This is a genomic window from Legionella sp. (assembly GCF_047605385.1).
In the GTDB taxonomy this organism is placed as follows: Bacteria; Pseudomonadota; Gammaproteobacteria; order Legionellales; family Legionellaceae; genus Legionella.
The window spans coordinates 1-57671 of the sequence record NZ_JASGFU010000007.1 but is presented as its reverse complement, the minus strand read 5'-3'; the positions used below and the strand labels follow the sequence as shown (position 1 = coordinate 57671).

Here is a 57671-nt window from a genome sequence, read left to right as displayed (position 1 = left end):
TACAATTTCTGCTCATTCATTTTCAGGGCATTTCTTTTCAATGTTTGGCACCAATAAAATCATCGGTAAAGCTTTTTTTAAAGAAGCAAAACCCGAGGAACTTTTTGTCACTAGCCGTTTTTTTACTTTACAAGGCGAGGGGCCTTATCGTGGGCATCCAGCTTATTTTATTCGTTTGGCCAAATGTAACTTAGCGTGCTCTTTTTGCGATACCTATTTTGATGCCGGTGAATGGCGGAGTTTTTCTTCTTTATTGGCTGAAGCAAACGAAGTAATCGCTGACTTTTTTACTCGTCGAGCGATGCAGGTTCCAGCATGGGCGCAAGGTAAAGCAAAAAAAATAATATTAGTGATCACAGGGGGAGAGCCTTCTCTGCAGGCATCTTTATCCGCCTTTTTAAGGCAGGCTCAGGATTATTTTCAACAAACGCAAATTGAATCTAATGGCACTTTGGTTTTAGCTGATATGCCTAAAGAAACTACGTTGGTCGTGAGTCCCAAATGTTTGGAAAAAGAAGGAGTGGCACAACGTTATTTAAAACCAAATAGTGCGATGCTTGCACGTGCTGATTTTTTAAAATTTGTAATGTCTGCTCCTGAAAATGCACAATATTCTCCGTATAGTGAAATTCCTCTTTGGGCACATGAGTGGGCAGCACAGACTGGCAAAACAATTTTTATTAGCCCGATGACTATTTACCAAAAAGAACCACAACGGGTTAAAAAAATACGTGATACTGGATGTGATTTAACTCTAGAGGAACGATCAGATATTAATGAAGTGGTAAGTTTTTGGGAGCCTGAGCTTTTAGATTTAAGACGTAATCAACGTAACCATGAATATGCTGCTGAGTATTGCATGAAACATGGATTTCTCTTGAATTTACAATTGCATTTGTTTGCCAGTTTGCCTTAATAGACAAAGGCAATGAATCGTATAGGGGCTTCAGTCAGGGCAATATTCATCGGTACTACTAAGCTAAACGTCCCATGGACGGCGGTAGTTTGGTGTTAGTTATCTTTAAAACAAAATTATAGTGTAGCAAAACTGTCGCTATTTATGTTATTTTCAGTCAAAATGGTAAGTATTTTATAAATTATTTTCCTCTATTTGTACAAAATAGGGTATAATGTAGGGCTGTATTTGCAAAGAGATGATTTTTTGCTGTTAAATGAAGTAGTTAGTCCTTGTGACCTCTGGAATATTTAAATTAGGAGTCAGGAACGAATGAACAGAATAGCTTTATTCATAGGTTTGATTTTAGCCAGTGTTATCACTGCGGAAAGTGCACAATATGTTAAGGGAACAACTCATAAAATTGTCCTTTCTGGTTTGCAACCAGGAGAGGGGCGTTTTATCAAAGCAGCAGAGTATGTAAATAATCAATTCCACACGGGTTCTTATATGTGTGCAGGGACTAATGAGCCTTTTTATTTAGAGCAGCTTTTAGCCCGCAAAAGCCAAATTCCTTTTCATGAAGAGCATTTAATTAAGTTTTCGATTTGCCAAGATGAAACTATGGCGGATTGCTTGGAGTTTGCTACCGATAAATATTTGACATTTAGAAATATTGACGGCTATTTAGAGAATGATATTTCGCAATTTAAACTAGACTTGACTACCGTCAAAGACGCTTTTAAACCATGTACACCTCCTGAAATGGATGAGAAGGTGAAACGCTCTATTCATCTTAGCGATCGTCAATTTGCTCATGTAGGCTAAGCAATTTATCTTCAGTGCATCAATATTTTTGGATGCACTGCAACATATTTGCTAAGCGATTTTGAGTGGTTTGATATTCCAAGCCAGACAATGCCATGGTTTTTCTGCTGCTTCATTCTCAAAAAGGCAGAAGGCACCGGTAGCGATTTTAATGCTATGCTGTGTACTAAATGCAGTAAAATCACCAGTAAGATGAGGTGCGAAGCGAGCAATACCATTGCTGGTAACGACCAAGCAAGTTTTTCCTGCAAATTCACTGCATAAACGTTTGGCAAAGTGGTGCCAATGGTTAATAATTTCTTGAGGATTAACCTTCCATCCAGTAGGAACAATTGCTTGTGCTTCCCAAGCATTTAATGTCTCTTTACCTAGACGTGCGACTACTTGCTCTTCGGGTTGATTTTCATCAGGGCCATAATCAATTTCATTAAAAATAGACAAGGTTTCTATAGGTAGTTGTGTGCCCATGTATTCTTGTGCTTTTTCTGCTGTTTGAATGGCGCGTTTGAGTTTAGAGGTAAAAATAACATCTGGAATAAGTTGATGTTGTTTAAGATAAGCGCCTAGAGCACCTCCTTGCGCTAAACCGCTGTCGACCAGAGGTAAATCTGTTGTGCCAACACGGCGAACGACATCACCTGCTGTAAAAGTATTACCGTGTCGTGCGATCAATAATCTTGTAGTCATGATAACTTAAATCTCTTTGGTTAACGGCAATAATTCACCGTGTTGAACAATTAAGGTTTCAGCGCGGACGACATCTTCTGGACTATCTATCCCAGACATACTGGCGCGGCCTTTATAATCAACAGGGACGCAGCGAATAGTATATCCATGCTCTAGAATGCGTAATTGCTCTAGACCTTCCATTTGTTCGTAGGTACTTTCGGGAAGAAGTGTCAAGAATTGTTCGAGCATGGCGAATGAATAACCATAAAGCCCAATATGACGAAAAATGGGACTTTCTTCTGATTGTTGGCGTAATTCTTTTTCTTTACGCAGTGCAGGAATAATATTTTTGCTAAACCAATAGGCTTGCCCAGTCTGTTGATTAAAAACCGCTGTGGTGCCACTAAATGGGGTGCTTAATTTATTTTGTCGTAGGGTATCTAATTGTGCCCAGTTTAATTGTGTTACCGGGGTGACTACATCACAAGGTGCTGTAGCAAAAGCATCAATCATCGCACGTAAGAAATCAGGTGGAGTTAATGGGGCATCACCTTGCATATTTAAAATGAAGTCTGGAGGTGACGGTAATTGACGAACTGCTTCTGCCACCCGATCAGTGCCTGTTAAGGCTTCAGTGGAAGTCATTACCCAATCCACACCGATTTCTTGGCAATGTTTGCTAATGCGATCATCGTCTGTTGCTACAATGACGGATACATTATCTAAGCCCACAATAGCTGCACGTGACAGTTGAACGACTCGCTGTAACATCGTTTGTCCATGAATCATAATGAGTGGTTTACCTGGTAAACGAGTTGATGCATAGCGCGCGGGAATGATGATGGCAGTGTGCATGTTGATAGCGTTTCTATATTCAAAAGGAGGAAAATAATAGCGCAAATTTGCAATAATTCCAATGTAAGAATTCCTGCTATATTCTATTTTAAACTGGAATTAAATTATAACGTTTGTTATAATTTTCTTAGGCGCTTATCGCGAGAACAATTATGTTAAAAGTAAAAATCACTACAGTTGGAAACTCAGTAGGAATCACTTTTCCTAAAGAAGTATTAAGTCATTTAAATGTTGAAAAAGGAGATTATCTCTATTTGGTTGAAACGAATAATGGATATGAATTATCGCCTTATGATCAAGATTTTATAGAACAAATGATGTTGGCTGAACAAATTATGAAAGAAGATAGAATCGTCCTTCGTGTATTAGGTCAGGGTTTAAAATCGGACAAAAATGATGCAAATTCAGATGATAATAATGAAGTGATGAGCAAACATTTATGAAAGAACCACAATGGATACTAGAATCAGTTGTGTTAAAAATTTACGAGCAACAAATGAAAGAGCATGGTGGAGAATATGGTATTAGAGATATAGGCTTGTTGCAATCAGCGCTTAATCATCCAAAAAATTTATGGCAATATCAAAAAAGTGATTTATATGGTTTAGCTGCAGCATATGCTGCAAGAATATGTGCCAATCATCCATTTATTGATGGAAATAAACGAGTGGCTTTTGTAATAATGCGGTTATTTTTAAAACTTAATGGTAAAGATGTACATGCTTCACCACAAGATAAGATTAATATATTTATGCTCTTAGCGAATGGTCGAATTTTGGAAGATGAATTAAGAGAATGGATTTATAAAAATACGGTCTAAAATCTTACGATATTAACGTAACGTCAAATTCTTACATCGGCATGGCCGCGCTCATGCTCACGTACCATGCTATTTTTTTATTCCGAAGTAAATGTCCATAATGAGCTATGAACCTAAAGCCTTCTCTTGACGCGCGAAATAATTTAAATCCAATTCCCGAGCCGCCTTCACATCATCCAAACGTTTCACCGGTAGTGTATGAGGTGCATCTTTCAATATTTGTGGATTATCTGCAGCTTCTTGCCTGATGGTTTTCATGACCTGCACAAAATTATCCAGTTCTTCTTTGCTTTCTGTTTCTGTCGGCTCAATCAATAAGCATTCGGGAATCAATAAAGGGAAATAGGTTGTTGGTGCATGGATGCGATAATCTAACAAGCGTTTTGCCAAATCCATTGCGGTTACTCCATAAGTTTTCTTTTCTGGGCTTAAGGTGATAATAAATTCATGCGATGCACGACGTTTAGGATAGGCAACGGTAAAACCTGCTTGAGTTAATTCATTTAATAGGTAGTTGGCATTGAGTGTGGCGTATTCGGACACGCGCAGCAAACCGGCTTTACCTAACATGCGAATGTAAAAATAGGCACGTAATAAGATACCTGCATTACCCATGAAACAGGATAATCGGCCAATACTTTGAGGGTAATCCTGATGGGTGGCCCATTGGAATCCTGTGGCGGTTTTTTTCACTACGGGTAGCGGGATAAACGGCAGTAAGCGTTTACCTACCGCAACTGGGCCAGCACCTGGGCCACCGCCACCGTGAGGTGTCGCAAAGGTTTTATGCAGGTTTAAATGCATCACGTCAAAGCCCATATCCCCAGGCCGTACTTTACCCAAAATGGCATTGAGGTTTGCACCATCATAATAAAGCAAGCCACCGGCCTGATGTACTAAAGCGGCAATTTCTTTGATTTGTCGCATAAATAATCCCAAAGTAGAAGGATTAGTGAGCATAATGCCCGCTGTTTTAGGGCCTAATTTGCTTTTTAATTCATTCAGATCGATATCACCATCAGAAGCGGTAGCGATTTCAACAATTTTAAAGCCACACATAACGGCGGACGCAGGATTAGTACCATGTGCCGCATCAGGAATGAGCATTTCATTGCGTGCTGTATCACCTCGTGATTGATGGTATGCTTTAATCATTGCTACGCCAGCAAATTCACCTTGAGAGCCTGCCATTGGCGTTAAAGATACAGCAGCCATACCCGTGATTTCTGCAATATACTCTTGCAAACGATACAATGGTTCTAAAAATCCTTGGCTATCTTGTTCGGGTGTTAGGGGATGGCGATTGAGAAAAGCAGATATGGATGCCGCTTTATGTACTCCACGAGGGTTGTACTTCATGGTACATGAACCTAAAGGATAAAAATTACTGTCAATTGCAAAGTTTTTATGAGATAAGCGCGTAAAATGACGCACTACTTGTAATTCAGAACAGGCTGGCATACGAGGAGGTGTTTTTCGCTGGAGCTCTGCAGGAATTGCATATTTGCTATGAGTAATTTGGGGGGCTTGTGCAGATGCCCGGCGATGCTCTTGGGATAATTCAAAAATCAACATAATTTGCCTTCCATCTTCTGAATGAGGTTTTTGATCTCATCGCGGTGTTTTACTGGAGTAAATTCAATAAATTCGTACTCAGCAATTTCTGCCAAGTAATAGGGATCTCTCTTAAAAATGTTTTCCAAATAGTCACGATCATTAGTCGTGGCAATAATAATACCACCAGTACGTGGCTTCATGGGGCCTGACGCGATAAATAAATCTTGCTTGTAATAATAATCAAGAAACTCTCTATGAGCATTTAAGTATTTATCAATTTCGTCAGTGGGGGCTAAATAATTTAGTTTGATGATAAACATTAAATACCTCATTAACTCATAATTAATTTCAAGGTTTTGGTATAAAGCGCAATATCTTCAGCAGTACGCATTTCAGTAGCACAGACTAATAAGGTATTTTGCAGTTGTGGATAATAAGTTGCTGCAGCCAAACCACCTGTAATGCCTGCATCTGCGAGTTGTTTTAATACTTCATCAACTGGACGTGGTAGTTTGAGCAAGGCTTCATGAAAATAAGGCGCACTAAAGACTAATTCTACTCCTTTAATTTGCGTTAATTGGGCTACTAATTCATGAGTATTTTGATGGCATTGGCTAGCGACTTGATAGAGCCCCTCAGCGCCAAGCAGACTCATGTAAATGGTTGCTGCAGTGACTAATAGACCTTGGTTTGTACAAATATTAGATGTTGCTTTAGCACGACGAATATGTTGCTCACGAGCTTGTAAGGTAAGCGTAAATCCTCTCTTGCCCTCTTTATCTAAGGTACAACCTATAATTCGCCCTGGCATTTGCCGCACATGGGTCATTCGCGTACTTAAAAAACCAAAATAAGGTCCTCCAGACGCCATAGGCGCACCTAAAGGTTGCCCTTCACCACAAACGATGTCCACTCCATGCTCACCCCAAATACCAGGTGGTTTGAGCAAAGCCAAAGATGTTGGGTTGACGCAGGCGACGCTAATGACTTGATTTTCATGGGCCCAGTTACTCAGTTGATCTACAGGTTCTAAACAACCAAAGAAATTAGGTTGGGTAATGATAAGTGCAGTAATGTCTTCACCGTTGTAATGCGCTAAAGTAGAAAGATCAGTAATTCCTTGCTGCTCATTAAAGGGAAGGGTAATGACTTCAATATGCTGATTGCTCAGGATGGTTTTAATGGTTTCCAGATATAATGGATGAGTTGCTCCGGTAATCAAGATACGATTTGTTTTGCTGTGTTTGTTGACTCGCACTGCCATTAATGCCGCTTCAGCAAGTGCGGTTGCACCGTCATACATGGATGCATTAGCAACGTCCATGCCAGTTAATTCACAGATCATGGTTTGATATTCATACAGCAACTGTAAAGTACCTTGGCTGGCCTCTGCTTGATACGGAGTATATGCCGTTAAAAACTCTCCACGCGAGGTAATATCCCACACTGCTGCAGGGATATGATGTTCATAGCTGCCTGCACCCAGAAAGCAAATTCCATTGCGGTTTTGATTACCTAGTTTTTGTGCTTCTTTAAGCAGTTCCATTTCATTAATGCCTGCAGGTATTTCTTGAAACCCGGCATAGTGTAAGGAGGCAGGAATCTCATCAAACAGGCTTTGTATCTCAGCAACGCCAATCGCATCGAGCATGTTTTTAGTGTCTTTAGGGGTGTGGGGAATATAGGGCATAATTACTCCTCAGCAATCACTTTTTGGTACTCGTCAAAATCTAATAAGCGCTTAATTTCGCTGCGATCGCTAGGTCTTAATTTCACTAGCCATCCTGCAGCGTACGGCTCTGTATTAACTATAGCTGGATTTTCAACGACTGCTTCATTGATTGCGATGACGGTGCCAGTAATGGGAGCATAAAAATCAGAAGCTGCTTTTACGGATTCAACAACCCCTAATTCATCGCTAGCCTTGACTACATCACCTACTTCAGGTAGTTCGATAAACACTAGGTCACCTAAAAGTTGCTGTGCGTGATCGGTAATGCCTACTGTAATTTCATCATGCTCTTCTCTGAGCCATTCATGGGTTGAAGTGAACTTTAAATCATTCATTATTTTTATCCTTAACTTACTTAAATTAGAAATTAAAAAGGGATTAGATTGGTTTCCCATTTTTTACAAAACGTGGTTTGCCTACCGTAGCGGGGACCAGCTTACCGCGAATCTCCACCATCACTTGCTTGTCGGTTTCTACAGGAACACGTGCTAAAGCAATGGATTGCTCCAGGGTTGGTGAATAGCTGCCACTGGTGATGAGGCCATCGGCATAGCCTTCAACTACTACACGTTGTCCATGACGCATAATGCCTTTGTCCAACAAAGTTAAACCCACTATTTTGTGTTTTATGCCCATGTTTTTTTGTGAAAATAAAGCGCCCATGCCAATAAAATCACGATCTTCAGGTGTCCATTTAATAGTCCAACCGAGTCCAGATTCTAATGGGCTAGTCGTCGTATCCATATCCTGACCATACAACATCATGCCTGCTTCCAATCTTAATGTATCGCGAGCAGCTAAACCACAGGGTTGAATTCCTGCATTTTTTAGGTCATTCCATAGTGGTACTATTTGCTCTTGTGGCACAATAATTTCAAGACCGTCTTCACCAGTGTACCCCGTACGTGCAAAAAAATACTGTTCAATATCTACGCATTCAAAATGAGTTAAGGTTGATACGGCATCGATTTGTGCTGGGTTAAGAATGCTTAGCGTTTTGGTGATGGCATTAGGACCTTGTACAGCAATCATAGCAAGTTCACGACGCTCTTGTAGTCCGACTGCAAAACCTTCACTCATTTTGCGAATCCAGTTGAGATCGGCATGGCGTGTTGCTGAATTAAGAACTACGCGATAATTATCAGATGCACGTTGATAAACAATTAAATCATCAATAATGCCACCGTGTTCATTACACATGCAGCTATAAAGTGCTTTGCCATTATGTTCTAGCAGATCTACGTCATTGGTTAAGAGTTTACGCAAGAATTGACGGCCGCCGGCGCCAAGAATATCAAGTATGGTCATATGAGATACATCAAACATACCCGCATCGCGACGAACTTGGTGGTGTTCCTGTAATTGAGAACCGTAGTGCAGCGGCATCTCCCATCCATGAAAGTCAACCATTTTTGCGCCACATTCCAAATGAGTCGCATGAAGTGGGGTTTTAGCAATCATTGCGTGCCTCCTTTTTTTATCACTTTGATGAAGATGATTATACCTATTGTGATTAATATTGCGAGATTTAGCTTTGAGTTTTTTGTAATTATCTTAAGAGTAAATTGCGTGCTCAATACGGGTTAAAGGCGATTGAGAGCTTGCCTAAATCACAGGTGAAGGTTCTTCTAAAGGCAAAAGTCCTTTTTATTATTTACTACGTCAATACTTCGTTGTTTCATGTTATTCAGACAAAACCACTATATACTGTAACAACATAGAGATAATTATAGGATCAAGTATGACTTGGCTAAGTATATGGCGGTGGATACTGGATTTAAGTTGGTTATTTGTTCTTTTAATTTTGCTAAGATATTTTTGGCAAAGTAGAAAATCTTTAGCCGCAGCCCAAGCTTGGCTCAAAACTAAAGGGCATATTACCTCTTGCGAATGGAGCACCATTGGCCATAGCGTTTGGCCAAAAATTGAGTATTCATACCAGGTTTATGATCGCGATTTAGTGGGGCATTATCTCTTTTTAGATACCATACACAATAATCCTAACAGCAAATATGCGCGGCAAATTGCGTATAAAGTCGCGGTTGCTTTTAAAGAAAATAATGAAATCGATGTTTATTACAATCCCAATCATCCAGAGCAATCGGCTTTGGATGTGGCAATGCCGAAAAAATTAAATTTTATTTTAATGTTGATCGGCATATTAATACTCTGTCAGGTAGGGGTAATTATTTGGCACCTGCTGGTGTAGCGGCTGAGGATGATGGTGTTTCGGTTTCATCCTCGATAGGACATTGGCAGGGTGGGCTCGTCACTATCGACTGTAAATTGGTAATGCTGTAACCACGTACGCCTTGACCAGATGGGGCCACTGTAAAATGAATAGTTACTTTTAAATTTTGCCGTTGTTTGTATTGGGCATTTTGGTATAGCACTAAAAGTTTCATGTTGGCTTTCCAATGGGTGGCATCAATCGGGGTAATGACGGGAGGTTCAGTAGCTACTGCACTGACATAATAAAGGTTTGCTTGTACTGCGTCAGGGAGTTTGGAATCGTTTAAGGCTTTAGTATAGGCAATCCAGGCATTGGCAGTAAAATATTTGGCAATTTGCTTTTGTTCTTGTAAATAATTTTTGTAACTAAAACTGTAAGTTGCTACGATGGCTTCATTCACCCAGACTGCTATTGGCGCTTGCTCGGGATCTGCTGAAACCCATTGTGAACAGACTGACAATAATAGAAAAGCGAATGATTGCAATTTTTTGTTCATAGTTAAGATGGCTCCTTCGCGAATAAGATTCCGTATCATTACCCTAGTGTACTTAGTTTTTACCAATAAAAAAATCCCCGGAATTTCACCGGGGCAAATAAATTGTTTGAGTCAAAGACTCAAACACCACTTCACTTAAGAGGGGATGAGTCCATTTTCATTATCCAAGGTTTAAATACAATCATTTAGTGTTAAAACTACCGATTATTCAGGTTTTATGCTACCTTATGGGGTTTATATCGACAAAGTTAAGTTAGGAGGGCATAGTGCGTAACAGTCGGTTCTACTTTGCTAATCCTGATCGAATAGGTCGATTTATCAACCGTTGGGATATGCTGCTTCTTATTTTAATTTTTGCAGTATTATTCTTTTTTGGTTGGGCCGGGTCACAAATGGCAACTCCTTATCAGTTAGGAGACCAGCTCCCTATTTCTTTGGCGCCAGAAAATCTTCCTTTTTATGCATTGCGTACGGTACTTCGTATGTTTATTGCGTTATTTTTTTCAATCTTATTTACATTTACGGTGGGTTTGCTCGCGGCAAAGAATCGGCGTGCAGAGCAGGTGATTATTCCCGCAATTGATATTTTACAATCCATTCCTGTCTTAAGCTTTCTATCTATAACGGTGACCGGATTCATTCATTTATTCCCTAATAGCTTATTAGGGCCTGAATGTGCCTCTATTTTTGCTATTTTTTGTGCCCAAGTGTGGAATATGACATTTGGTTTTTATCAGTCTTTAAAAACATTACCCCATGATTTACAAGAAGTTTCCTCTATGTTTGGTCTGTCTGCTTGGCAGCGGTTTTGGAAGCTGGAAGTGCCATTTTCCATGTCGAGTCTTTTATGGAATATGATGATTTCTATGTCCGCCAGTTGGTTTTTCGTGGTTTTGTCTGAGGCGATTTCCGTAGCGCACCAAAATATTCGTTTACCAGGAGTGGGTTCCTATATTGCTTTGGCTATCCAACAGCGCGATTTACACGCTGTTGGTTATGCCATTTTAACCATGGTGATTGTAATTTTTTTATACGATCAAATATTATTTCGCCCCTTAATTGCGTGGTCTGAAAAATTCAAATCAGAAACTTCACCTGATGAGTCTGAGTATCAATCTTGGTTAGTGGATTGGATGCGTGGTAGTCGCTTAATGAAACATTTTGCTGAGGTAATCGACCTATTTACTGATAGTTTTGTTAATGCACGTTGGTTTCGTCTTGGAGAGTCCAAGGCCAATAAAGAAATCGATTTCAATCGGCAAAAACGTATAGACCGCTTTTGGAGTATGGTTGTTTTAATTTGTGTTTTTAGCGGGGGCTGGTTTTTATTACGCTTTATTTTAGCGGAGCTTAAAGTCAGCGATATTTTACATGTATTTTTGCTTGGAGCTGCAACGGGAGCACGAGTTATTATTCTCATTGCCCTAAGCTCATTAATCTGGATTCCTGTTGGTGTCTGGATTGGTTTACGACCACGTATTGCCCAAAAAATACAGCCAGTCATTCAGTTTGTCGCAGCGTTTCCTGCGAATTTGTTTTATCCTTTATTTGTGATTGCTATCGTAGAATTTCACTTAAATGTAGAAATTTGGGTAACCCCACTTATGATTCTTGGCACTCAATGGTATATCTTATTTAATGTGATTGCTGGTGCTTCTACTATCCCCCGCGAATTATATTTAGCTGCGGATAATTTTGGCTTAAAAGGATGGTTGTGGTGGAAACGTTTGGCCTTGCCCGGTATTTTTCCTTTTTATATCACCGGTGCTATTACTGCAGCTGGTGGTGCGTGGAACGCAAGTATTGTCGCTGAATGGGTGAGCTGGGGTGATGTTACGCTTAAAGCAACAGGATTGGGTGAGTATATCCAGGCAAGTACTACTACCGGAGATTTCCCCAAAATTGCTTTAGGTACCGCAATGATGTGTTTGTACGTGCTGACTTTTAATCACTTTATTTGGCGCCCACTATATCGTTTAGCAGAAGAACGGTTTAATTTTAATTAATCACAAGAACATCGAGCCGCTTATGTCTGAAACTATTATTGCTATGGAAAATTTATGCAAATCCTTTAAAAAGGCTTCGGCACAGGAACTGTTGGTACTTGAAGACGTTAATTTCAAGTTATATGAAGGTGAAATTGTCGCTTTATTAGGAAAGTCGGGATCAGGCAAATCGACTTTGCTACGTATTATTGCGGGTTTGATTCCTCCTTCTAGTGGGGCGATTACGTATCGAGGTACGCCAGTAACTCGTCCAGTTGCAGGAATTGCAATGGTATTTCAATCGTTCGCTTTGATGCCCTGGTTAACTGTTTTAGAAAATGTGGAGCTTGGCTTGGAGGCGCAGGGTGTCAATCGTGAAGAGCGCAGGCACCGCGCGATTGAGGCGATTGATATTATTGGTCTTGACGGTTTTGAATCTGCTTTTCCCAAAGAATTGTCAGGAGGTATGCGCCAGCGTGTTGGTTTTGCGCGTGCATTAGTGATTAATCCAGATGTTTTATTAATGGATGAGCCTTTTTCTGCTTTGGATGTATTGACTGCAGAAAACTTAAAATCAGACTTGTTGGAGTTATGGAAAGAACGAAAAACCAATACTAATGGCATTTTATTGGTGACACACAATATTGAAGAAGCAGCTACTTTAGCGGATCGTATTGTTATTTTTGGCAATGATCCAGGTTATATTCGTGCAGAATTACCAGTGACCTTGCCGCAACCACGCGACCCAGAATCGCCAGAGTTTCGTGCTTTAGTAGATAAAATTTATACGTTGATGACGACAGGCCCTAAAGAGAAAGAAAAACGAGCTCAACGTGAGCGTCAAATTGGTCTTGGCTATCGTTTGCCGGATGTAGAACCTTCTGAATTAACTGGCTTGGTTGAAACGATGACCTCTTTTGAAGAGCGCATCGACTTACCGGAGCTTGCTGATGAATTGATGATGAACATCGATGACCTTTTCCCCATCCTTGAAACCTTGGAAATTTTAGGTTTTGCTAAAGTATCCGCAGGGGATATTCAATTAAGCGAGTTAGGCAAGCAGTTTGCAGAAGCTGATTTACAAGAACGAAAGCGTTTGTTTGCCCAGCGTTTATTAGAAAAGGTGCCTCTGGCGCGCTATATTAGTCGTGTTTTAGATGAGAAAGTCGGGCATCGTGTCTCTGAAGAGCGCTTCTTAAGTAAGCTTGAAGATTACCTCAGTGAAAAAGAAGCAGAACGTGTTTTGCGTACGATGATTGATTGGGGGCGATATGCAGAGTTATTTGCTTATGATTTTAATACAGGAATTTTAAGCTTAGAAAACCCTGGTAATAGTGAATAATTAAACACATACTCCGATAATGTAGGTTGGGCTACGCTTAGCACCAACCTACCTATGCCAATAGGCCTATGATATTTAGTTGACTTTTAAGTAGAAAGAACCCTAAATGCTATGGAGTCTGTCCTATGTGGATTGTTTTAAAAAATTAAACAGTTCACGTTAGCGTTCACGTGAATGAGCGCTTGCGCAAGTTATTTAAATTTTTAAATAATCTACAAAGGACGGACCTGGCCAAAATCCAACCTACGATTTACGTACCAAATAATCCAAAATTTGCAATAAACGCTCAGGATTTCCAGCCAACTGCAAATCTGTTTTGTATTTATTATTCACTACAAAAGCAGGCACTGCATTAATCTGATAAGTGCTCATCAGTGCCATACCTGTTTGTACTTTCATATCAATCGATGGTGAGTTTTCAAAGGCACTTTTGGCTACTTCGCGATCCACACCCTGAGTCACAAAAAAATTAATCATACTTTGTTTCGATTCTAAAAGGTTACGATCAACTTGAATGGTCTTAAACAGCAGTGGTGTTAATTTCTCATTCATGGCCAAGGTCTTACCAGTATAATAAGCTTTGGCATAAAGTTCCCAACTGGGTTTAAAAACCACGGGAATACGTTCAAATTGTACACTTTTCCCCATTTTATCAACCCATTGAGTCAATGAGGCTTCAATTTTGTAACACCAAGGGCAGCCATAACTAAAAAATTCTTGGATTAAAGGAGCTTTGCCTTTAATATCCACACTTTGTGGGTTTGATACGATTTGATAATCTTTGCCTTCAACAAATGTTGCGGCTAATGCCATGGTGGGTAATAATAAGAAGAAACAAATTAGCTTTTTTAACATATTTAAATTCCCTAGTGTAAACCTTCAATATAATGTGCCACTGCTTCCATATCTTCTTGACTCATGCGGCTGCTAATGTCTTGCATGATATGGTTTAAATCATTTTTGCGTTTACCATCTTTAAATGCCAGTAATTGCACTACGGTATATTCTGCATGCTGGCCAGAAAGCACAGGGAAACCTGCCTGAGCATTGCCTGTTCCTTTAGGACCATGACATGCGATACATGCCGTTATCCTTTTGGCAAAGTCTCCACCGCGGTAGAGTTGTTCTCCGCGTTGCAAAAATTTCTTGGGAGTGCTTCCCTGAGCAAGCGGCATTTTAGCATAATACATCGCCAAGTCATCTATATCTTGTGTGCTTAAGGTAGCAACTAAGGCACTCATTGTCGGGGCATCACGCAGAGTTTTATCTTTCATATCCTGTAATTGTTTTACAAAATATTTAGGATGTTGGCCTGCCAAGTCTGGCCATTGTGAATTGAAACTAATACCTTCTTGCCCATGGCACGCAGCGCAAACCAGTGCTTTACTAGCAATAGCTGAAGGATTTTTTTGAGCAAAAATGAGTAGAGGAGCGCACAAAAGAACTGCAAGTGCAAATTTTTTCATCGGTGTTTATCAAATGTTACATAAATTAGTGAACTAATGGTACACTGCCTTGGTCTAAATCCCAAAGTATTATATCACATGTTAGAAAATCCTTATTCCAAAGCAGTATTTTTAAAAAGTGCCGCGCGCGTAGTGCACTTACCTGATGATCTGGGCTATGAAGTTGCTTTTGCGGGGCGTTCTAATGCTGGTAAGTCGAGTGCTTTAAATTGTTTAACGGGAATTAAAGGACTAGCACGTACCAGTAAAACTCCGGGACGAACGCAATTAATTAATCTATTTTCGCTTGATGAGCAGCGTCGCTTGGTTGATCTGCCAGGTTATGGTTATGCTAAAGTGGCTATGCAGGTGAAAATAGAGTGGCAAAAGCACTTAGCTCATTATCTAGAAATAAGGCAGTGTTTACGTGGCTTAGTATTGCTAATGGATATACGCCATCCCTTAAAAGATTTAGACCAAATGATGGTGGATTGGGCGCTAAATCGGGAGTTGCCGGTGCATATTCTTTTGACCAAAGCAGATAAATTAAGCCGTGGTGAAGCAAAAAATACCCTACTGAACGTGCGTAAGTATTACGAATTAGCCAGTCATTTAATCAGTGTGCAAACCTTTTCTTCTTTGAAGAAAGAGGGTGTGGGCGAATTAATTGCCTTACTTAATCAGTGGTTTGAATTAGGAAACGTCTCTGAAGTTTTTTTAGACAAGATTTAACCTTGAATTGAGCACAGATTTTTCAATTTTGCCATTTGCCATAATCGGGAGGTAAATCTCTCCATGGCACCTCTCAGATTCAGAAAATAGATATAATATAAAATTCATCGCATAAGAATGATTATGCGATGAGTTGTGCTATATGCACTTTGAATGCTAGAAAGTTAACGATGTACCTATCTCATTACTCTCAAGATCTATGGAAGATTTGCATCCTAGATTGAAATCCTCGCAAAAGCTCGTCGGTTTAATCCCTAATACAAAACCACCGATTAATGTATGTGCCAGACTATTTTTAAAAACTTCTAAATAGTAATTTAAACAAGTGACTACCCAAGATGGATTAATCCATGAAGTATTTTGGTAATTTTGGCCTGCTTTATAGTTTTTTAAGAAAAATGAGCTGCGATTTTGTACAAATTGAAGCATTTCCTTTGGAGTTTCTTCGTGTGCAGCCCCTTTATGCTAAAATGGCAGTTCAATCCAGGTTCTTTTTCATGAAAATGAGAATGACATAAAGCTATTTCTGTTTGCGTTCCATCAGAGTTTTCAATTAGGTATTGGTTTTCTTTAGAACTTAATTTAGATTTCATTAATGAGCTATTAATATATGATTCTACTTCCTTGCGGTTTTTACAGGATAAGGCGTGTTTTATACATTCAGGAACATCATTACAATTTATTTTGTATTTAATTTGTTCCTTAGCTAACTTAAAATCTTTATAAAAAGAAAACTCCAGGAAAAAATCTTCGCCGTTTTTAGTAAGCCCCATAAAATCGGTTACTAATGATGATGATTTTGCTCTTTGTTTTATTTCTAGGATTTGATTTTCTAATAGACCATGTTCAAATACCTTACAACTGAAACCATCTCCATTCTCGTTCAAATAAAGTACATGTTTATTCATTTAACTGCCTCTCCAACTAAATTAGTGCTAATTAAACATTGATTTAATGTTTGATACCTGTTCAGATCCAACACATTGTTCAATGGCGCACTCAATTTGAGTGATTAGTATACGCGATGGACTTAATATTCGTCGGATATCCTCATAATCTGATTTTATCTCGCCTTTAATCCATGCAAGAGCATGGCGTTTATTAGACAACTTTTCTTCCATGCGTATAGTACATAAAGACTTTGATAAATAATTAATTTCTATCAAACGAAACTCTTCTAATAGATGGCGTGGACATTGTGTAATAAATCTATTAATTTCTTTCCATTTTAATTCATTAGCTTGGGGTGAAACGCTATCAAATTGGTCAGAAAATTCTTTTAATTTCTCAAGGAAAAGGGAGGCATCAAACCATTTCTCAGTAAATTTTTTTCCGTTTAACGTGTAAGTTATTCCCTTTTCAGTTACTTGATTATATTGAGCACGCATCAATTCTAATAATGTTTTGTGTGGTTTATTTTCGGAAATGGATTTAAGCATCATCTCACCCAGGCGGTAGTTTAGAGCCCAAACCGCATAACCAAAGCCACTAACCGCTTCAAAATGCCGGCCATTGCCATCGATAACGCTATTTCGTTTAAAGATAAAGCTTAAGTCATTAAAATGATTAGTCAACATGGATTGTACTGAATCATGTGCACTGCGAGCCACCTCATTTAAAAAGTGATGTGCTTTACGGACGTCGTATAAAGGCTTAAATAGAGAAAAATTTTTTTTAAAGGTAATAGCAAGATTGGCTAATTCACGATTCGATAATTTAAGAGAGAGTTCACTTTGAACTAACGAGGGTAAGTCCTCAAAAGATTTCAGGGTCATGTTTATTATAATGGGCGATTAACAAGGGATCCATTATAATGAATTATTATGGTTTTTTAAACATCATAATGATTAATATTTAATTCTATTGACTGAAACGGCAATCCTTCACTCTCTCTATCATCAAATGCTTATCTTGTTTCATTAGAAATCTCCAAAAGTTTTTTCCATATCTCTTTATCTTGCAACTAAGCTCAAATTATTTGCAACTGAAATTCGCCACACCATCAGAAAAACACCCGTTTATTTTATTGATCTTCTTGAAAAGTACTCTAATTTGGAGTACTATTAAAATAGATAAATAATTTGGTGAAATGATTGATAAAACCATGTCAGGTTGACTTAACAACAAAGGCACAGAAGAGCCTAACTAAAGTGCCTGAATATATTAAAGAAAAGCTACTCTTATGGGTGGATTCAGTAGAACGTATTGGGATTAACAAAACCAGAATTATTCCTGGTTATCATGATGAACCATTAAAAGGAGACCGTTCTGGGCAACGCTCAATAAGATTAAATAAAGCGTATAGGGCAATTTATATTGAAAAAGAAAACAAAGAGATAGTAATTATTTCTGTTATTGAGGTAAATAAACATGAATACTAATGCACGAGAATATCTGGAAAAATCTGTAGGTAAATTAACTTTAGGTAAAGCTATTCGCTCTATTCGTCATAGTGAAGGAGCCAGCCAGATAGATTTTGCAAAACAACTCGGTGTCTCAAAACAGTTTTTATGTGATCTGGAGCATGATAGAAAAATTGTAAGCGCAAAAAAGGCCAAGCAGTTTGCCGAAAAGTTAGGGTACTCCTCAGAACAATTCATCGCGCTTGCTATCCAAGACTCTCTAAAGCACGATGGGCTCCATATGATTGTTGGCGTAAAAGCAGCTTAAAAATTTCACAGAAAAGATCATAATTACAAGGCCGCTTAACGATAAAGGAAAACAACATAGGAACTATATAAGAGAGAGCAGTGCGAAGTGAAATTGAAAAATCTGTGCTCAATTCAAGGTTAAATCTTGTCTAAAAAAACTTCGGAGAGGACGTTGCCTAGGTTAAAAGGTTATTTCTGCCTTAAAAACTCTTGCATCAATTTTTCTACGACGTGTGGATTCGCCAAGGTGGATAAATCTCCGAATTCCTCAAGTTTTTTCACTTCATTTCCCGCAATTTTACGCAAAATTCGGCGCATGATTTTGCCTGATCGTGTTTTGGGTAATTCAGTGGTAAAATGAATAAAATCAGGTTTGGCGATCGGGCTGATTTCTTTTTTCACTTGCGCAACAAGCTCTGCATATAAATCAGTATAAACTGAGAAATTTTCTTTTAAAATAACATAGGCATAAATACCTTGGCCTTTGAGATCATGCGGAATACCCACCACAGCGGCTTCGGCAATAGCAGTGTGGCTAACAAGAGCACTTTCAATTTCAGCAGTACCTAAACGATGTCCCGATACATTAATCACGTCATCTACTCGGCCAGTGATCCAATAATCTCCATCTTCATCACGACGAGCGCCATCGCCTGTAATATAATAACCGTGATGCAGATAAGTCATGCAATAACGTTGGTGATCACCAGCAATGGTGCGTGCCATTGAAGGCCAAGGGTATTTGATGGCTAAAAAGCCTTCACCTGCACCGTGAACTTCTTGATATTTTTCATCCAACAGTACTGGTACGATGCCAGGAATAGGTTGTCTTGCTGCTCCAGGTTTAATGGCGGGTTCATCTAGTCTTGGGCTAATCATGATAGCGCCAGTTTCTGTTTGCCACCAGGTATCGACAATAGGACATTTACTCTTGCCTACTTTTTGGTAATACCATTGCCATGCTTCTGGATTAATGGGTTCGCCTACAGAGCCAAGTAAGCGTAAGGAATCGCGAGAGCTGGATTCTAAGCACTTATCACCACTATACATGAGCGCCCGAATAGCGGTGGGCGCTGTGTAAAACACATTGACCTTATGTTTATCAATAATTTGCCAATTTCTTGTTGCATCAGGCCACGTAGGCAGACCTTCAAAAATTAAGGTGGTAATGCCGTTACATAAAGACCCATAGATTACATAGCTATGTCCAGTAATCCAACCTACGTCGGCGGTACACCAAAATACTTCATTTTCTTTGCAGGCAAAAACTAATTGATGCGTATAGGCAGTTTGTACTAAATAGCCGCCTGTAGTATGCACTACTCCTTTAGGTTGGCCTGTACTACCAGAGGTATATAATATAAATAAAGGATCCTCTGCATCCATAGGTTCTGGTTTGCATTTGGCACTGACTTTTTGCTTTAACTCGTGCCACCAATGATCTTTATGCGAATCAAAAGTGATTGCTGATCCAGTATTTCTAATAATTAATCTTGATATGTTAAGTCCCTGGCAACTTTCATCAGCTTGCTCTTTTAAAGGCATCAATTTACCGCCACGATAAAAGCTATCAGCAGTAATTAAGCAAACACAATCAGAAGCTATTAATCGTTGCTTTAACGCATGGGCGGAAAAACCTGCGAAAATCACTGTATGAACGGCACCAATTCGAGTGCAGGCAAGCATTGCAATTGCAGCCTCAGGAATCATGGGTAAGTAAATCGCCACTTTATTCCCTTTTTGAACGCCTAACTGTTTGAGGACATTGGCCATCCGACATACTTCTTCATGCAATTGTGCAAAGGTGAGGATTTTATATTCATTGGGATGGTCACTTTCCCAAATAATAGCAGGCTGCTTCGCTTTTTTGGGCAGGTGCCTATCAATACAGTTCGCGCTGACATTTAGTGTTCCACCTTTGAACCAGGTAACATTACCTTGTTGTAAATTGCCTTGTAAAACGCTATTCCACGGTTTTATCCAATCTATGGTTTGTTTGGCAATTTCAGACCAAAACTCAACTAAAGAATCTTCTGTATGGGTTAATTTAGGATGACTCATCTTATATCTCTGTTTTTTGAGCAATCAGTTTAATAATGGCTGAGAAATCAAGCTCACCCAGTCCTTGCTCAATAAAGTGTTGGTACAAGGTTGTCGCTTTAGCACCTAAAGGGGTGGAAACCTCGACTGAATGAGCACAGTCTTGGCTAAGTCGTAAATCTTTAAGCATCATTGCCGCAGCAAAGCCTGGTTTGTATTCATTATTTGCGGGAACTTGTTCTAAAACGCCTGGTACGGGAACATATTTCGTCATTGGCCAGCATTGTCCAGAAGAACTATTGACGATTTCAAATAGTTTTTGTGGTGATAAGTGTAAGTGTTCTGCCAATACAAAGGCTTCTGATACGGCAATCATTGAGATTCCAAGAATCATATTATTGCAGATTTTAGCTGCTTGGCCACTGCCTGCCATTCCGGCGTGAATAATTTTTTGTCCCATCGCTGATAATATGGGTTGAGCTGCTTGAAAGGCTAACTCTTCTCCTCCCACCATAAACGTTAAAGTCCCTGCCGTTGCACCCGTAGTTCCGCCAGAGACAGGGGCATCTACTACCAGAAGGTTTTTTGCTTTTGCCAATTGATGTATTTCTCGTGAACTATTGACATCAATGGTAGAGCAGTCAATAAAAAGAGCTCCATTGCGGGCATGAGCGAATAAGCCATCATGGCTATGGCACACATTGAGTACTTGTTGTCCTGTTTGCAACATAGTGATTAGTACTTCTTTACCTTGAGCGGTTTCTTGTAGCCCTTTTGCAACCAGGCCTCCTGCAGTGGTGAAGTGCTCTAAGGCTGAAGGTTGCACATCATATCCTGTGACTTGATGCCCTGATTTAACTAGGTTAATGGCCATAGGTAATCCCATATGACCTAAACCGATAAATCCAATTTGTGCCATTATCTTCTCCGTATTCAATTCGGACAGTATTTTTTAATCATGTGTTGGCATAATGAAAGCATTTCCTTCAAGTTCATGAATTGGCCATTTGCTGGTCACGGTTTTCTGTTTGGTATAAAAATAGATGCTTTCTTCCCCATGCATATTAATATCCCCAAAACAGGAATGCTTCCAGCCACCAAAAGGATGGCTGGCGATTGGTACAGGAATAGGAATATTGATCCCAACCATACCCACTTGCACACGTTGGCAATATTCACGAGCGTTAAAACCATCACGAGTAAAAATTGCGGTGCCATTACCGTATTGGTGACGGTTGACTAAAGCAAGGGCGTGTTCAAAGTCTTGAACACGAACTACTGCCAACACCGGGCCAAAAATTTCATTTTGATAGACTGACATTTGTTCTGTTACTTCGTCAAATAGACAGGGGCCCATAAAGAAACCTTGTGGATGATGTTGGTGAGTAAATTGGCGGCCATCAATCACCAGTTTGGCTCCCTCATGGACTCCTTGGTTAATTGCTTCTAAAACGCGTTGCTTGTGTGCCGCGCTGATTAGTGGCCCCATATCTGCGCCTGCAACATCACCGGCATCAATTTTCATTGCAGAGATTAAAGGCTTCATTTTCGTAATTAAGGCATCGGCAACCTCATCCCCAACGGCAACGACAACTGAAATTGCCATGCAACGTTCGCCAGCAGATCCATAAGCAGCTCCGACAATTGCTGAAGCTGTTTGATTTAGATCGGCATCTGGCATCACCACACAATGGTTTTTTGCACCACCAAAAGTATGTGCGCGCTTGCCATGGGCGATTGCTGTTGTATAAATGGCTTGTGTTACTGGTGTGGAGGCAACAGCAGTTACTGCCTTAACATCAGGATGAGTGATTAAAAAATCCACAGTTTCTTTGTTTCCTTGCAGGCAATTAGCAACACCATCAGGTAAACCTGCCTCACTTAATAATTCCAATAAACGAATTGGAGCAGAAGGATCTTGCTCGGAAGGTTTTAATATAAAAGTATTCCCACAGGCAATGGCTGGAATCATCATCCATACTGGAACCATAACTGGAAAGTTAAAAGGAGAGATGCCTACAGTCACTCCCAAAGGCTGTCTTTGAGTATAACAATCAATTCCACTAGCTACATCAGCAGAAAAATCGCCTTTAAGTTGGCTAATAATACCACAATGTAATTCTACTACTTCAATTGCACGTGCAATTGAGCCTTTTGCGTCATCAAGTGTTTTTCCATGTTCACGAGTGACAATGCGAGCTAAATCCATTTGGTATTTTTCCATGAGCTCTCGAAATTTAAAAAGAATATGTGCTCTTTTAATTGCAGGGGTTTGTGACCAGGTAATACCTGCTTTCGTAGCAGCCATAATTGCTTTTTCACAGAGAACTTTCGATGCAAAATGTACTTGGCCTACTGTTTCTCCTAAGGCTGGGTTATACACTGGGTGACTAGGGGTATTATTTTCATTAATTGATTGACCACCTAGGTAATGTTGTATTATATAGCCCATCATCAAACTCCCTTTTATGATTTTTATCAATATAAGTTGATCATTGTAATTGTTTCGTGGAACTATTTATACAATAATAGTAGGGGATTTCAGAGGCTTTGCTTAAAAATAATAACTTCTGATGAAATTCTAGGAACTAAAGCAGTTAAGGACATTATCTATGCCAAAAGGAATTATACGTGTACCAGAAGAGCTTTGTTTATCACAAGAGCTAGAGCAATCTTTAAAAACACAATTTCCTGATTATGTTCTGGAGCGCTACTCCTTAAAGCCTGATTATCGGAAAAGTTTTGACAAACGTGTTGATATTTTTCTGCGCGCGTTTAACTACATGCTCAATTCTCTTCCTTATAAACCCAAAGACAATCCTCTTTTCAATGACCGAGACTTATTAAAAGCCTATGCGAAACAATGCAAAACAGAATATAAAATGCAGAATCAAGGCATCGATGAATTAGAAATTGAAGAGAAAATCGAAAAATTACAAACAGAATTACGTCATTTTACTTCTAAATTACATGGGGTAATTAGTCAGATATGGAATGTGCCTACTGATGCAGCTGCCGAATTATTAAATGAGGCAGAGCAATATGAAATTATGTTGGAAGGGCGTAGCGATATCGTTACTCTATCCCCCATTGAGTTAAAAAATGAGGTGCATTACGCAGTACAGTATGATCAAATTCTTCCTCCTCATTACCCTTTAATAATAAATGAATTAAATCAACTCAAAGCGAATAATTATCCAAAAACACCAACGTGGTTTCGTAAGATTAACAAGCCAGAATATCATTACATGCAAGCATTTTTCTGTAACTTGACTCCAAATGTTTCTGATATTAAAAAAGATTTTAATAGTTTTTTGAAGTTGTGGGAGAGTATCACCAAAAAAGCGACTTATTTTCCTAATGATTTAAATACTATTACTGACAAAAAAAATTTATTAAAACCTGCATGGTTTTCGGAGTTGCCACAGCGCTATAAAGAAATGCTCAATATTTTAGCATTAGACTCACCGTCAATAATTAATCAAAAGTTGCACTACTTAAAACAGTTTATTAATGAGCAAAAATTTACATTCCCTCCGCAGAAGCTTGCACAATTTCCGCAGTGGTATTGGGTACTTCCCGAAAACCAACAGTACTATTTAGAGTATGCCCTAAAGAGTAAAAAAACGGTAGAGGAAGCCGTTTCAACTTTATCGAGTCGGCAGCGTATGTTGCCGATGCCAGCAAATTATGGAGCACATCAACTTCTATTGCTATCGCCAGAGGGTACATTTCGCAAGATGTATACAGAAAAAAAACGCTCAAGTCATATCGCAACTCGTGACGGAATTGAACTGATGTGGCCATCATCAGTTTTGCGACGGCATACTCATTCTAACTTATCGAAGGTAATGGAAGATGCAAAGCCTGAGCAAGCTATTTTATTTCAAACTTTAGTTAGCCCTGTTGGCTCCGATTATATACCTCGCCGTTTATCCTCAATTATACCTGATTATGAATTGGATAAAATGGCACGTGCAATTATTGACGAAGGTGTCCTTACTCCACCGCCGATATTCAGAAATAATCCATTAAATATTGCCAAATTATTTCTTTACACAACGATTGATAATCTTGGGGTGAGACAATTCTTGGAGGTTGTTGAATCTTATTACGATAAAGTGGACGGTATAAAGGAATTGGTTGATAATTACAAACGTGTTTTAAATTCAGAATTAGGCACAGCAACCTATAATGAGTACAAGGAGGGTTTGGGTCGAGAATTATTTGTGAGCTCTGTGGAGCAGCTTATTATTTTAAAAATCAATGGTTATTCTTATGGTTCTTGTGTCAGTGGGAAAGATCGCAAAGCTGTTGAATTAATTTATACCGATGCCATGTATCTTTATTATGAAAAATATGGCTCTTGGCCGGAGTTTAATGATTTAGTTTATAATCACCCTCGTCGTGCCGATTTTGTTTCAATTGTTGCAGATCTTTATCTCTCACGCCATCAACATGAACATGCAGGGCAAAATGCTCCTGGTTCTGAAGGCATTAAAACACCTGACAATTATTTTCCCAGAGACATTGCCAATAAGATTAATAAATGTTTATATGGCGAGGAAGCGAGCAAAAGATTACAGGCAGATGCATTGAAAATTGATGATCGCATGGCGACTAATAATGAAGTTCGCAAAATATCAACAGAAGGCGCTCGCCCTATTGCCAAAAGTAATTTGTCTGCAGAAGAAATCTTATCCTGTCGTCTTTTTGCTACTAAATTGGGCAAGGAGCGCTGTGCTAAGCTTTATGATGGTTTATTTCCCTTATTCAGTAAAATGTGTTTATTCTCACGAGAAACTTGGAGCGGATTGTTGTTTACTGTTCAACAAACTCCTCAGGGGATTCAAAATATAAAATCATGGATGGAAGCAAATAATTCCGGTAATAACATCACGCGAATTGCAGGCATCTTTGAGCTGGTACTTGGGCGTCCGGGGCCTAAAGCAGATGCGTCACGTAAAGAAGCTACCAAAGAAGTGTATATGCTACGAGAATTATTACAAGCAGAAAGTAAGAAAATCGACAGCGATGAGTTTATCGATGAGTTTATTAAGGAACGAGTAGCTAAATGGAAGCAATTATTTGACAATGCGAAGCAAGAGCCAGAAATGACGAGTAGTTTAATAAGTTACTCATCCGTGCAAGGATAGTAGTTGCTGCTATTGAGTTTTTATAATTGCTGAGGAAATTATTTTAAATAATATGTTCTAAACCATAAACCAAATGGTTTAGTGCTAATACTTTTTGGCACGCTAAAACGATACCAGGCATATAACAACTTCGATTAATACTGTTATCAATAATGGTGAGTGTTTCACCTACGTTACCAAAAATAACTTCTTGGCGTGCAAGAGTTCCTGGTAAACGTAAGGAATGAATATTGACGTCACCATGGGTGCCTCCACGAACACCAGGAATAAGTTCTTTTAGATTTAATTGATTTTTAGTTTTTTTTCGGGCGGTAGCAATCATCTCTGCAGTTTTTAACGCAGTGCCTGAAGGCGCATCTAATTTCTGCTGATGATGGGTTTCAATAATTTCTACTTCCGAGAAATACTCTGCCGCTTTGGCAGCAAATAACATCATCAGCACTGCACTAATGGAAAAGTTAGGGACGATAATACCCCCTAAATGTTGTGCTTCGCATAATGCGGATAGCTCCTGAATTTGTTCTGGAACCAGCCCTGAAGTGCCAATAACAGGATGAACTCCTTGCTTAATAATCCTCAGGCTATTGTTATAAACAGTATCTGCTCGGGTCAAATCAACAACAATACTTGCGTTGGTATGATGAATCGTTTGGATTAGATTGTCATGTTTGCCTAATCGAGCAACTAACTCAAAATCAGGATGTTGCTCAAGAGTTTTGCTAGCTAGAGAACCCATTTTTCCTTGAGCTCCATTGATGATGACACGTGTTGGCATAATGCTCCTCATGATTCTAGTTCTATGTTGCGGAAGGTGATTTTTTTACTGGGAACGTTTCCTTTGGGGAGGGTAGTGAGTACGCCATGCCCAAATAGTTGCAAAAGGCCAGCCAATAAGGGTTGCTTGCAATGCTAGAGCTATGAAGGCAGCACCAAGATTATCATTGATTAGCATAAGCAGCCAAGGGAAACAGATAGCAAGAAAAGCGATAAATAATCGTTTCATATTCAATTTTGATATCAGTATAACTTAAATTAATTATAGGCTGATTAAGATGCATATTTCTACTTAAGAACACGGTTTTTATTGGAAATGCAAGATCCTGCTTAGAGTGCTTGCAAACAATCATTAAACATTGTACATTGTGCGCTCATTCTTAATGCGGATTACCGTATTATATTCGGATAGCAATCAATTTTTAATCAAGGGTACACTAATGAGAAAACAGGAGCTGCACCCACGCACTGCAGTGATTAATAAATCTCAAAAAATTCAGTCTAAAAAAGCACGAGCAGATGCTTTATTATGGCTTGCAGCAACTTTTCCTGCAGCATTTGATAATTCATTATGCATTCGTCCATTAAAAACAGGGATTATGGACGATATTTTGCAACATGCTGATAAAGCAGTAGAAGCTGGAATTTCTAAAAGTAAATTAAGAGAAGCGGTGGTTTTATTTACACGTCGTCTTGATTATTTGGCATGTTTAAAATTACGCGAACAACGAGTTGACTTATACGGTAATGACGTAGCAGAAGTCAGTGCTGAAGAGGCAGAACATGCTGCGGCTAAAATTAAGAAACGAGTTGAAAAAGGCGTACGCAACGCACGTAAGATGTTGGCTGAAAAAAGCGCAAGTCATCAATTGCCAACAAGCTACACGTCAGGAGTTAATCACCAAGCTAATGCAGCAGATGATTATTTACCTACCTATCCAGTACGTTCCTATGCGGCACAAAATGTCTCTGCCCAACCTGCACGGTCAGCTGCTGTGGTAGTGAAGCATAAAACAACGCGTCAATATGACCCTAATGCTGTAGCACGTTTGAAGGAAAAATTAGGTTTATCACGTGGTCTTGGGGAAAAGAAAGAAACGATTGAGTAAGCTTAGTTATCACTAAATAAGGAATTATTTGGCGCGAATCACTCCAACTTTGTCTTCATAATTGTTTTATTTTCAATAATAGATCACATGAGATACAACAATGTGATCTAGAGAAATTGACGATAAAGGATTTCTTGAATGAGTAAACACTGATGCATAACGTCTATGCTCTATTCAGGAAATCTCTCACTGTACTTGAGATAATGTATCTGTCTGTGCGATTACTATTTCCATGCTGCGCTAATAGATGGTGCTTATGTCTTAAAAACTGTTCATTATCTTCATCTATAATTAAATTACAGCAGTTTTTAGGAGATTTTTATGCCCATATCAGCAAAAGAAAAGGTTAAAGAAGAAAAACCAGAACAACCTACGGAGCCCGAAAAAATTAAATCAGATGGGAAACAGGAAGAGTTGCCTCAAGCATCTTTAGAAGACCTACAAAAAGAACAACAAGAGAAGTATGAAGGCTATAAAGGACTACGGCAACAATTTAACGCAGAAATTACTAAGGGAGCATCGAAGGATCTTATGGATATCGCTAATGCTGCTGAGGCAGCTTATCAGGATGCCCGCGAGAAGATTATCGATCTTTACAGAGTTAAGATTGCAGTAGCTAATAAGGAAGATGATGACGCTAAAAAAAATAAAACATTTGATCCAAACAAGTCTACTCACGCAGCTATTATAGCAGAGAACGATAAGCTCCTCAAAGAACTCGAGCAAATGCGTAGCGAGGACCTTGCAAAAATGCAAGCATGTCTAAAAGATGAAAAACTGAAATTGATATTCGAGAAGAATTTTACAAAGGCTTTGGAGCTTTATGATAAAACCTTTTCGGATGGTAAAGGAAATTACCGGCAAGGTTATACTGCGCCAGAAAGAGTAGGTGCAGGAGCTCAATTTACTTTCCCTAAAAATGACGACAAAGCTCCCATGGATTTCCTGCGTGACTTTGCCAAGCAGAATAATACGGATCTTTACACCGTACGTAATGGACAAGGGCAAGTTATTGCTCAGATAGATAAAGGAGAAGTAAAACTGTTTAATGGTGCCGGTGGTTTTGATCCGCTTACAGAAGGCAGCAAACTTCCAGATAAAGGGATGGACAATGAAGCTTATAAGGAGATGATGACATTAAAAACACAAATAGCGATTGAATCATTACCACCATTATTACCGCCTTCAAATTCACAAACGGATGAGCATGTCAAGGAACAAGCGGTAGCTACTGTCCCCCCTGGCCCTAAGAAAGAAACGAAGGAGCTTACACAGGAGCAAACGCCTGCGCAGGAAGAAGAGAAGGATGAGAATATGAATCTTACTTAACCTTAATAATTTCCATACTGTTGGTACCACCGGTTGTACCAATGGTTCTACCGCGTGTTAACAAAATAAAGCTTTTCTCTTCAATATGCTTGGTTTTTATTAATTCATTTAAAACGCGCTGATTCAACATTTCTGGGGTAAATTGATGATAATCCATATATACTGGAAAGACATTATGCACCAGGCTTAAGCGGCCAATGGTTCTTTTATTAGCAGAGACAGCAATAATCGGTACGGTACTGTGTTGTCTTGAAATCCACACGGCAGTGTCACCTGATTCCGTTAAGGTAATAATTGCCTGGATGGGAAAATGATTGGCCGTATGGATTGTGGCCATGGCAATAGCTTGATCCGCACGTTGATAATGGCAGGCTTCAAGAGCGGTATTATAATAAAAGCGGGCATGTTTTTCTGCGCTTAAGCAAATTTTATTGACCATTGCTAATACTTTAACCGGGTAATGACCACTGGCAGTTTCTGCCGACAGCATGACTGCATCGGTTCCATCCAAAATTGCATTGGCAACATCCGACACTTCTGCTCGTGTTGGCTGTGGGCTGTTAATCATTGATTCCATCATTTGCGTCGCAGTAATAACGACTTTATCCAAACGGCGCGCTTGCCCAATAATATGTTTTTGGATGGCAGGGACTTCTGCGGCTCCCACTTCAACGCCTAAATCACCACGAGCAACCATAATCGCATCTGCTTCCTGAATGATTTCAGTTAAATTCTCTAAGGCTTCAGTGCGTTCGATTTTGGCAATAATCGGTGTTTTTTCAGCGCCATATTCACAAATAATGTCACGCGTATGACGAATGTCGTTGGCATCTTTTACGAACGAGAGGCTGATGTAATCTACTTTGGCATCCAACGCGGTTTGGAGATCACGAATGTCCTTTTCGGTTAAGGTGCGCGCTGCTAAGCCTCCTCCTTTTCTATTTAAGCCTTTAAGATCAGTTAATATCCCGCCTTCAATAACCTTACAATGAACTTTGCTGCCACTGATTTGGGTAACTTCCAACTCAATCAAGCCATCATTAATCAGTAAAAAATCACCAACGGCTAATTCATTAGCCAAATTAGCATAAGCTACAGACACTTGGTGTTCATCACCGAAGAGTTCTGGAGCATGGCAATCCAGGGTAAAATCTTGGCCTTCAACTAAGGTAATGGATTTGTTTTTAAATCGGCCAATTCTTATTTTGGGGCCTTGAAGATCAGCCATGACCCCTAGCGGACGGTTTAATTCCTCCGCAATTTGTCGGACTAAGGAGATTAATTGTTGGGCTGATTTATCCGCATGAGAAAAGTTGATGCGTACCACATCAACTCCAGCAGTCAACATAGCACGTAAGGTTGTAGGATCTTTACAGGCAGGTCCCAGTGTAGCAACTATTTTAGTTTGTCTTTGCATCTTTTGTGCGCTCCTGCAAAATGGCAACGGCTGGTAATGTTTTTCCTTCTAAACATTCCAGAAATGCCCCACCTCCTGTGGATATATAAGAAATTTGCTGATTAAGATCGTAAAGATCAATTGCAGCAAGCGTATCACCACCACCAGCAATTGAAAAAGCATCGCTTTCTGCAATAGCAATTGCTAAGGCTCGTGTTCCATAAGCAAATTGAGCAAACTCAAATACACCCACAGGGCCGTTCCAAATAATCGTTTTAGCATGATTGATAATGTCTACATAATCACTTACCGTGACGGGGCCGATGTCTAAGATCATATCATCGGTAGCCAGATTATTTAAGGATTTGTTATAAGCGGGGCAGGTTTCACTAAAGCTTTTACCTACCACGACATCCGTAGGTAAAGGGATGTGGCAGCCTTTTTCTTCCGCCAGGTTTAGAATTTCACGAGCTTCATCAAGTAAATTTTCTTCATAAAGCGATACGCCAATTTCAAATCCTTGCGCTTTAAGAAAGGTATTGGCAATTCCACCACCTGGAATCAGGTAATCAACCATACCGACTAATTGCCGTAACAAGGTAAGCTTGGAAGAAACTTTAGCACCACCAACAATGGCAACAATTGGCTTTTGTGGTGCTTCTAATACTTTTTCTAAGGCGTTAAGTTCTTTTATTAATAAGGGGCCGGCACCGGCAATTGGCGCAAATTGAGCAACTCCATAGGTGGATGCTTGTGCTCGGTGTGCAGTACCAAAGGCGTCCATAATAAAAATGTCACAAAGCCCAGCAAGTTTTTTTGCCAGCTCTTTGTCATTATTTTTTTCGCCAGGATTAAACCGTACGTTTTCACAAACAACTAACTCACCTGGTTTTACATCAATCCCATTAAGGTAGTCAGTTACAAAGTGCACCGGGTAATTTAAGTGTTCCGTTAAATACTCTGCTACCGGTTGTAAGGAAAAACGTTTGTCAAATTTTCCTTCTTCAGGACGACCAAGATGAGATAATACCATCACCGCCGCATTGGCTGCCAAAGCAGATTCTAAAGTTGGCAAAGCAGCCTGCAAGCGTTGATCACTGGTAATAATTCCTTCTTTAATGGGTACATTCAAATCTTCACGAATTAGTACTCTCTTGCCAGAAAGGTCTACGTCGCTCATTTGTATCAGATTCATCGTTATCTCCGCATGAGGCTTTTAGCAATTCATCATCTGCTGGGCTGTATCTAACATACGGTTAGAAAAGCCCCACTCATTATCGTACCAGGCAACTACTTTCACTAATTTACCAAATACTTTCGTTTGTGTTGTGTCAAAAGTAGCTGACGCAGGAGTATGATTGAAATCAGAAGATACTAAAGGCTCTTCATTGATTTGTAAAATAGAGCTTTGGGCTTGACGTACGATATTGTTTACTTCTTCTACAGTTGTTTCGCGGCCGGCAGTAAAGGTTAAATCAATAACTGATACATTTATGACTGGAACACGCATAGCAAAACCATCAAGTTTTCCAGCCAATTCAGGTAATACTAAACCCACAGCAGCTGCTGCACCTGTTTTGGTAGGAATAATATTTTGTGCTGCTGCACGTGCCCGGTGCAAGTCTTTATGGCTGGCATCCAATAGCATTTGATCATTGGTATAGGCATGAACTGTATTTAATAAACCTGCTTCAATGCCAAGCACATCATTTAATGGTTTTACCACTGATGCAAGGCAGTTGGTCGTGCAAGAAGCATTCGAAACAATCAGATCAGATGCTTTTAATTGCTCATGATTAACGCCATAAACGATGGTTGCATCCACATTTTTTCCTGGGGCAGAAATTAAGACTTTTTTAGCGCCTGCGCTAATATGCTGCATTGCTGCCGAACCTTCGGTAAAGTATCCTGTGCATTCGAAGACTACATCAACATTTAATTCGTTCCAGGGCAAATTAGCCGGATTGTGCTCAGAGATCACTTTAATGGCATGACCATCAATAATAAGCATATTGCCTTCGGCAGATACTGCAGCTGGGAAGCGGCCGTGTGTTGTATCATAGCGAGTGAGATGTTTGGTGACCTCCATCCCTGATAGATCATTGATCGCAACGACTTCGAATTCATTTTGTCTGTTGTATTCAAAAATAGATCTTAAAATACAACGACCAATGCGGCCGTAGCCGTTAATCGCAACATGTATTGTCATACTACTTCTCCAAATTTAGGTGCTCTACTGCCTTTGAGTACAGTGGCGGTTAACACTATTTATTTACAGTTAATTGTTCTAAAGTTTCTATAATCCGTTCGACAGTAATGCCTAGATAGTCATAAGCTTGGGCTGCAGGGGCAGAGACGCCGAAGCGATCCACACCAATTACTGCACCATTGAGGCCAACAAATTGATACCAATAGGCAGAGCTGGCTGCTTCGACTGCAATGCGGGTTTGAATGTTTTTTGGTAAAACGTGGTTTTTATAGCTTTGCTCTTGCTCCAAAAAACGCTCAGCACAAGGCATGGAGACTACTCTTAATTGTAGGCCTTTTAGTTTCATTTGCTCTGCTGCGGCAATGGCCAATTGGACTTCAGAACCAGTTGCGATTAAGATAGCATCAAGAGTCTCATTGCAATCCATAATAATATAACCCCCTTTCTTAATTAACTCTACAGCATCTTGGCCATGAGGTAATGGAGGTAAATTTTGTCGTGACAACAGTAAAGAGGTTGGCCCATGATGACGTTCCAAGGCTTGTTGCCAAGCCACGGCCGTTTCCATTAAATCGGCAGGCCGCCATACGTTCATGTCAGGAGTCATGCGTAACATAGAAGCATGCTCAACGGGCTGATGCGTTGGACCGTCCTCCCCTAAGCCAATTGAATCATGAGTAAACACGTAAATGACGCGTTGTTTCATTAAGGCACTTAGGCGTATCGCATTCCGTGCATAGTCAGCAAAAACCAGAAATGTTCCACCATAAGGAATAAAACCACCGTGTACAGCCATACCATTCATAATCGCGGTCATACCAAATTCACGTACGCCATAGTATAAATAGTTACCTGAAAAATCTTCATGAGTAATTGTTTTACTTCCAGACCAATCGGTATTGTTAGAACTTGTTAAGTCAGCAGAACCTCCTAACATTTCGGGTAATAAAGCGGCAAAATGCTCGATGCATTGTTGTGATGCTTTGCGGGTTGCAATGGGTTTCTGATTATGGATACGGCACTGTTCTAAAAATGCGGCACTATGGCTTTGCCAGTCATCAGGTAAGTCACCATTAATACGCCGTAAAAACTCGGCAGCTTTGATTGGATGGCGTTGTTGATAGGTATGTAAATCGGCAAGCCATTGTTGCTCATCGCGTTCGCCTTGTTCTGCATGATTCCATTGTTGATAGATATGATCGGGAATTACAAAAGGAGCATAGGACCAATTGAAAAATTTGCGAACGTTTTCGATGTCTTTAGCTCCTAATGCTGCGCCGTGAGATTTCTCACTACCAGCAACGGAAGAACCAAGTCCAATGATGGTTTTACAGATAATCATTGTTGGTTGGCTGGTATTGGCTTGAGCAGTGACAATGGCTTGTTCAATCGCATCCATATTATGACCATCGATGGTGTCAATCACTTGCCAATTATATGCTTTAAAACGTGCTGCGGTATCGTCAGTAAACCAAGAGTCAATCTTACCATCAATGGAGATGCCATTGCTGTCATAAAACACAATTAATTTGCCTAGACCTAATGTTCCCGCTAGAGAGCAAGCTTCATGAGAAATTCCTTCCATCAGGCAGCCATCACCAACAAAGACATAGGTAGAATGGTCAACAAGTTGGCAATCTGGGGTATTATAATGGTTAGCCAATATGCGTTCAGCTATAGCCATTCCCACAGCATTGGCCAAACCTTGGCCTAAAGGACCTGTTGTGGTCTCCACGCCGGAAGTATGGCCGTATTCTGGATGTCCTGGGGTTTGGGAATTTAGTTGGCGAAAATTTCTTAACTCATCAATTGAGAGTTTGTAACCAGTAAGATGCAATAAGGAATAAAGAAGCATAGAACCATGCCCATTGGAAAGTACGAAACGATCGCGGTTAAACCAATGAGGATTTTTAGGATTGTATTTTAAAAATTTCTTCCACAGTACTGTTGCAATATCGGCCATACCTAAAGGCATTCCGGGGTGGCCTGACTGTGCTTGCTCTACTGCATCGATGCTTAAAATGCGAATGGCATTCGCTAATTCGGTTAAACGGTTCATGCGTTCTCTAATGTGCTCTTTATCGGGTGAGTTATTGTCGCTCAGAAGACAGTAATCAGCAAGAAAAGGGACTCATTTAAATGAAAAAGAATAGTTTCATTAAGTATAATAATTGATACATAAGATTTCATTATGCTATAAATGATTATTTTTAATTCATTAAATGCCTAGTGGTCATAAATAAAATTTACTTTCTTGTTTGCTTTTTGTTAATATGATGCTTAATTTTTACCATTCATCTTATTTGTGAACAAGATGATAATGTATTAAATTTGATATCCAATTTCTTTAGGACATCATGAACTTAACTCTTCAGCGCTTACAACACAATTTTTTTCATGGTCAGCCCATTGAATTTGATGAGCATAATCTATTAAATAAATCCCTTCCAGAACGCATCAATGAGCTTTATCCAACAGCGAAAAAGCAAATTTATTGCAATATTGTTAAGTCACATGTTGTTTTGAATATAGAATACAGTCTTCTGGGGCAGCAAATTCGCACAAATTTGCTAAGACCTGGAGCCGCCATATTAGCAGATCAACTCTTTGAAACACAAAAAATAGTAGAGCAATTGACTTCTGCTATTTTGTTTGCTGAATTATTAGAGGAAGTTTATCTCCATTATTTGGATGTACCACGAGAAGTTAAGCGTTTACGTGCTCAACAAATACTGTATCGCAAAATCTTAAAGCATTTATGTCCTGAGCTTCCAGAGCCTGTAGAGAAAGAAAAAGTTAATGTTGGGATTTCTTTTACACAAGAAGTTCGCATACGCACGATTAATATCAATCTCTATCGCTTGTTGTTTGTGCGTTCCAAGCGTTTGTTGGATTTACTCGCGGCGCTTAATGGTAGTACTACTTGGTATCGTAATATTATTGCTCATCTTGATAAACATATAGATCCTTTTCTTCCGCATCTTGCTTGTTTTTTTTATGTTCCTCGCCTTACTGTAAATCTATTGCTATTAATGAAGCATATTATTCCTTGGTCATGGATGAGTAAACATGAAAGAGAGATGGGATTTGTTGTTCGTTTGCGAGGGCAATTACTTCGTCGTTGGTTTGAAATCGGTAACGATTTAGCATGGGTAATCGTTGGAGCTCTTAATAGTTATGTTCTCACCGGAGCTTCGGTACCGTTTGCTATTTTCATAGCATTTTTTGGCTTTGATGTTGTAATGGCGGTGGGTCGAGCATACATAGAATTAAATCGGTTATATCAGTTGCGCAAAGAACATAAGCAAATGGTCACCGTAGAAAATAAAGAAGATGCAAATCAGCTTATTGACTTACTTGATGATCAAATTAAATTCGAAACCTTACGTTTTGGTTCGCATGTGATGACGACATCCCTAATTTTTCTGGCAATGTGTACTTCTGCACCTAGATTTGCGGCTAATTTGATGATTCCTTTAGGGGGTGCTGCTTGTTTGGTACTAATTTGTTTTATTAATTTTGCTTTAGTACCTATTCTTCAGCATTATCGTCCGCAAGATATAGTTCCAGTTCCTAAAGAAGGCATTACAAAATTACCTTTTTTTGCGAAGAAAAAAGCACCTGTAGAGTCTAATAGTGAACCCTTTGATGTTGAAAATCGTGAAGACAACCCTTCTTCGAGAACTTGTTGTCTTTTTTAAATTTAAGGTAGAGCTCGTAGCAATTGAATGCTATGCTTTTGTATCTTTTAGATCAATTTTGCAGGTACAACATGTCAGCACCAGTTGGGTTACCCCAATTTAGCCATATTGATGTCACAAGATTTCAAACACATCTTGAAAGGATGTTGAAAAGCCATTTAGAGCAAATTGATCATTTGCTTAAAGAGAATCACCACTACACCTGGGATAACTTAATGTATCCTCTTGAAGATCTCAGTGATGAGCTAGAACGCTTTTGGTCTCCCATGTCCCATTTACATTCAGTAATGGATTCTCCGGTATTACGCAAATGCTACGATGCTTGTTTGCCTAAGCTATCAGCCTATGAATCAACAATTGGCCATAATCGCCAGTTGTATGAGGCCATTAAATCAATCGATACTCATACTTTAGACTCGGTGCAGAAAAAAATCATTGCGGATAATTTGCGCGATTTTGAATTATCAGGTGTGGCTTTAGATGAAAAAGACAAGAAACGTTTTGAAGAAATTCAAACACGTTTGGATGAGTTAGGTAATCAGTTTGAGCATAATATTCTTGATGCAGCTCAAGCATTTACTATTCATATTACGGATCTTAAGCGTGTAGCGGGGATTCCAGAACATGCCTTAAATACCGCACAAGAAGTAGCTAAAGAAAAAGGGTTAACAGGATACGTGTTTACTCTAGAGTATCCCAGTTATCAAGCAATCATAACTTATGCTGATGATCGAGCCTTACGCGAAGAAATATATCATGCGTATGCTACAAGAGCCTCTGACGAAGGGCCTAATGCAGGTACTTTTGATAACTCACCTATAATGGATGAAATGCTTTTTTTGCGCCATGAAAAAGCCAAGCTTCTCGGTTTTAATAATTATGCTGAACTTTCTTTAGCAACTAAGATGGCTGATTCAACGACACAAGTCATGGAGTTTATGAATGACTTGGCAAGGCGTGCTCATCATCAAGCAGAAGGGGAGTTTGCTCAATTAGAACAATTTGCTGCAGATAAATGGGGTATTGATCCAATTAAACCCTGGGATATGGCTTATTTATCGGAAAAAAGAAGGCTGGATTTATTTGCTCTGTCCCAAGAGGACTTACGTCCTTATTTTCCACAAACTAAAGTAATGCAGGGATTATTTGCTCTGGTAAACGCTTTATATGGCATGACCATCGAAGAAATTAAAGGAGCTGATGTCTGGCATAAAGATGTCCAATGCTATTGTGTAGTGGATGAACATAATGAAGTACGCGGTTATGTTTACACTGATTTATTTGCTCGTCCCAATAAGCACAGTGGTGCCTGGATGGATTCCTTACAAAGCCGTAGAGCATTGGAGGATGGTACTGTGCAATTGCCTATAGCCACACTCACCTGTAATTTTGCCAAGGCTTCAGGAAATAAACCGGCAATGCTGTCTCATGATGAAGTAACCACATTATTCCATGAGTTTGGCCATTGTTTGCATCATATTTTAACAAAAGTAGATTATCTTGGCGCTTCCGGTATTAATGGCGTAGAGTGGGATGCTGTTGAATTACCAAGTCAATTTTTTGAGAATTGGTGCTGGGAAAAGAGTGCACTAGCGGTATTAACCGCTCATATTGATACTCAAAAAGCTTTACCAGATTCTTTGTACAAGCGCCTAATTGCTGCAAAGAATTTTCAATCGGCGATGGCAATGCTAAGACAAATGGAGTTTTCTATTTTTGATTTTCGCATTCATCAAGAATACAAAAAAAATAAGAAAACTTTGGTTAGCGATATTCTTGCTGATGTCCGTGCAAAAACCAGTGTGGCTCCCATTGTTCCTTATAATCGCTTCCAACATAGTTTCAGCCATATATTTGGTGGTGGTTATGCTGCAGGCTATTACAGTTACAGCTGGGCTGAAGTTTTATCTAGTGATGCCTTCTCACGATTTGAAGAAGAAGGCGTACTTAACTCCAAAACTGGACATGACTTTCTACATTGCATTTTGGAGGTAGGTGGGTCTCAAAAAGCAGCTGACGCGTATAAAAAATTCCGTGGCCGCCCAGCGAATATAGATGCTTTATTACGTCATAATGGCATCCAAGACGCTCAATGAAGTGCTGAAACCAGGCGGCGGTATCACCTTGTAAATTAACTGCAAAAAAATTGCTTAATGCAAATTATTTTATGTTATAATTAAAGTGTACAGATTGGGGGCGACCTGGCTTCGACGTGGGTTGCAAAACCGGAAGTGCATGCCGAGAAAGAGATCTCTCGTAAATCAGACTCACTAAATATAAATGCAAACGATACAAACTTTGCTGGTCAAGAAGACGTTGCTATAGCTGCCTAATAATCAGTTATACTTGATCCTTGATCAATCGTGTACTGGCCATAAACCCAGTATCCCGTTGACCGAGCCCGCTTATCGGTATCGAATCAACGGTCATAAGAGATAAGCTAGTGTTTTAGTTAATCCCGAATTAAGATACGAAACTCAGGGAATCGCTGTGTACCATCCTGCCTGTCGGAGAGTCCACAGTTAAATTAAATGGCAAGGCTACGCATGTAGAGCTGAAGGCAGAGGATTTGCGGACGCGGGTTCGATTCCCGCCGCCTCCACCAATTAACCATCCAAGAACATTCCATAACATCTTACAGGCCTTGATCTGAAAGGCTTTATGCCTTAATCTCCATCCCATAACGTCTTATAAGTACCCCCAAAATCCAATCCCATGTTGGGGTATATCTGGGGGTACTTCGACAAGTTGTGAAGGAGATACCCCCAATGGCATTAACTGACGCCAAAGCACGTACTGCCAAAGCCAAAGAAAAACCTTATAAACTTTCTGATGAAAAAGGTTTGTTTCTTTATGTAACCACCAATGGTAGCAAATACTGGCGACTTAAATACCGCTTTCAAGGTAAAGAGAAATTATTGGCCCTAGGTGTTTACCCAGATGTTTCCACTGCCTTAGCTCATGAACGCCGTGATGATGCCCGTAAATTATTAGCGATGGATATTGATCCTGGCGAGCATAAAAAGGTAATGAAAACGGCCGCGGCTGATCGTGCCGCTAATAGTTTCGAGCTGGTAGCACGCGAATGGTTTGTCAAACACAAACCCAACTGGGTCAATAGCCACGCTGATAAAATCATACAACGTCTTGAGCGTGACATCTTTCCTTGGATAGGAGATAAACCAATTTCAGAAATAACTCCCCCTTTATTACTTAATACGATTAGACGTATTGAAGACAGAGGCGCATTAGACACAGCACATAGGGCAATGGGAAATTGCAGCCAAGTGTTTCGATATGCTATCGCCACTGGTAGAGCAGAGCGTGATCCCTCTCAAGATTTACGAGGCGCTTTGCCACCGGTTAAACCCAAACATTTTGCGGCTCAAACTGATCCTAAATCCTTTGGTGAAATCCTTAGAGTTATTAATGACTATCAAGGTTCTCTGATAGTTATGTGTGCGTTAAGGCTTGCCCCATTGGTATTTGTCAGACCTGGTGAGCTACGTCATGCCAAGTGGGATGATATTGATTTTGAAAAGTCAGAATGGTGTTACACAGTTTCAAAAACAAATACACCTCATATTGTACCCCTGTCTACGCAAGCAATTACCATCTTAGAAGAACTACAACCTCTGACTGGCTCAGCACCATTTGTCTTTCCTTCGGCTCGAAGTAACCAAAGGCCAATGAGTGACAACGCAATTTTAGCCGCCTTAAGGCGCATGGGGATAGATAAAGATCAAGCATCCGGTCATGGTTTTAGAGCGACGGCGAAAACGCTGCTTGATGAAATCCTAGGGTTCCGACCAGACATCATAGAGCATCAATTAGCCCATGCTGTACGTGATCCCAATGGTAGAGCATATAACCGCACCAAACACTTAGCCGAGCGTAAAAAGATGATGCAAGAGTGGGCGGATTATTTAGATGAATTGAGCGCCTGAGGAGTTAGAAATGACAAATAATTATTACAAGCAATGGGTTAACTTTAATGAGTGCGAGCCAGAAGTGTCAGCATGCTTAGTTTTGGGGATTAACCCCGAAAAGAAGCTTATAAATAGTAGACTTACTCAGTTTCAGAGAATGAAAGGGGCTCCTCTCTACCACGTAATTGAATCACCTGAGGTAGAAAAACTTGCACGGCTATTAAGAAATAATCCCAGACACAGCTATAAGCTTAATTTATTTCAACATATCGACTACGCACTTATGTGCTCGCAAAAGATATCAAATGTGTTGATGAAACATCTAACTTCCTTTTTTTTAAACTTGAGCAAAGGAGATCAGGAAGAGTTCAAAAAAAATTATCCATATGTAGGTGAGTTAATTGATCCTGGCTTTGTTTCTACTTCAGATCTAGAACTTTTGCATCAAACTGAAGCTTATAAAAAAATTAATACTTTAGCTTTAGATGCAGTTAAAAAGTTTTCTACTTACCAAATGGGAAGTAATAAGCATAAAAAACTAACAAAAGAGGATATTAAAAGCTGGATTAAAGAAAATATAACAACAAAGACTCGTTACATAGAATATATTAAAGATATATTGTCAGAGATATTTTTAAAATAAATTTACAATCAATAAGTTAAGCTTGTCATAAAAAATAGTTTTGACAGATAGTGTGACAAAAATAATCTAGCTACAAAATCTAACCATGTTTTATAACGCCTAAGGAGGCATAATATGGTTAGTCCTTTATTAAGAAGACCACAGGTACAATCAACATCAGGTCTTTCACGCAGTACTCTCTATCTACGAATTTCTCAAGGTCTTTGGACTAAGCCCGTTTCATTAGGTGAACGTTCTGTTGCTTGGCCAGAAAGTGAAATCATGGCCTTAAATGCAGCTCGTATTGCAGGTTTTCCGAATGATGACATTCGTGTACTTGTGAAGCAACTGGAAGCTTCAAGAAGCCAAATAGCTAAGGGAGTATCTTCTAATGAAAAAACAAAACTTTAATCGTGAGTTATTACCATCCCCATCGAAATATTTTAAAGAGCAAGGATTGAATTTATCCGGAGGGCTTGAGTGGAAAACAGCTCTTTGTCCTTTTCATGAAGATTCAAGGCCAAGCTTACGAGTACGACTTGATTCAGGAGGGTTTTGTTGTATGGCTTGTGGAGCAAAGGGAGGGGATGTTTTGGCTTTTCATCGCAAGCTACATGGACTTGGGTTTAGTGAGGCTGCAATAGAGCTTGGAGCGTGGGAGGATACTTCAAAATGATTGCTTTAAACGAAACTATTGATGATGCTGTATCAAGAATTTTTTCTAAACAACTAAAGGATGGTTTTGAATTTGAAGCTGCCCATGAATATAAAGATGTTAATTTGAAGCTGCTTTTTTACAGAATTAGATTAAAAAATCCTACCACTGGTGACAAATATATTCGTCCGATTAAGCCTGGCAACGATGCTTATATACTTGGTGAGCCAGAGTTCAAAAGCAAAAAACCCTTATATAATCTACACCAAATCCTAACGGTATCTAACGAATCAATATATTTTTGCGAAGGTGAGGGGTGTGTCGATGCCTTTACTAAACTAGGGTTGCTTGCCACTACCAGTGGTGGTGCTAATTCTGTAAGTAAAGCTGACCTTGAGCCATTAAAAGGTAGAGAGATAATAATATGGCCCGATAATGATGAAGCAGGTTTTAGATATGTGGATGATGTTTTAACAGCGCTTCAAGGGTTTGGCTGCAATATAAAAGTAATCGAAGTTGAACAGTTAGGTCTACCTCTAAAGGGGGATGTGGTGGATTGGGTGGGCGAACACCCAAACCGCACAAAAGAAGAAATCGAGTCCCTTCCCTGTAAAAACGTAAATTCAAATTTAATAAAAAATGATAAGAAAGTTTCCATTCGCAATGATAAGGGTTTTAAAGATAAAGACAAGCCTCAAAACGAAGCTTCATATCTAGTTGAATTTGTTACTGAGCACGCAGAAATGTTTTTTGATTCAAATAAGGAAACTTATGCTTATGACTTACTAACTAATGAAACACGTAAGCTTGATGGACGACAATTCAAAAGCTGGCTTGTTTCAAGTTTTTATGAGGCTCATGATAAAACACCAAGAGAGCACTCAATTAGAGAGGCTATTGAAACACTAAAAGGCTTGGCCCAATTTAGAGGTGAGCTACGTGAAGTCTGCATAAGAGCAGCAATACTCGATGATGTGTATTATTTGGATCTTGGTGAAAAAGGTAAAAATCGTGCAATTTGTATATCACCAGGATCTTGGCAGGTTGTTGATGACCATCCAATTAGATTTGTGAGACCAGATACAATGAGCCCATTGCCAATACCACTTAAAGGGGGAAGTATAAATACCCTATGGCAAGTGATAAATATTCCAAAAGATATGCAACTCCTCGTGCTTACTTGGCTTGTTGATTGCCTACGACCTGAAACACCTTTTCCATTGTTAGAATTAGTCGGAGAACAAGGAAGCGCTAAAAGCACAACACAAGAGTTTCTAAGACAACTTATTGATCCTAACTCATGCAATCTTCGAGCCTCACCGAAGTCTGATGAAGATGTATATATCGCTGGTAGTATGAACTGGCTTATAAGTTATGAAAATATTAGTTATCTTCCTCAGAAAATTCAGGATGCTCTGTGTGTTGTTTCTACGGGGGGTGGGTATGCTAAAAGAAAGCTATATAGTAATGCTGATGAAACTCATATAAAGGTGAAAAGGCCAGTTGTACTGAATGGTATATGTGCATCCATTACGTCTCAAGATTTGATTGACAGAACGATATCAATAGAAACCCCTCTTGTTGAACACAGGGTTGAAAGCAATCAGCTGAGACGTATTTATTCCGATAATCATTCACAGATGTTAGGCGCATTATTTGATATCTTTGCTAATTCTCTTACCATTTTACCATCTATCTATTTACCAAAATCGAGCTGTCCTAGACTAATTGAGTTTGTTAAGTTAGGCATGGCAATTTCAGAAGTAATGGGATGCTCAGGCCATGATTTTCTAGAGGCTTTCAATTTAAATCGCACTGAAGCTATTGCAAGAACAATAGAGGCCAGTCCAGTTGCATCAGCAGTAATTGAAATGGTTGATGATAGGGGCTCTGTACCATTAACTATGCCACTTAAATATTTATTGCCTCGTTTAGAAAAACATAGCCCTCCTGGCTCTGATAGCTGGCCTAAAACACCCAAAGGATTAGGAGATGCATTACGTCGTGCGGCTCCCGCTTTACGCCAAATGGGTATTTCATGCAGAAGTCTCGGGAAGCAAGGAAGCTATGTAAATTGGGAGATTAAATCTATCTGAACATGAAGCAACTCAAGTCTTGAATGTCTTTATGTCTTCAATCCGTAACACAACGAGAAGACTTTAAGACATTAAAGACTTGCAACAAAACTATTTAAATCAATATGAATTAGGACATAAATGGGTATTCTCCCTGTAAAAAGCAGAAAAAATGCAGATAAGGAACACAAATGACTAAATTTAAAAAAGGACAGTCTGGAAACCCGGGTGGAAAAAAGCCAGGTACACTCAACAAACGAACTAGGCTTGCAACGTTACTTGAACCTTATGCAGAAGGTTTGATTAATAAGACTGTTGAGCTAGCGATGGATGGCGATGTTAATGCATTACGACTGTGCATAGAGCGCCTAATACCTAAAGCAACCGGCCAACAAATACAGATTGATCTACAAGGATTAGATATTGAAAGTAGCAAGACTCTACCAATAATTGGAAAAAAAATTATCGACGCTACTGCAAAAGGAGCTCTTTCAGTGCAAGATGGCAATCAATTGATGCAGCTCATTAATGTACAAAAAGAGTTCCTTGCACAGGAAGAGCTTGTCAAGCGGCTTGATGAAATTGAGTCATATCAAAAGACTGGTTGCTTTTTTGATGAGTTGGAATGAAGCAGTTTTACCTCATTTATTTAGAGATAAATGTTTATTTTATTGATCAGATAATCTTTATGATTTTCGAGCAGAAAATTATAAAATGCGAAGGCTTCTTTAGCATTTAAACTGTTTTCACTACAGTAATGCAAGAGAGTCGCTGGTATGGATAAAAGATCTACATTAGTATGGTTCATTTTACTAGCACAATAGGTTATAAAAGAATCGAACTGGGCATGGCCAACTACAATGGTTGATGATGTATGCGTTGGTTTTCCTCCAATTGGAGCTTGGGCTTGCGAAGTGATTATGGAGCTTATGTTTATGGCTGCTTGTTCTGCATTATAGATTTTTGACATTAGTGCAAGCTGTAGTTGCATATATGAGGCTGACGATTTGTTAAGATTAACTTGCTCGGTCGCTGCAAAAGTTACCCCAAAATAGTATAACGGTAAAAATTCTGTGAATAATCCGTCGTTATATATGTCTGTAGTAATGGATCTTACGATTGACCAAATAACATCCCCATTCCATTCTTGTTTAAGAGTATAAGCATGATATGTACAAGCATGAAAAATCTGCATTTCAATGAATTGCATACAAAGATTACTAGAACTCTTGAAAATCTTTTCTAAATCTAATGAATTTTTAATTTTTGATGAACGTATTGCACTGTATACCAAAAATCCAAGCAATAATAAGCTTGCAACAACAATCATAACGGAACCTCTCTATAGACTAATAATGCGGGCTCCTTATTGTTTTTATTATTTCCTATTGTCCTTTACCCAGATAATTTTGCTAACCGGTTATCCGGCTAATTTGAATACATTATACACAATCCAATGCGGATGTATAGGATTCCTAAGTATCTTGATGTGAGAAATACTTAGATTATCTAAGTATGTTCTTTACAAAAATTGATTTAGATGGAATCCCCTGTCCCAAAAAGACTTAAAGAAGCCAGATTGGCTGCGAATATATCTCAAAAGAAGCTAGGGATTGCTGCTGGTATGGATGAGTTCTCCGCAAGCGCACGCATGAATCATTATGAACTGGGTAGACATGCCCCGGATTACTCAACTCTAAAAAGAATAGCTCAAGCATTATCAGTGCCTACCGCTTATTTTTATGCAGAAGAAGATGATCTAGCTGCTATTATTAAATGGTTTAATCAACTTGAAATATCAAAGAAAAAGTCATTTTTAGGAATGATTGATAATTATTAATTGTGTCAGTTTTCTATCTCAATAAAAATCTAAACCTATACTTTGATTTAGGATATTTCAAAATCGTGGCATAAAAATTCATTGAAACCTTCATCTACCTCCTCTGCCACAATATATCTTATATCAACATCGCCACATATTTTTTTCATTCTCTCTATTGAGGCAATAAGTTTTGTCCTGACTTTATCCGTGTCTTCTTCTAAATCGGAATATCTCTCAAATGCTAATAGTGCCACATCCGGTTTGATTTTTTTTATAATCTCGATGAATTTAGCTTCCTCATCTTTCTTATCTTTCTTTTTCTTTAAAAATAATGCTGCTGTTTGCTTTGCTTCACCAACGTACAGCAATCCATCTACAACACATATAAGATCAATTTCTGCTGACCTCTCTTTGTCTTTATAAGAATTAAAAAGATCAACCTCTGGCATATAATAAAAACTACTCACACGGCAATCTTGTGTTGAAATATAACCTATCATCCACAATACAGTTAAACCATTATTTCTATGTAGAGCATTAATAACCATCGCGTCAATTTGAAAGCGCCATTCAATAGAATATGGCACATGGTAGATCGCTCCACAAACAGTGCACGTATTTTCAAACTTCAGACTATCTACAGAACACACGTGGTGAGTGCCGCAGTAGTCACATACCCATGGGTGAACTTTATATATAACTTTCTGTTGCAATAACAAATTAGCACAAGCATAAAAATTCTTTTTTATATCAGATTTGACTTGCAGATCACTAGATGCATTATATTTATTCTGATATTTTTTCCTAAATTCACTATCTCCCAGAGCCGTTTCGAGTAAACTATTAAAACTCGCAAACTTAAGATCTTCCTTCACTGCTTCTTTACGAATACAATCTCTCCATAATTTTCTAGTTAGCGAATAGTATGCCTGATATAAAGAACCTATTTTTCTTATAATTCCCCGCATATATTTGCCTTTTGAAGACACGCCAATACGCTCGTATGATTTATGTCGAAGCTTCACTCTTGGATCTTCAGGGAAATAATCAGTGTTGTAGTTTGTCACTATACAGCTAAAATATGACTCATCACTTGGAAATGATAATTGATATGAAGCACCAGATCTCATAATATCTTGCTTAAAGAAGTTATGCCTATCCTTACGACTTGGAATAAGCGCAATGATATGATTTTTTGTAACTCTACTAAGATTACTGGTAAATATCTTGGAGCTGTTTTCTCTAATGGGCAACATCCATACATGGGTGACATTATCATACCTCGATAGATCCTTCTCTCTTTCTATTTCCAACTCAACCATCCAATCACCATCTTTTAGAAAATCATAATGTGGTGAAATATATTTAAAATGATAAGGGTCATTAGCAACATAACCATTACTTTCTTTTTTAGTTGTTTGATAGTGTGATGACTGTACATCAACACTTGTATAAAATTTGCCGAAGTTATCACGACTTATCGATACCTCTCTGGAGCTTTTCTCATTAGTCCATACCATGCATCGTGTATTGTTGCCTAACTTCCTAGCAAACTCTTTTCTTTCATCTAAATTTAAACTTAGACTTCTTACTTCAACTTCACGTTGATTATTGTGACCATAACGCTCATTGTATGAATTCAGAAACTCTCCGAATAGTTTCAAAAAATCATCATCCGAGTATTGATTTTTACTAAGTATTATCGAACTTTTTCTATCTTGCGTTAAGCATCGACTATTCCAAAAATTGATACGGTCAATGCATGTATCTCCAAGAAACACATTAAAAGCTAACTCATTATTATTTATATTTACCTTCGGAATAGCTGTACTATAAGAAACTGATAGATCTAAAAAAGTATTTATCTCTCGACTTCCTATTCTTGATAATACATCTTTGTATGATTTTACTAGTTCAGTACCTTCGCTAACATATCCGTCTTTGGCGTATGGATTAAGGCAAACAACATTAAACAAACCAAGAACCGTTTGGGTAGTACTATATCGATGGCCATTACATCCAAAATTATCGGAAATAAAGCGATTACTTTCGTTAGGCTGTATTTCAACAAGTATTTTATTTGCTTTACCAAGCTCTCTGCCTTCAAAATACTGCTTTGTCGCGGAAACTAGTGATAAAGAAGATAGCGGTTGAATAAGTGCAACACGCTGCCAATCTTTTAAGTAACTTCGAAATGAATCTTTTGACGTATATTTACTGTCTTCTACTGAAATTAAAATAGGGTTACATAATTTAGATATTTTTTTAATGAATGTTTGAGTCAATTCAACATAGGAACAAACAAAATCAGGATCAAGGTTTTTAAACCATTCATCATACATCTCATACAAAAAACCATTTTTGTTTGCAGGAATAACAAATACAGCGGCTCCACTCCATCTAGTATATGAATCATAAAATACAGCATCTAAAATCAAGTGATTTTTGCGAGTTTCTTTATATGGCACTATATATAAAATTTTTATAGGCCTAGTATATTCTGTGATATTTATTGGCTTAGATATGGGGTGTTTAGTAAGCATTCAAAAATCCTATTTCCATCTTTATTCTCCGGTTATTTTTTTATTGAATATTATTTAACCCACACCCATATTACTTAACGGGGGCAGGGCTCACTGCAGGAATTGATTACACAATTTCTATGACGTACAACGGTACGTACACTGTGCCATTGTGTAATCAATGGAGTCAGATTCTATTGATAAGCCTCCCGCTTTTTCAGCCAGTTTTTTTCAATAGCTATTTGCACTGAGCCTGATGGTGTGTTGCTAATAATTCTAAACCAAGAATCTTTTCCCCATCCCCCTTCATTCGGGGAAAATTTTAGCATTCCTAAATCACATAGATGTTTAAAATAACTCTGTAAAGTTCTCCAGGCCGATGGCAGATTAATTGAAACATCAGAAGGAACAAGTTCAGGGTAACGTCTGCCATATATTCCTACAGTTTGGGCTGTGAAGGGAACCTCGCACTTAGCTTTATTATTAAGCCATTCGTCAACTCTTCTAATACAGAAGGGTTTGCCGTTTCTCTGAATGAAAGAGCTATAAAAAGCTGTTTGCCAGACACGTCTGTCGCAATTGAAAATCCAATCTCCGTCAGGAACTTCTAAATTCAGGAAACTGGGCAATGTATTGAATGACAACTGGAGATATTGGCTGTGAAGTTTCCAGGCAGGATGCATTTCAGCCTCTTGGTTAAGTTGTAATGCGTGTTGTTTACTGCGAAGTACTTTTAAGTCTTCTAGAGCTAGTAAGAGATGGTTTTTTTCTTTCTCTTCTTTCTTTTGTTTCCTGATTTTTTCTTGTGCATATTCTGTTTCTAACTTTTTAATCTTTGCTCCCAATTGGTTCACAAGCTTTGAAACACTATTATGGGCTTTGACATTATGTAGCCATTGAACACAAATAGGATTATTAATGCGAGACCAGAATGTTTCCATGCTTTTTACATCTTCTTGTGTTAGATCCGATAGGTTGATTTCTATCGCCGAGATGTTTGCCTTCTTTATTTTTTTGATCTTTTCTTCGTCGACCTTATGACGATAAAAAATCTCAATAATAAGTTGTGTGTCACCTTTACTTGCCAGTATGTCAGCCTTCATTTCATGTAATACTTTTTCTTCTTGTACGTCATCAAACAATATGATTTGTTTATCTTTAACAATGGTTTTACATTCAGTGTGTTTTATTCCTCTTGAGTCTATTGCTGAGGCAGTAGAAACGCATTGGGGTAATGTTATGTGCTTTCTTTTCATTATTTCTTTTTTGGCTGCAAGATGGATAGCACTTTCTAATCCCCCTTCACATTCAGTAACATTCTTATGTCGAAAATGATGTTCTTTTATGCGGCCTTTTACCGCAATCAAAGGGGATTTGCACTCGATACAAATACAGTTGCATTTTTCACCGCTTTCAACGTCAGCAATGTGGGCAATCGTGTTATTTTTATTCAAGCCAAAGGGTTGTTTAATTTTGAGAGAGGAGATCATATAGAACCTCCTGAACTAACTGAAATATTAGGATTTGCATAGCCAATATAACCGGCAATGCGTTGCAGCTTGATTGTTACAAGTATATCTATTGCTTGAGAATTAATATCATTTTCAGCGTAGCGCATTTTAGCCGTAAGTGTTACCCCATTACCTGTATTATCTGGAACAGGGATGTATTCATTTGTAGGCTTGTCGAAATTACTGTGTGCTATTTCATTAAGTCCAAAATTTATAGGCAGTATTGAGCTTGCATGTTTTAAGAGATACTCTGTTGCAAGAATATCAACAAGATGTTTCCATGCCGTAAAAGGCCTACCTGAGAAATACTCTTTTAATGTTAAGTAAGTAAACAGTTCTTCTCCTAATATTGAATTATCTGGTAAATCTGATGGTAAATCTTCCAGGCATTTTCGACGTTGTTCGATAAATTGTGGAGGAGTCAGAACAAGAAACTGAGCCTGATTAAGCCGGTCTATTGGAGAGGAAGTATCTGCTAACATAGCTGCTTTGGATTTGTAACCGAAGAACGAAGCGACAAGCTCATGAGCATGTCCTGATTTGAGTTTAACACCACGATTGTTGGAAATGGCACGAAGATGATCCGCGCAAAGTTTTGCAATGGACATTTGTAGTTCCTTATTAAATAAGCTGGTCTTAATTTCGTTTTCATGAATGTTTAAGGAAAACCGCCAGCAGCTAATAAAGATTAACTACAAACAGATTTTATTTTTGGAGTATCGCTTTTCGGCCACTCATAACCGGGGATATCGACGACCTAGGGAAAGTATAGCGAGCAGAATAATGTAGTCAAGCGTTTGTCCTTATTAAAACTACTCCAGCAATATGTCCATAAGCCCATTATATAGTTGACTAAAAACATTCTTTATTCTAAATTCTAGAATATGGAATAAAAGGTGATGCTCAATGATTAAATCACAAGACATCGTAGTTCTGGCCAAACTGTTGGCTTACCAAACAGATAAAAGCTGGTCTCAAAATAGTATGGCATTTGAATTGTGTTTGAGTCCTTCTCAAATCAATAGTGCATTCAAGAGATTAGTGGCAGTAGGGTTAATTACACCATACCATCCGCCGGCCAAGCCGCAACCCATTATTCAGGCTTGTGAAGAGTTTTTTCTTCATGGATTAAAGTATGTCTTTCCTGCCAAATTAGGCGAGCTAGTCCGTGGTATTCCCACTAGCTATGCTGCTCCAAGCTTAAGTGATCAGATTGTTGCTGGTAATGATCCTATCCCTGTATGGCCATATGGCGAAGGGAATGAGCGTGGCCTTGCTCTAAAGCCATTATATTCTTCAGTCCCTGAATCTGTAGCAAAGCATCCAGATCCGCTATTTTATGACTTATTGACACTAATTGATGCTATTCGTTCTGGGCGTGTAAGAGAAAGGCAAATTGCTTCACAAAAAATATTGGTATTATTAAAATCAAAAAAGTTGGTATCAAATGAATAGAAGTTCAGCTCAAAGAAATATCGAATCTCTTAGTTTAATTGCACATCGTCTTGGAGATTTATGTGATGAAGTAACTTTTGTTGGGGGTTGTATCACAGGTTTATTAATAACAGATAAAGCTGCTCCGGATGTACGCTTTACCGTGGATGTTGATTGTATAGTCAACGTTATTACTAGACCGAGTTATTATGCTATTGCTGAGAAATTACGACAAAAAGGATTTAAGGAGCTAATTTCTGGTGATCATCCTATATGCCGTTGGGATTGCGATGGCATTTTAATTGATGTCATGCCTATAGATAAAAGTGTCTTGGGGTTTTCTAATAAATGGTATAAAGACGCACAAGGAAATTCTATCAAACATAGTATTTCTGACAATATAAATATAAAGGTTATTTCAGCACCTTATTTTCTAGCGACCAAGTTAGAGGCATTTAAGGATCGTGGGAAACAAGATTTTTTATTAAGTCATGATTTGGAAGATATTATTTCAGTAATTGATGGCCGACCAGAAATCGCTAGTGATGTTTTACTAGTATCAGATAATTTAAAGCAATATCTTTCATCTGAATTTGGATTGTTAATGAGTAATGATCAGTTTCTCCAAGCTTTACCCGGGCATTTAAACTACTCACTAGAGTCCGAGAGTCGAAAGAAAATCGTTGAGTCACGGATAAATGCCATTATTGAGGGGGTGAAATAATGAATATCGCTTGGCTAACTGATATCCATCTCAACTTCTTAAAGATTGATGCAAGAAAAAAATTCTACCAACAAGTAATTGAAACCGGTGCAGATGAGATTTTGATTACTGGTGATATAGCTGAAGCAAAAGATGTGTGTGAAATTCTTCAAGAATTTAGCACATACACAAATAAGCTTATTTATTTTGTATTAGGTAATCACGATTACTACTTTAGTAGTGTTAATAATCTACGTGAAAAAATTCGCGGTTTGTGTAATCAAAATAAAAAACTTATTTGGCTTGGAGAGCCTAAAACTTTAACATTAGCTGACGGTATTGTATTAGTGGGACATGATGGATGGGCAGATGCGCGTTATGGAGATTTTGATCATAGCTTAGTAAATTTAAATGATAGTCGCTTGATCTCTGAGTTATACCAAGCTTTTTTATTGAATAAGTCTGCCTTAAAAAGGGAAATGCAGAAACTAGCTGACACAGATGCCTCAGTTCTCCAAGAGACATTGTGTGATGCAATTGACACTGATATTAAAAAAGTAATTATTGCTACTCATATCCCACCATTTCCTGAAAGCAGTTGGCACAAGGATAAACCAAGCGATGAAAATTGGCTGCCTTATTTTGCCTCAAAAGCAACTGGTGATGTGATTATGAATTTTGTTAAAAAGAATGTTGATATTCAATTTTTAGTTTTATGTGGCCACACCCACACAGCCGTAACTATAAAACATGCTGATAATCTGATAATTAAATCAGGACATGCTGAATATTATAAACCTGCAATTCAAGAAATTCTTGATTTTTAAAAGCAAGAAAAAATAAAATTCCGTTAGAAGGGTGATGCAAAGAGATCATTACTATTTCGAAGTAAATATACGCCTTTATTTGGCAAGATGTCGTCAGGTATTTCAGAAGAAATAATTTTAGTCTCATTATCGATATGCTCATTAGTTATCGATAATACGAAAGAGTCCCCTGATTTGGATTGTTTAAAGCAGGTATAAAAATCTATTCTGTTCGATTTTAATTCCTCACATGTATTTTCCGTTATTTCGGAGATTAACCACTTCTCCTTTGAGTTTTCACTGCTTATAAGAACACAAATAAATTTTTGAACTCCTACTTTAGAAATAAAAAAGACAGGCCGATCATAATAAGCAAATATTTCTATAATGTTCTCAAAAATATTTATGTTCATTTTTAATCACTCTAAAATGACTGCTAATTTGAGTATTTTTGAATCTCCAAAGGCAAATATGACCATCTTTTTCCACCAAAGACGTTCCAAAATTAAGAAGTAGATCTCCTTGAGCAATATGATGATTTTTAAAGTACGGGACAGTTTGCCGAATAAAATCAGCATTATCGTATTTTTCAAAAAATGATACCGCCCATCTCTTACAATCGGTATTATTCTTTATTGCACCAGAGGATTTATTGTTGGGGTAAAATTCATTCTCTTTTGGGGACTTATTTTTTACCAAGCGATATACATCATAAAATTTGTATGAGGTCGCTCCGTATACTGGACAAGAATTCGGAAAAGAATTTTCCCACTCAAAATTATTCATAATTATTAATCAAGCTGGCTTTTATTAAGTATAGTAAATTAATTCAAACTATTAATATAAATTGGAGATACATATCATGTATGGGGGTACATTTGGGGGTATATTTTTATCACATATAAAAATAACCCTTTAAATACAACGTATTGATTAACCAATTAAATAGCCGCCGCCCCACCATATTGACTTCCAAAGAATTCTAAAAACATCTTATAGGCCTTGAAATAAAGGCCTTTTTTATTTATCCTGCGTCCAATAATGTTTAATGAAAGCCCCCAGAATCCTACTCTAAAGTGGGGCTTATTTGGGGGCTCTTTACCCCAAGCTAATTTTGAGGCCCCCATGACGCTGACAGTAACACAAATTAAGAACGCCAAACCTAAAGAGAAAGCTTATAAGTTAGCTGATGAGCAGGGTTTATATCTATTGATTACACCCAATGGTTCCAAGTTATGGAAGTTAAAATATCGTTTTGAAGGAATTGAGAAAAAGTTATCGTTTGGTTCTTTTCCAGAGGTCACATTAGCAGATGTGCGCGCGCGGAACGAGACAAAGCAAGAAAACAAATAAAAGCAGATAAGATTGATCCTGGTATTTTAAAAAACTCGATAAAACGATCTAAGAAGTTAGCTTCTGAAAGTAGTTTTGAAGCCATTGCTCGTGAATGGCATGCTAAATTTACACCAAAATGGACTAAAGGACATGGTGAGCGGATTTTAATTCGTCTTGAACAAGATATTTTTCCATGGATTGGTAAGCGACCCCTTATTGAAGTCACAGCTCCTGAAATTTTATCGGCGCTACGTCGGGTTGAAAACAGAGGTGCGATTGAAACAGCACATCGGATATCGCAAATCTGTGGGCAAGTATTTCGCTATGCAGTTGCCACTGGCCGAGCAGAACGTAACCCTGCAGCTGATTTGAAAGGTGCACTGGCACCAGTGAAACAAAAACATCATGCAAGTATTACCGAGCCAGTTGAAATCGGAAAATTATTACAGGCACTTGACGATTATCATGGTATTTTTGTTACAAAATGCGCTTTACGATTAGCTCCTCTTTTCTTTGTCAGGCCTGGTGAATTACGGCATGCTGAGTGGTCGGAATTTGATCTGGAAAAGAAAGAATGGCGTATTCCCGCAGAAAAAATGAAGATGCGTGTTCAACACATCGTACCTTTATCCTCGCAAGCAATAAGCATTTTAAAAGAATTACAGCCTTATACCGGAGAAGGAAAATATTTATTTCCAAGTATTCGCTCATCTATGCGTCCTATGTCAGAAAATACAGTCATAGCTGCTTTAAGGCGTTTAGGTTATGCAACGCATGAAATGACAGGCCATGGTTTTCGCTCAATGGCTTCCACATTGCTAAATGAGCAAGGCTGGAATCGTGATGCGATAGAACGACAGCTTGCACATGGTGAACGTAACACTATTCGAGCAGCTTATAACTATGCGGAGTATTTACCTGAAAGACGTACTATGATGCAATGGTGGGCCGATCATTTGGATAAACTTAGAAGTGGGGCTGAAATTATCACCTTACGACATCGTGCTTGATTAATAATTAAATTTTTTCTTTGTATCTTATACAAAATTAAGTTCAACTCGCACGCCATTTGGATCAAGCAGCCAAATTTGCTTCAAGGCCATATCACTATGACAATAGGTTTGATATGCAATCTTATTATTTTTAAACCTGCTTAGGAATACCTCATAGTCATCCATATCAATTGCAATACAAAAGTGGTCAAATGCTCCCGTTGAAAAACTACCTTGATGATCATTATCTAAGTCAGCTAATCGTTTAAATTTTGGTTGCTCTTTGGCCGCTTTCGCATTTCCAATATGTAGAATAGCAATCAGCTCATTAGGGATATAAAAATACAAAGATTGGGATGTATCAATAGATAGCCCCATTCCAAGATGTAGCCCTATAATATTACAGTAAAAGTTAATAGTTGCTTGAGGATCATGTGTTACAAAATTAACATGATCGAGTCTCTTAATTCCCATTATAAATCCTCTACATCAAATCGTATGAAACCAGAACATCAAGGAGAACGTATTTTTTTCAAAAAACCTGTAGCATCAGACTGATATTCCCAAACATCGGATAGCTCATCCAATCTATAAGTATAAAAAATAAAGCGCTTAGGCTTAATTGAAATACCACAATAGTCAGGAGAACAAGGCAAAGAAAGATTTTTTGATGTCTGTTCTATCTCCAGTCGTTTATTTTCCAATATCTGTTTGTTTTCAATCACCTCACCGGAGGTTGGTGCGTAACTGCAAAAGCGCACTTGTGCCCATTGAGGATAATTATTCCAATAATGAATATTTTGTTCTTCTGATAAAAATCTAGCATCTCCTTCAATAATGGTTTCCCGTGCATGACGTTCAAACCAAAACGTAAGTGCCACTTTTTCATTATTTTTAATTTCTTCAACTTTGCGTGTTTTTTTTGAGTAAATAATAATATCCAATCTTCTGTAATTTCACGAAGTGCCACTATTCGGCTATGAGGCTGACCATTAAGTCCTTGTGTCGACAATACGGCGTGTTGGGCATTTTGTGCACCTAGAGACTTTTCTTCATTAACCCAATTTGTTAAAAGTTGAATCGGTGTCACGATAATAAACCTTCTAATGCCGCCTTATCGCCATTCATAATAGATAATACATGTTCTCTAATTTGTTCAATCGGCCAACCCCACCATTGTAATTGCAGAAGAAAGCTTATTGTTTCCTCATCAAAACGTTTACGAATAACTTGCGCAGGATTACCACCTACGATTTCATAAGGTTGTACATCTTTAGTTACCACTGAGCGTGTTCCAATAATAGCGCCGTCACCAATAGTCACGCCTGGCATAATCGTCGCATCATATCCAATCCAAACATCATTACCTATTAGCGTATCTTTTTTACGATTAGGATTAAACGGAACCTCAGGCCAATAAGACTGAAAAATTACAAAAGGAAATGAAGAGAATCCACCTAAATGATGGCTACCTCCATTCATTATAAATTTCACGTTAGTGGCGATCTGGCAGAATTTTCCAATAATTAATTTATCACCAATAAAATCGAAATGATAAAGCACATTTTTTTCAAAATTATGAATATCTACTGGATCGTCGTAGTACGTGTAATCACCCACAATAATGTTAGGGTTTTTGATTATATTTTTTAAGAAAGCTGTTCTTTCAGATCCTGGTATTGGGTACAAATCGTTAGGGTTTGGATGCATGTTCATGCTACCTTATTTTTAAATTTAAATCGTACCAATAAAGCTAGCGTAATAAAAAAAACGCTACTTAATATCCATAGAAAACCAAAAAATGGATTGGAAGAAAGATATCCCATTACCACAACGCTTAACGTGGCGACCCCCATATTAATAAAGCTCATCATCGAAGATGCACTGGCTTTATCATCAATAGCGTTAGACGCCATGTAAGATCCACCCGCAAACAAATAAGAGCTACAACAATATAGTAGGCAAGTCGATATAAAAAACCAAAGAACAGCGTTATTATTGAAATACAGCATAGCTATCAAGCTGAGCAATGCAAGACAAGAACCGATATAACCCATTGCAATAACTCGCATTACAGGAAAACGTTGCATTAGTACTCGTGCAGATAAGCCGCCGATTAACATTCCAATGATGTTAAGCACATTCCAATAACCATATTCGGAAGCTGATAAATGTAAATATTGATGTGCAATCTGGGGTGCTGCAGCTGAATAGCAATAGCCTACTGCTGAACAAGCGCCCCAAATTGAAGAAAAAGTTAGTAATTTAAAGGAGCACAATGCGTGCTTATAATCGTGCAATAATGAAGGGATATGGAATGATTTGGGCTTAAGTAATGTTTCATCAAAAGCACCAATACCTACTCGCATCAGTAACCCTTGCAGCAAGAGAAAAATAAAACAACCCTGCCATTGTGAGTATTGCGTAATTATTCCACCTATTAATACAGCAAGGCCAATTCCTAGAGCAAAAGATAAAATAGAGTAAGCCATTGCCGTTTTTCGCTGCTCTTCGGGTAACCATTCATTAACAAGCATAAAAGTGCATGTTAGTCCTGCAGCAGAACCAAGGCCAGTAACCAGCCGACCTATTAAAAGTAGTAAATAATTAGAATAAAAACTCGCGAGTAAGCAAAGCAAAATTCCTAAGATATTAATATTTAAACCCCATTGAAGCGCTTTTATGCGGCCGTAACAATTAGCCAAAGGGCCATAAATTAATTGCCCTATTACATAGCCAATTAAAAAAGCGGATACAATCCATTCAACAGTTCCTGTATTTAAGGCAAATGTGTGTTCAATATTAGGCAACGCTGGTGTAATTATTGCTGCAGAAACAGAGGCAATGGAGATATAGCTCAATAGCCAAGTCATTCTTAATTTTGATGTAATTCTCATTTCTAAACCTATTTATCCTCAATAGCCACCTGCAATGTACAGTAAAATACTATACAATCCAACCTATTGATTATACGTGTTTAAAAAATGCAAGTAATGTTTTTTCTCTGCGATTATTTTTTAGGAGAGAGGTCGTCATGGAATTTGAAAGCTGGAACAGAGATACTCTTCTTACGGAAGTAAAAGCAGCAATGATATCGGCAAATTTTAAACCGTTTAACATTACTACTAGCCTCCCCTCCGAAATTACATACTGTTCTGATGGTGAGCTGAAGAAAAAAAAACGACTACCAACTTAGAAGCATGTATGTGCAGTTTAAAAGCCAAGATAAAGTCTTTCGTCAAGAATATGAAACATATCTAGGTTCTGTGAACAAAATTTTAATTAATTGAAAAGAAGGCAGTTTTATAGTG

57 protein-coding genes, 1 other RNA gene and 1 pseudogene are annotated in these 57671 nt (G+C 38.5%); 29 read left to right on the top strand and 30 right to left on the bottom strand.

Translation table 11 applies throughout. The annotated features are described in order from the left end of the window. Window positions 1-40 precede the first annotated feature (40 nt). The gene (locus QM652_RS03065) at window positions 41-916 is read left to right on the top strand and encodes a 7-carboxy-7-deazaguanine synthase QueE (RefSeq protein WP_415072759.1); all 876 of its coding nucleotides are present in this window, start codon (window positions 41-43) and stop codon (window positions 914-916) included. A gap of 312 nt (window positions 917-1228) precedes the next feature. Further along, window positions 1229-1723: a hypothetical protein gene (locus QM652_RS03060; RefSeq protein WP_415072757.1), complete on the top strand. Its 495-nt coding sequence runs from the start codon at window positions 1229-1231 to the stop codon at window positions 1721-1723. Window positions 1724-1774: 51 nt separating this feature from the next. Here QM652_RS03060 and QM652_RS03055 read toward each other — a convergent pair whose 3' ends face one another. Beyond that, a complete protein-coding gene (locus tag QM652_RS03055; protein WP_415072755.1) occupies window positions 1775-2410 on the bottom strand; it encodes a histidine phosphatase family protein in 636 nt (211 codons plus the stop codon). A gap of 6 nt (window positions 2411-2416) precedes the next feature. Further along, on the bottom strand, window positions 2417-3247 hold the full coding sequence (locus QM652_RS03050; RefSeq protein ID WP_415072753.1) for a 3-deoxy-manno-octulosonate cytidylyltransferase: 831 nt from the start codon (window positions 3245-3247) through the stop codon (window positions 2417-2419). A gap of 152 nt (window positions 3248-3399) precedes the next feature. Here QM652_RS03050 and QM652_RS03045 point away from each other — a divergent pair, with 152 nt between their 5' ends. Both QM652_RS03045 and QM652_RS03040 read left to right on the top strand, forming a co-directional pair. Then, window positions 3400-3690, top strand: coding sequence for an AbrB/MazE/SpoVT family DNA-binding domain-containing protein (locus QM652_RS03045; RefSeq protein ID WP_415072751.1), 291 nt, complete (start codon window positions 3400-3402; stop codon window positions 3688-3690). Continuing rightward, window positions 3687-4067, top strand: a complete 381-nt coding sequence (locus tag QM652_RS03040) for a type II toxin-antitoxin system death-on-curing family toxin (RefSeq protein ID WP_415072749.1) — start codon at window positions 3687-3689, stop codon at window positions 4065-4067. The genes QM652_RS03045 and QM652_RS03040 overlap by 4 nt, the downstream gene beginning before the upstream one ends. A 105-nt stretch (window positions 4068-4172) precedes the next feature. Here QM652_RS03040 and gcvPB read toward each other — a convergent pair whose 3' ends face one another. Genes gcvPB through gcvT form a run of 5 tightly spaced genes read right to left on the bottom strand, consistent with a single transcriptional unit; the run spans window position 4173 to window position 8817 of the window. Further along, on the bottom strand, window positions 4173-5642 hold the full coding sequence (gene gcvPB, locus QM652_RS03035; RefSeq protein WP_415072747.1) for an aminomethyl-transferring glycine dehydrogenase subunit GcvPB: 1470 nt from the start codon (window positions 5640-5642) through the stop codon (window positions 4173-4175). Further along, window positions 5636-5944, bottom strand: a complete 309-nt coding sequence (locus QM652_RS03030; protein ID WP_415072745.1) for a YciI family protein — start codon at window positions 5942-5944, stop codon at window positions 5636-5638. The genes gcvPB and QM652_RS03030 overlap by 7 nt, the downstream gene beginning before the upstream one ends. Window positions 5945-5955: 11 nt before the next feature. Beyond that, complete coding sequence (gene gcvPA / locus QM652_RS03025) at window positions 5956-7314, bottom strand: aminomethyl-transferring glycine dehydrogenase subunit GcvPA (protein ID WP_415072743.1); 1359 nt, start codon at window positions 7312-7314, stop codon at window positions 5956-5958. 2 nt (window positions 7315-7316) lie between these two features. Then, window positions 7317-7691, bottom strand: a complete 375-nt coding sequence (gene gcvH / locus QM652_RS03020) for a glycine cleavage system protein GcvH (protein WP_415072741.1) — start codon at window positions 7689-7691, stop codon at window positions 7317-7319. 43 nt (window positions 7692-7734) lie between these two features. Beyond that, on the bottom strand, window positions 7735-8817 hold the full coding sequence (gene gcvT, locus QM652_RS03015; protein WP_415072739.1) for a glycine cleavage system aminomethyltransferase GcvT: 1083 nt from the start codon (window positions 8815-8817) through the stop codon (window positions 7735-7737). Window positions 8818-9097: 280 nt separating this feature from the next. Between gcvT and QM652_RS03010 the strand changes: the two genes are divergently transcribed. Further along, window positions 9098-9565, top strand: a complete 468-nt coding sequence (locus QM652_RS03010) for a DUF3592 domain-containing protein (protein ID WP_415072737.1) — start codon at window positions 9098-9100, stop codon at window positions 9563-9565. Here the strand turns inward: QM652_RS03010 and QM652_RS03005 are convergent. Further along, on the bottom strand, window positions 9543-10085 hold the full coding sequence (locus QM652_RS03005) for a DotI/IcmL family type IV secretion protein (protein ID WP_415072735.1): 543 nt from the start codon (window positions 10083-10085) through the stop codon (window positions 9543-9545). The two genes, QM652_RS03010 and QM652_RS03005, sit on opposite strands and share 23 nt — an antisense overlap. 266 nt (window positions 10086-10351) lie before the next feature. Here QM652_RS03005 and QM652_RS03000 point away from each other — a divergent pair, with 266 nt between their 5' ends. Beyond that, window positions 10352-12091, top strand: coding sequence for an ABC transporter permease (locus QM652_RS03000; RefSeq protein ID WP_415072733.1), 1740 nt, complete (start codon window positions 10352-10354; stop codon window positions 12089-12091). Window positions 12092-12113: 22 nt separating this feature from the next. Then, the gene (locus tag QM652_RS02995) at window positions 12114-13412 is read left to right on the top strand and encodes an AAA-associated domain-containing protein (protein WP_415072731.1); all 1299 of its coding nucleotides are present in this window, start codon (window positions 12114-12116) and stop codon (window positions 13410-13412) included. Window positions 13413-13655: 243 nt separating this feature from the next. Here QM652_RS02995 and QM652_RS02990 read toward each other — a convergent pair whose 3' ends face one another. Then, on the bottom strand, window positions 13656-14267 hold the full coding sequence (locus tag QM652_RS02990) for a thiol:disulfide interchange protein DsbA/DsbL (protein ID WP_415072729.1): 612 nt from the start codon (window positions 14265-14267) through the stop codon (window positions 13656-13658). Between the two features lie 11 nt (window positions 14268-14278). After that, window positions 14279-14878 carry a c-type cytochrome gene (locus tag QM652_RS02985; protein ID WP_415072727.1) on the bottom strand — a complete coding sequence of 200 codons (600 nt, stop codon included), beginning with the start codon at window positions 14876-14878 and terminating at the stop codon, window positions 14279-14281. Window positions 14879-14956: 78 nt separating this feature from the next. Here QM652_RS02985 and yihA point away from each other — a divergent pair, with 78 nt between their 5' ends. Beyond that, entirely contained in the window at window positions 14957-15589 is a 633-nt protein-coding gene (yihA, locus tag QM652_RS02980) for a ribosome biogenesis GTP-binding protein YihA/YsxC (RefSeq protein ID WP_415072725.1), read from the top strand. Window positions 15590-15978: 389 nt separating this feature from the next. On the opposite strand, the gene QM652_RS02975 is transcribed toward yihA, so the two are convergent. After that, on the bottom strand, window positions 15979-16497 hold the full coding sequence (locus tag QM652_RS02975) for a hypothetical protein (RefSeq protein WP_415072723.1): 519 nt from the start codon (window positions 16495-16497) through the stop codon (window positions 15979-15981). A 27-nt stretch (window positions 16498-16524) separates the two neighbouring features. Beyond that, window positions 16525-17364 carry a hypothetical protein gene (locus QM652_RS02970; protein WP_415072721.1) on the bottom strand — a complete coding sequence of 280 codons (840 nt, stop codon included), beginning with the start codon at window positions 17362-17364 and terminating at the stop codon, window positions 16525-16527. A 318-nt stretch (window positions 17365-17682) separates the two neighbouring features. On the opposite strand from QM652_RS02970, the gene QM652_RS02965 reads away from it, so the two are divergent. Continuing rightward, the gene (locus QM652_RS02965; RefSeq protein ID WP_415072719.1) at window positions 17683-17970 is read left to right on the top strand and encodes a type II toxin-antitoxin system mRNA interferase toxin, RelE/StbE family; all 288 of its coding nucleotides are present in this window, start codon (window positions 17683-17685) and stop codon (window positions 17968-17970) included. After that, on the top strand, window positions 17960-18259 hold the full coding sequence (locus QM652_RS02960; protein ID WP_415072717.1) for a helix-turn-helix domain-containing protein: 300 nt from the start codon (window positions 17960-17962) through the stop codon (window positions 18257-18259). Before QM652_RS02965 ends, QM652_RS02960 begins: the two co-directional genes overlap by 11 nt. Window positions 18260-18429: 170 nt before the next feature. Here the strand turns inward: QM652_RS02960 and acs are convergent, their stop codons facing one another. From acs to QM652_RS02945, 3 genes are read right to left on the bottom strand one after another with little or no spacing between them, the layout of a single operon-like run. Beyond that, window positions 18430-20301: an acetate--CoA ligase gene (acs, locus tag QM652_RS02955; protein ID WP_415072715.1), complete on the bottom strand. Its 1872-nt coding sequence runs from the start codon at window positions 20299-20301 to the stop codon at window positions 18430-18432. A gap of 1 nt (window position 20302) precedes the next feature. After that, window positions 20303-21199: a 3-hydroxyisobutyrate dehydrogenase gene (gene mmsB / locus QM652_RS02950; RefSeq protein WP_415072713.1), complete on the bottom strand. Its 897-nt coding sequence runs from the start codon at window positions 21197-21199 to the stop codon at window positions 20303-20305. A gap of 33 nt (window positions 21200-21232) precedes the next feature. Beyond that, on the bottom strand, window positions 21233-22732 hold the full coding sequence (locus QM652_RS02945; RefSeq protein WP_415072783.1) for a CoA-acylating methylmalonate-semialdehyde dehydrogenase: 1500 nt from the start codon (window positions 22730-22732) through the stop codon (window positions 21233-21235). Window positions 22733-22892: 160 nt separating this feature from the next. Between QM652_RS02945 and QM652_RS02940 the strand changes: the two genes are divergently transcribed. Further along, window positions 22893-25436, top strand: coding sequence for an oxidoreductase (locus QM652_RS02940; protein WP_415072711.1), 2544 nt, complete (start codon window positions 22893-22895; stop codon window positions 25434-25436). A 43-nt stretch (window positions 25437-25479) separates the two neighbouring features. Here QM652_RS02940 and dapB read toward each other — a convergent pair whose 3' ends face one another. Continuing rightward, window positions 25480-26211, bottom strand: coding sequence for a 4-hydroxy-tetrahydrodipicolinate reductase (dapB, locus tag QM652_RS02935; protein ID WP_415072709.1), 732 nt, complete (start codon window positions 26209-26211; stop codon window positions 25480-25482). Window positions 26212-26650: 439 nt separating this feature from the next. On the opposite strand from dapB, the gene QM652_RS02930 reads away from it, so the two are divergent. Then, window positions 26651-27319 carry a ProQ/FinO family protein gene (locus tag QM652_RS02930; RefSeq protein ID WP_415072707.1) on the top strand — a complete coding sequence of 223 codons (669 nt, stop codon included), beginning with the start codon at window positions 26651-26653 and terminating at the stop codon, window positions 27317-27319. Between the two features lie 321 nt (window positions 27320-27640). After that, window positions 27641-28648, top strand: coding sequence for a hypothetical protein (locus QM652_RS02925; RefSeq protein ID WP_415072705.1), 1008 nt, complete (start codon window positions 27641-27643; stop codon window positions 28646-28648). Here the strand turns inward: QM652_RS02925 and pyk are convergent. From pyk to tkt, 4 genes are read right to left on the bottom strand one after another with little or no spacing between them, the layout of a single operon-like run. After that, complete coding sequence (pyk, locus tag QM652_RS02920; protein ID WP_415072703.1) at window positions 28641-30065, bottom strand: pyruvate kinase; 1425 nt, start codon at window positions 30063-30065, stop codon at window positions 28641-28643. The two genes, QM652_RS02925 and pyk, sit on opposite strands and share 8 nt — an antisense overlap. Continuing rightward, the gene (locus QM652_RS02915; protein WP_415072702.1) at window positions 30049-31239 is read right to left on the bottom strand and encodes a phosphoglycerate kinase; all 1191 of its coding nucleotides are present in this window, start codon (window positions 31237-31239) and stop codon (window positions 30049-30051) included. The genes pyk and QM652_RS02915 overlap by 17 nt, the downstream gene beginning before the upstream one ends. Before the next feature lie 21 nt (window positions 31240-31260). Further along, complete coding sequence (gap, locus tag QM652_RS02910; protein ID WP_415072701.1) at window positions 31261-32253, bottom strand: type I glyceraldehyde-3-phosphate dehydrogenase; 993 nt, start codon at window positions 32251-32253, stop codon at window positions 31261-31263. A 55-nt stretch (window positions 32254-32308) separates the two neighbouring features. Continuing rightward, a complete protein-coding gene (tkt, locus tag QM652_RS02905) occupies window positions 32309-34312 on the bottom strand; it encodes a transketolase (protein ID WP_415072700.1) in 2004 nt (667 codons plus the stop codon). A 298-nt stretch (window positions 34313-34610) separates the two neighbouring features. Here tkt and QM652_RS02900 point away from each other — a divergent pair, with 298 nt between their 5' ends. The 9 genes from QM652_RS02900 (at window position 34611) to QM652_RS02860 (ending at window position 43864) form a co-directional block, all read left to right on the top strand. Next, window positions 34611-35954 (top strand): hypothetical protein, encoded by a 1344-nt coding sequence (locus tag QM652_RS02900; protein ID WP_415072699.1) that lies wholly within the window; start codon window positions 34611-34613, stop codon window positions 35952-35954. A gap of 71 nt (window positions 35955-36025) precedes the next feature. Beyond that, window positions 36026-38050: a M3 family metallopeptidase gene (locus QM652_RS02895; RefSeq protein WP_415072698.1), complete on the top strand. Its 2025-nt coding sequence runs from the start codon at window positions 36026-36028 to the stop codon at window positions 38048-38050. Between the two features lie 96 nt (window positions 38051-38146). Further along, window positions 38147-38559: a transfer-messenger RNA gene (ssrA, locus tag QM652_RS02890) on the top strand. 163 nt (window positions 38560-38722) lie between these two features. Continuing rightward, the gene (locus tag QM652_RS02885; RefSeq protein ID WP_415072697.1) at window positions 38723-39901 is read left to right on the top strand and encodes a tyrosine-type recombinase/integrase; all 1179 of its coding nucleotides are present in this window, start codon (window positions 38723-38725) and stop codon (window positions 39899-39901) included. A 10-nt stretch (window positions 39902-39911) separates the two neighbouring features. After that, window positions 39912-40526 (top strand): hypothetical protein, encoded by a 615-nt coding sequence (locus tag QM652_RS02880; protein WP_415072696.1) that lies wholly within the window; start codon window positions 39912-39914, stop codon window positions 40524-40526. 114 nt (window positions 40527-40640) lie between these two features. Continuing rightward, window positions 40641-40916, top strand: coding sequence for a helix-turn-helix transcriptional regulator (locus QM652_RS02875; protein WP_415072695.1), 276 nt, complete (start codon window positions 40641-40643; stop codon window positions 40914-40916). Next, a complete protein-coding gene (locus tag QM652_RS02870) occupies window positions 40897-41181 on the top strand; it encodes a CHC2 zinc finger domain-containing protein (protein ID WP_415072694.1) in 285 nt (94 codons plus the stop codon). The genes QM652_RS02875 and QM652_RS02870 overlap by 20 nt, the downstream gene beginning before the upstream one ends. Next, on the top strand, window positions 41178-43256 hold the full coding sequence (locus tag QM652_RS02865) for a hypothetical protein (RefSeq protein WP_415072693.1): 2079 nt from the start codon (window positions 41178-41180) through the stop codon (window positions 43254-43256). Before QM652_RS02870 ends, QM652_RS02865 begins: the two co-directional genes overlap by 4 nt. Window positions 43257-43426: 170 nt before the next feature. Beyond that, complete coding sequence (locus tag QM652_RS02860; protein ID WP_415072691.1) at window positions 43427-43864, top strand: DUF5681 domain-containing protein; 438 nt, start codon at window positions 43427-43429, stop codon at window positions 43862-43864. Between the two features lie 20 nt (window positions 43865-43884). Here the strand turns inward: QM652_RS02860 and QM652_RS02855 are convergent, their stop codons facing one another. Further along, window positions 43885-44565: a hypothetical protein gene (locus QM652_RS02855; protein WP_415072690.1), complete on the bottom strand. Its 681-nt coding sequence runs from the start codon at window positions 44563-44565 to the stop codon at window positions 43885-43887. A gap of 210 nt (window positions 44566-44775) precedes the next feature. Between QM652_RS02855 and QM652_RS02850 the strand changes: the two genes are divergently transcribed. Further along, window positions 44776-45075, top strand: a complete 300-nt coding sequence (locus QM652_RS02850) for a helix-turn-helix domain-containing protein (RefSeq protein WP_027224727.1) — start codon at window positions 44776-44778, stop codon at window positions 45073-45075. 47 nt (window positions 45076-45122) lie between these two features. On the opposite strand, the gene QM652_RS02845 is transcribed toward QM652_RS02850, so the two are convergent. The 3 genes from QM652_RS02845 to QM652_RS02835 form a co-directional block, all read right to left on the bottom strand. After that, entirely contained in the window at window positions 45123-47600 is a 2478-nt protein-coding gene (locus tag QM652_RS02845; protein WP_415072689.1) for a hypothetical protein, read from the bottom strand. Between the two features lie 173 nt (window positions 47601-47773). Next, window positions 47774-49069 (bottom strand): competence protein CoiA family protein, encoded by a 1296-nt coding sequence (locus QM652_RS02840; RefSeq protein ID WP_415072688.1) that lies wholly within the window; start codon window positions 49067-49069, stop codon window positions 47774-47776. Then, the gene (locus tag QM652_RS02835; RefSeq protein WP_415072687.1) at window positions 49066-49698 is read right to left on the bottom strand and encodes a hypothetical protein; all 633 of its coding nucleotides are present in this window, start codon (window positions 49696-49698) and stop codon (window positions 49066-49068) included. Before QM652_RS02835 ends, QM652_RS02840 begins: the two co-directional genes overlap by 4 nt. Before the next feature lie 298 nt (window positions 49699-49996). On the opposite strand from QM652_RS02835, the gene QM652_RS02830 reads away from it, so the two are divergent. From QM652_RS02830 to QM652_RS02820, 3 genes are read left to right on the top strand one after another with little or no spacing between them, the layout of a single operon-like run. After that, window positions 49997-50545 (top strand): hypothetical protein, encoded by a 549-nt coding sequence (locus tag QM652_RS02830; RefSeq protein WP_415072686.1) that lies wholly within the window; start codon window positions 49997-49999, stop codon window positions 50543-50545. Beyond that, window positions 50538-51248, top strand: a complete 711-nt coding sequence (locus QM652_RS02825) for a hypothetical protein (protein ID WP_415072685.1) — start codon at window positions 50538-50540, stop codon at window positions 51246-51248. The genes QM652_RS02830 and QM652_RS02825 overlap by 8 nt, the downstream gene beginning before the upstream one ends. Next, window positions 51248-52054: a metallophosphoesterase family protein gene (locus tag QM652_RS02820; protein WP_415072684.1), complete on the top strand. Its 807-nt coding sequence runs from the start codon at window positions 51248-51250 to the stop codon at window positions 52052-52054. The genes QM652_RS02825 and QM652_RS02820 overlap by 1 nt, the downstream gene beginning before the upstream one ends. Window positions 52055-52077: 23 nt before the next feature. On the opposite strand, the gene QM652_RS02815 is transcribed toward QM652_RS02820, so the two are convergent. Together QM652_RS02815 and QM652_RS02810 are read right to left on the bottom strand one after the other, a co-directional pair. Further along, on the bottom strand, window positions 52078-52446 hold the full coding sequence (locus QM652_RS02815; protein WP_415072683.1) for a DUF6575 domain-containing protein: 369 nt from the start codon (window positions 52444-52446) through the stop codon (window positions 52078-52080). After that, entirely contained in the window at window positions 52427-52819 is a 393-nt protein-coding gene (locus QM652_RS02810) for a hypothetical protein (protein ID WP_415072682.1), read from the bottom strand. The genes QM652_RS02815 and QM652_RS02810 overlap by 20 nt, the downstream gene beginning before the upstream one ends. 339 nt (window positions 52820-53158) lie before the next feature. Between QM652_RS02810 and QM652_RS02805 the strand changes: the two genes are divergently transcribed. The 3 genes and pseudogenes from QM652_RS02805 (at window position 53159) to QM652_RS02795 (ending at window position 54378) form a co-directional block, all read left to right on the top strand. Continuing rightward, on the top strand, window positions 53159-53386 hold the full coding sequence (locus QM652_RS02805; protein WP_415072681.1) for an Arm DNA-binding domain-containing protein: 228 nt from the start codon (window positions 53159-53161) through the stop codon (window positions 53384-53386). Next, window positions 53311-53688: pseudogene (locus QM652_RS02800) on the top strand (tyrosine-type recombinase/integrase); the annotation flags it as partial. The gene QM652_RS02805 and the pseudogene QM652_RS02800, both read left to right, overlap by 76 nt. Window positions 53689-53757: 69 nt before the next feature. Continuing rightward, entirely contained in the window at window positions 53758-54378 is a 621-nt protein-coding gene (locus tag QM652_RS02795; RefSeq protein WP_415072680.1) for a tyrosine-type recombinase/integrase, read from the top strand. Window positions 54379-54405: 27 nt separating this feature from the next. Here the strand turns inward: QM652_RS02795 and QM652_RS02790 are convergent, their stop codons facing one another. The 4 genes from QM652_RS02790 to QM652_RS02775 all read right to left on the bottom strand — a co-directional run bounded on the left by QM652_RS02790 (window position 54406) and on the right by QM652_RS02775 (window position 57257). Continuing rightward, a complete protein-coding gene (locus tag QM652_RS02790) occupies window positions 54406-54834 on the bottom strand; it encodes a VOC family protein (protein ID WP_415072679.1) in 429 nt (142 codons plus the stop codon). A 38-nt stretch (window positions 54835-54872) separates the two neighbouring features. Further along, window positions 54873-55304 carry a pyridoxamine 5'-phosphate oxidase family protein gene (locus QM652_RS02785; protein WP_415072678.1) on the bottom strand — a complete coding sequence of 144 codons (432 nt, stop codon included), beginning with the start codon at window positions 55302-55304 and terminating at the stop codon, window positions 54873-54875. A 142-nt stretch (window positions 55305-55446) separates the two neighbouring features. Continuing rightward, the gene (locus tag QM652_RS02780; protein ID WP_415072781.1) at window positions 55447-56070 is read right to left on the bottom strand and encodes a CatB-related O-acetyltransferase; all 624 of its coding nucleotides are present in this window, start codon (window positions 56068-56070) and stop codon (window positions 55447-55449) included. A 2-nt stretch (window positions 56071-56072) separates the two neighbouring features. Then, window positions 56073-57257, bottom strand: a complete 1185-nt coding sequence (locus QM652_RS02775; RefSeq protein ID WP_415072676.1) for an MFS transporter — start codon at window positions 57255-57257, stop codon at window positions 56073-56075. Window positions 57258-57671 lie beyond the last annotated feature (414 nt).

Excerpts from the sequence above, each read along its gene's own strand:
- QM652_RS03010 (WP_415072737.1), top strand. The coding sequence starts at position 9,098 with ATGACTTGGCTAAGTATATGGCGGTGGATACTGGATTTAAGTTGGTTA.
- QM652_RS03060 (WP_415072757.1), top strand. The coding sequence starts at position 1,229 with ATGAACAGAATAGCTTTATTCATAGGTTTGATTTTAGCCAGTGTTATC.
- mmsB (WP_415072713.1), bottom strand. The coding sequence starts at position 21,199 with ATGGCACAAATTGGATTTATCGGTTTAGGTCATATGGGATTACCTATG.
- QM652_RS02990 (WP_415072729.1), bottom strand. The coding sequence starts at position 14,267 with ATGTTAAAAAAGCTAATTTGTTTCTTCTTATTATTACCCACCATGGCA.
- QM652_RS03045 (WP_415072751.1), top strand. The coding sequence starts at position 3,400 with ATGTTAAAAGTAAAAATCACTACAGTTGGAAACTCAGTAGGAATCACT.
- QM652_RS02900 (WP_415072699.1), top strand. The coding sequence starts at position 34,611 with ATGAACTTAACTCTTCAGCGCTTACAACACAATTTTTTTCATGGTCAG.
- QM652_RS02860 (WP_415072691.1), top strand. The coding sequence starts at position 43,427 with ATGACTAAATTTAAAAAAGGACAGTCTGGAAACCCGGGTGGAAAAAAG.
- QM652_RS02850 (WP_027224727.1), top strand. The coding sequence starts at position 44,776 with ATGGAATCCCCTGTCCCAAAAAGACTTAAAGAAGCCAGATTGGCTGCG.
- acs (WP_415072715.1), bottom strand. The coding sequence starts at position 20,301 with ATGAGTCATCCTAAATTAACCCATACAGAAGATTCTTTAGTTGAGTTT.
- QM652_RS02840 (WP_415072688.1), bottom strand. The coding sequence starts at position 49,069 with ATGATCTCCTCTCTCAAAATTAAACAACCCTTTGGCTTGAATAAAAAT.
- gap (WP_415072701.1), bottom strand. The coding sequence starts at position 32,253 with ATGACAATACATGTTGCGATTAACGGCTACGGCCGCATTGGTCGTTGT.
- QM652_RS02925 (WP_415072705.1), top strand. The coding sequence starts at position 27,641 with ATGCCCATATCAGCAAAAGAAAAGGTTAAAGAAGAAAAACCAGAACAA.
- QM652_RS02875 (WP_415072695.1), top strand. The coding sequence starts at position 40,641 with ATGGTTAGTCCTTTATTAAGAAGACCACAGGTACAATCAACATCAGGT.
- gcvPB (WP_415072747.1), bottom strand. The coding sequence starts at position 5,642 with ATGTTGATTTTTGAATTATCCCAAGAGCATCGCCGGGCATCTGCACAA.
- QM652_RS03050 (WP_415072753.1), bottom strand. The coding sequence starts at position 3,247 with ATGCACACTGCCATCATCATTCCCGCGCGCTATGCATCAACTCGTTTA.
- pyk (WP_415072703.1), bottom strand. The coding sequence starts at position 30,065 with ATGCAAAGACAAACTAAAATAGTTGCTACACTGGGACCTGCCTGTAAA.
- QM652_RS03065 (WP_415072759.1), top strand. The coding sequence starts at position 41 with ATGTTTGGCACCAATAAAATCATCGGTAAAGCTTTTTTTAAAGAAGCA.
- QM652_RS02970 (WP_415072721.1), bottom strand. The coding sequence starts at position 17,364 with ATGACCCTGAAATCTTTTGAGGACTTACCCTCGTTAGTTCAAAGTGAA.
- yihA (WP_415072725.1), top strand. The coding sequence starts at position 14,957 with ATGTTAGAAAATCCTTATTCCAAAGCAGTATTTTTAAAAAGTGCCGCG.
- gcvT (WP_415072739.1), bottom strand. The coding sequence starts at position 8,817 with ATGATTGCTAAAACCCCACTTCATGCGACTCATTTGGAATGTGGCGCA.
- dapB (WP_415072709.1), bottom strand. The coding sequence starts at position 26,211 with ATGCCAACACGTGTCATCATCAATGGAGCTCAAGGAAAAATGGGTTCT.
- QM652_RS02790 (WP_415072679.1), bottom strand. The coding sequence starts at position 54,834 with ATGGGAATTAAGAGACTCGATCATGTTAATTTTGTAACACATGATCCT.
- QM652_RS02775 (WP_415072676.1), bottom strand. The coding sequence starts at position 57,257 with ATGAGAATTACATCAAAATTAAGAATGACTTGGCTATTGAGCTATATC.
- QM652_RS02945 (WP_415072783.1), bottom strand. The coding sequence starts at position 22,732 with ATGGGCTATATAATACAACATTACCTAGGTGGTCAATCAATTAATGAA.
- gcvH (WP_415072741.1), bottom strand. The coding sequence starts at position 7,691 with ATGAATGATTTAAAGTTCACTTCAACCCATGAATGGCTCAGAGAAGAG.
- gcvPA (WP_415072743.1), bottom strand. The coding sequence starts at position 7,314 with ATGCCCTATATTCCCCACACCCCTAAAGACACTAAAAACATGCTCGAT.
- QM652_RS03040 (WP_415072749.1), top strand. The coding sequence starts at position 3,687 with ATGAAAGAACCACAATGGATACTAGAATCAGTTGTGTTAAAAATTTAC.
- QM652_RS02995 (WP_415072731.1), top strand. The coding sequence starts at position 12,114 with ATGTCTGAAACTATTATTGCTATGGAAAATTTATGCAAATCCTTTAAA.
- QM652_RS02865 (WP_415072693.1), top strand. The coding sequence starts at position 41,178 with ATGATTGCTTTAAACGAAACTATTGATGATGCTGTATCAAGAATTTTT.
- QM652_RS02810 (WP_415072682.1), bottom strand. The coding sequence starts at position 52,819 with ATGAATAATTTTGAGTGGGAAAATTCTTTTCCGAATTCTTGTCCAGTA.
- QM652_RS03030 (WP_415072745.1), bottom strand. The coding sequence starts at position 5,944 with ATGTTTATCATCAAACTAAATTATTTAGCCCCCACTGACGAAATTGAT.
- QM652_RS02835 (WP_415072687.1), bottom strand. The coding sequence starts at position 49,698 with ATGTCCATTGCAAAACTTTGCGCGGATCATCTTCGTGCCATTTCCAAC.
- QM652_RS02960 (WP_415072717.1), top strand. The coding sequence starts at position 17,960 with ATGAATACTAATGCACGAGAATATCTGGAAAAATCTGTAGGTAAATTA.
- QM652_RS02815 (WP_415072683.1), bottom strand. The coding sequence starts at position 52,446 with ATGAACATAAATATTTTTGAGAACATTATAGAAATATTTGCTTATTAT.
- QM652_RS02855 (WP_415072690.1), bottom strand. The coding sequence starts at position 44,565 with ATGATTGTTGTTGCAAGCTTATTATTGCTTGGATTTTTGGTATACAGT.
- QM652_RS02915 (WP_415072702.1), bottom strand. The coding sequence starts at position 31,239 with ATGAATCTGATACAAATGAGCGACGTAGACCTTTCTGGCAAGAGAGTA.
- QM652_RS02845 (WP_415072689.1), bottom strand. The coding sequence starts at position 47,600 with ATGCTTACTAAACACCCCATATCTAAGCCAATAAATATCACAGAATAT.
- QM652_RS02820 (WP_415072684.1), top strand. The coding sequence starts at position 51,248 with ATGAATATCGCTTGGCTAACTGATATCCATCTCAACTTCTTAAAGATT.
- QM652_RS02895 (WP_415072698.1), top strand. The coding sequence starts at position 36,026 with ATGTCAGCACCAGTTGGGTTACCCCAATTTAGCCATATTGATGTCACA.
- QM652_RS02975 (WP_415072723.1), bottom strand. The coding sequence starts at position 16,497 with ATGAATAAACATGTACTTTATTTGAACGAGAATGGAGATGGTTTCAGT.
- tkt (WP_415072700.1), bottom strand. The coding sequence starts at position 34,312 with ATGAACCGTTTAACCGAATTAGCGAATGCCATTCGCATTTTAAGCATC.
- QM652_RS02985 (WP_415072727.1), bottom strand. The coding sequence starts at position 14,878 with ATGAAAAAATTTGCACTTGCAGTTCTTTTGTGCGCTCCTCTACTCATT.
- QM652_RS02940 (WP_415072711.1), top strand. The coding sequence starts at position 22,893 with ATGCCAAAAGGAATTATACGTGTACCAGAAGAGCTTTGTTTATCACAA.
- QM652_RS02930 (WP_415072707.1), top strand. The coding sequence starts at position 26,651 with ATGAGAAAACAGGAGCTGCACCCACGCACTGCAGTGATTAATAAATCT.
- QM652_RS02885 (WP_415072697.1), top strand. The coding sequence starts at position 38,723 with ATGGCATTAACTGACGCCAAAGCACGTACTGCCAAAGCCAAAGAAAAA.
- QM652_RS02825 (WP_415072685.1), top strand. The coding sequence starts at position 50,538 with ATGAATAGAAGTTCAGCTCAAAGAAATATCGAATCTCTTAGTTTAATT.
- QM652_RS02805 (WP_415072681.1), top strand. The coding sequence starts at position 53,159 with ATGACGCTGACAGTAACACAAATTAAGAACGCCAAACCTAAAGAGAAA.
- QM652_RS02880 (WP_415072696.1), top strand. The coding sequence starts at position 39,912 with ATGACAAATAATTATTACAAGCAATGGGTTAACTTTAATGAGTGCGAG.
- QM652_RS02780 (WP_415072781.1), bottom strand. The coding sequence starts at position 56,070 with ATGCATCCAAACCCTAACGATTTGTACCCAATACCAGGATCTGAAAGA.
- QM652_RS03005 (WP_415072735.1), bottom strand. The coding sequence starts at position 10,085 with ATGAACAAAAAATTGCAATCATTCGCTTTTCTATTATTGTCAGTCTGT.
- QM652_RS02830 (WP_415072686.1), top strand. The coding sequence starts at position 49,997 with ATGATTAAATCACAAGACATCGTAGTTCTGGCCAAACTGTTGGCTTAC.
- QM652_RS02870 (WP_415072694.1), top strand. The coding sequence starts at position 40,897 with ATGAAAAAACAAAACTTTAATCGTGAGTTATTACCATCCCCATCGAAA.
- QM652_RS03055 (WP_415072755.1), bottom strand. The coding sequence starts at position 2,410 with ATGACTACAAGATTATTGATCGCACGACACGGTAATACTTTTACAGCA.